The sequence below is a fragment of the Algoriphagus chordae genome, from assembly GCF_003254055.1.
Lineage (GTDB): Bacteria > Bacteroidota > Bacteroidia > Cytophagales > Cyclobacteriaceae > Algoriphagus > Algoriphagus chordae.
Genome location: NZ_QKZT01000023.1, coordinates 18,038 through 75,708, shown reverse-complemented (window position 1 = coordinate 75,708; position 57,671 = coordinate 18,038). Strand labels below are relative to the sequence as shown.

The 57,671-nt window shown below is 39.6% G+C and carries 48 protein-coding genes (1 of these 48 cut by a window edge); 47 read left to right on the top strand and 1 reads right to left on the bottom strand.

What is annotated here, in order from left to right:
* The 42 genes from LV85_RS19355 to LV85_RS19150 form a co-directional block, all read left to right on the top strand.
* On the top strand, window positions 1-137 hold the final stretch of the coding sequence (locus LV85_RS19355) for a DegT/DnrJ/EryC1/StrS family aminotransferase (RefSeq protein WP_111322563.1). Its footprint begins 988 nt before the window's first position; the window shows 137 of its 1,125 coding nt (coding positions 989-1,125); its start codon lies off the left edge, out of view; it ends in the stop codon at window positions 135-137.
* Complete coding sequence (locus LV85_RS19350; protein ID WP_111322561.1) at window positions 134-706, top strand: acyltransferase; 573 nt, start codon at window positions 134-136, stop codon at window positions 704-706. Before LV85_RS19355 ends, LV85_RS19350 begins: the two co-directional genes overlap by 4 nt.
* Window positions 707-708: 2 nt before the next feature.
* Entirely contained in the window at window positions 709-1,674 is a 966-nt protein-coding gene (locus tag LV85_RS19345; protein WP_111322559.1) for a Gfo/Idh/MocA family protein, read from the top strand.
* A gap of 90 nt (window positions 1,675-1,764) precedes the next feature.
* Window positions 1,765-3,189: an oligosaccharide flippase family protein gene (locus tag LV85_RS19340; protein ID WP_111322557.1), complete on the top strand. Its 1,425-nt coding sequence runs from the start codon at window positions 1,765-1,767 to the stop codon at window positions 3,187-3,189.
* Window positions 3,186-4,358: a glycosyltransferase family protein gene (locus LV85_RS19335; protein WP_111322555.1), complete on the top strand. Its 1,173-nt coding sequence runs from the start codon at window positions 3,186-3,188 to the stop codon at window positions 4,356-4,358. Before LV85_RS19340 ends, LV85_RS19335 begins: the two co-directional genes overlap by 4 nt.
* Window positions 4,355-5,530: a glycosyltransferase gene (locus LV85_RS19330; RefSeq protein ID WP_111322553.1), complete on the top strand. Its 1,176-nt coding sequence runs from the start codon at window positions 4,355-4,357 to the stop codon at window positions 5,528-5,530. Before LV85_RS19335 ends, LV85_RS19330 begins: the two co-directional genes overlap by 4 nt.
* Window positions 5,531-5,536: 6 nt before the next feature.
* Window positions 5,537-6,820, top strand: coding sequence for a glycosyltransferase (locus LV85_RS19325; protein ID WP_111322551.1), 1,284 nt, complete (start codon window positions 5,537-5,539; stop codon window positions 6,818-6,820).
* 91 nt (window positions 6,821-6,911) lie between these two features.
* Window positions 6,912-7,973: a hypothetical protein gene (locus tag LV85_RS19320; protein WP_146260511.1), complete on the top strand. Its 1,062-nt coding sequence runs from the start codon at window positions 6,912-6,914 to the stop codon at window positions 7,971-7,973.
* The gene (locus LV85_RS19315; protein ID WP_111322547.1) at window positions 7,936-9,003 is read left to right on the top strand and encodes a glycosyltransferase family 4 protein; all 1,068 of its coding nucleotides are present in this window, start codon (window positions 7,936-7,938) and stop codon (window positions 9,001-9,003) included. Before LV85_RS19320 ends, LV85_RS19315 begins: the two co-directional genes overlap by 38 nt.
* Window positions 9,000-10,607, top strand: coding sequence for a glycoside hydrolase domain-containing protein (locus tag LV85_RS19310; protein WP_111322545.1), 1,608 nt, complete (start codon window positions 9,000-9,002; stop codon window positions 10,605-10,607). Before LV85_RS19315 ends, LV85_RS19310 begins: the two co-directional genes overlap by 4 nt.
* Entirely contained in the window at window positions 10,600-11,688 is a 1,089-nt protein-coding gene (locus LV85_RS19305; protein WP_111322543.1) for a DUF1972 domain-containing protein, read from the top strand. Before LV85_RS19310 ends, LV85_RS19305 begins: the two co-directional genes overlap by 8 nt.
* Window positions 11,685-13,370: a capsule assembly Wzi family protein gene (locus tag LV85_RS19300; protein ID WP_111322541.1), complete on the top strand. Its 1,686-nt coding sequence runs from the start codon at window positions 11,685-11,687 to the stop codon at window positions 13,368-13,370. The genes LV85_RS19305 and LV85_RS19300 overlap by 4 nt, the downstream gene beginning before the upstream one ends.
* Before the next feature lie 240 nt (window positions 13,371-13,610).
* On the top strand, window positions 13,611-14,915 hold the full coding sequence (locus LV85_RS19295; RefSeq protein WP_111322569.1) for a nucleotide sugar dehydrogenase: 1,305 nt from the start codon (window positions 13,611-13,613) through the stop codon (window positions 14,913-14,915).
* Between the two features lie 113 nt (window positions 14,916-15,028).
* Complete coding sequence (locus LV85_RS19290) at window positions 15,029-15,856, top strand: polysaccharide biosynthesis/export family protein (RefSeq protein WP_245942381.1); 828 nt, start codon at window positions 15,029-15,031, stop codon at window positions 15,854-15,856.
* Window positions 15,857-15,868: 12 nt separating this feature from the next.
* Window positions 15,869-18,253 (top strand): GumC family protein, encoded by a 2,385-nt coding sequence (locus tag LV85_RS19285; RefSeq protein WP_111322539.1) that lies wholly within the window; start codon window positions 15,869-15,871, stop codon window positions 18,251-18,253.
* A 9-nt stretch (window positions 18,254-18,262) separates the two neighbouring features.
* Window positions 18,263-20,056, top strand: coding sequence for an ABC transporter ATP-binding protein (locus LV85_RS19280; RefSeq protein WP_111322537.1), 1,794 nt, complete (start codon window positions 18,263-18,265; stop codon window positions 20,054-20,056).
* A gap of 36 nt (window positions 20,057-20,092) precedes the next feature.
* The gene (locus LV85_RS19275) at window positions 20,093-21,184 is read left to right on the top strand and encodes a glycosyltransferase (RefSeq protein ID WP_111322535.1); all 1,092 of its coding nucleotides are present in this window, start codon (window positions 20,093-20,095) and stop codon (window positions 21,182-21,184) included.
* A 97-nt stretch (window positions 21,185-21,281) separates the two neighbouring features.
* Complete coding sequence (locus LV85_RS19270; RefSeq protein WP_111322533.1) at window positions 21,282-22,277, top strand: N-acetylneuraminate synthase family protein; 996 nt, start codon at window positions 21,282-21,284, stop codon at window positions 22,275-22,277.
* 4 nt (window positions 22,278-22,281) lie between these two features.
* Window positions 22,282-23,439 (top strand): UDP-N-acetylglucosamine 2-epimerase, encoded by a 1,158-nt coding sequence (gene neuC, locus LV85_RS19265; RefSeq protein WP_111322565.1) that lies wholly within the window; start codon window positions 22,282-22,284, stop codon window positions 23,437-23,439.
* A gap of 242 nt (window positions 23,440-23,681) precedes the next feature.
* Window positions 23,682-24,413 carry an acylneuraminate cytidylyltransferase family protein gene (locus LV85_RS19260; protein WP_317046471.1) on the top strand — a complete coding sequence of 244 codons (732 nt, stop codon included), beginning with the start codon at window positions 23,682-23,684 and terminating at the stop codon, window positions 24,411-24,413.
* A gap of 1 nt (window position 24,414) precedes the next feature.
* Window positions 24,415-26,112, top strand: a complete 1,698-nt coding sequence (asnB, locus tag LV85_RS19255) for an asparagine synthase (glutamine-hydrolyzing) (RefSeq protein WP_111322529.1) — start codon at window positions 24,415-24,417, stop codon at window positions 26,110-26,112.
* Window positions 26,109-27,515 carry a glycosyltransferase family protein gene (locus LV85_RS19250; protein ID WP_111322527.1) on the top strand — a complete coding sequence of 469 codons (1,407 nt, stop codon included), beginning with the start codon at window positions 26,109-26,111 and terminating at the stop codon, window positions 27,513-27,515. Before asnB (LV85_RS19255) ends, LV85_RS19250 begins: the two co-directional genes overlap by 4 nt.
* Complete coding sequence (locus LV85_RS19245) at window positions 27,515-28,657, top strand: glycosyltransferase family 4 protein (protein WP_111322525.1); 1,143 nt, start codon at window positions 27,515-27,517, stop codon at window positions 28,655-28,657. The genes LV85_RS19250 and LV85_RS19245 overlap by 1 nt, the downstream gene beginning before the upstream one ends.
* Window positions 28,657-29,802: a glycosyltransferase family 4 protein gene (locus LV85_RS19240; RefSeq protein WP_111322523.1), complete on the top strand. Its 1,146-nt coding sequence runs from the start codon at window positions 28,657-28,659 to the stop codon at window positions 29,800-29,802. The genes LV85_RS19245 and LV85_RS19240 overlap by 1 nt, the downstream gene beginning before the upstream one ends.
* Entirely contained in the window at window positions 29,799-30,890 is a 1,092-nt protein-coding gene (locus tag LV85_RS19235) for a glycosyltransferase family 4 protein (protein WP_111322521.1), read from the top strand. Before LV85_RS19240 ends, LV85_RS19235 begins: the two co-directional genes overlap by 4 nt.
* On the top strand, window positions 30,887-32,305 hold the full coding sequence (locus LV85_RS19230) for an O-antigen ligase family protein (protein ID WP_111322519.1): 1,419 nt from the start codon (window positions 30,887-30,889) through the stop codon (window positions 32,303-32,305). The genes LV85_RS19235 and LV85_RS19230 overlap by 4 nt, the downstream gene beginning before the upstream one ends.
* Window positions 32,244-33,263: a glycosyltransferase family 4 protein gene (locus LV85_RS19225; RefSeq protein ID WP_111322517.1), complete on the top strand. Its 1,020-nt coding sequence runs from the start codon at window positions 32,244-32,246 to the stop codon at window positions 33,261-33,263. The genes LV85_RS19230 and LV85_RS19225 overlap by 62 nt, the downstream gene beginning before the upstream one ends.
* Window positions 33,260-34,585, top strand: coding sequence for a phenylacetate--CoA ligase family protein (locus LV85_RS19220; protein WP_111322515.1), 1,326 nt, complete (start codon window positions 33,260-33,262; stop codon window positions 34,583-34,585). The genes LV85_RS19225 and LV85_RS19220 overlap by 4 nt, the downstream gene beginning before the upstream one ends.
* 4 nt (window positions 34,586-34,589) lie before the next feature.
* Window positions 34,590-35,057, top strand: coding sequence for a GNAT family N-acetyltransferase (locus LV85_RS19215; protein WP_111322513.1), 468 nt, complete (start codon window positions 34,590-34,592; stop codon window positions 35,055-35,057).
* The gene (locus LV85_RS19210; RefSeq protein ID WP_111322511.1) at window positions 35,050-36,690 is read left to right on the top strand and encodes a hypothetical protein; all 1,641 of its coding nucleotides are present in this window, start codon (window positions 35,050-35,052) and stop codon (window positions 36,688-36,690) included. The genes LV85_RS19215 and LV85_RS19210 overlap by 8 nt, the downstream gene beginning before the upstream one ends.
* Window positions 36,691-36,699: 9 nt before the next feature.
* Window positions 36,700-37,896 (top strand): glycosyltransferase family 4 protein, encoded by a 1,197-nt coding sequence (locus LV85_RS19205; protein WP_111322509.1) that lies wholly within the window; start codon window positions 36,700-36,702, stop codon window positions 37,894-37,896.
* Window positions 37,893-38,771, top strand: a complete 879-nt coding sequence (locus LV85_RS19200) for an NAD-dependent epimerase/dehydratase family protein (protein WP_111322507.1) — start codon at window positions 37,893-37,895, stop codon at window positions 38,769-38,771. The genes LV85_RS19205 and LV85_RS19200 overlap by 4 nt, the downstream gene beginning before the upstream one ends.
* A gap of 4 nt (window positions 38,772-38,775) precedes the next feature.
* Complete coding sequence (locus LV85_RS19195) at window positions 38,776-39,810, top strand: glycosyltransferase (RefSeq protein WP_111322505.1); 1,035 nt, start codon at window positions 38,776-38,778, stop codon at window positions 39,808-39,810.
* Complete coding sequence (gene asnB / locus LV85_RS19190) at window positions 39,810-41,657, top strand: asparagine synthase (glutamine-hydrolyzing) (protein WP_111322503.1); 1,848 nt, start codon at window positions 39,810-39,812, stop codon at window positions 41,655-41,657. The genes LV85_RS19195 and asnB (LV85_RS19190) overlap by 1 nt, the downstream gene beginning before the upstream one ends.
* Window positions 41,654-42,622 carry an MraY family glycosyltransferase gene (locus LV85_RS19185; protein WP_111322501.1) on the top strand — a complete coding sequence of 323 codons (969 nt, stop codon included), beginning with the start codon at window positions 41,654-41,656 and terminating at the stop codon, window positions 42,620-42,622. The genes asnB (LV85_RS19190) and LV85_RS19185 overlap by 4 nt, the downstream gene beginning before the upstream one ends.
* Before the next feature lie 145 nt (window positions 42,623-42,767).
* Window positions 42,768-43,727, top strand: coding sequence for a hypothetical protein (locus LV85_RS19180; RefSeq protein WP_111322499.1), 960 nt, complete (start codon window positions 42,768-42,770; stop codon window positions 43,725-43,727).
* Window positions 43,728-44,307: 580 nt separating this feature from the next.
* On the top strand, window positions 44,308-44,775 hold the full coding sequence (locus LV85_RS19175; protein WP_111322497.1) for a nucleoid-structuring protein H-NS: 468 nt from the start codon (window positions 44,308-44,310) through the stop codon (window positions 44,773-44,775).
* 26 nt (window positions 44,776-44,801) lie between these two features.
* Window positions 44,802-45,380, top strand: coding sequence for a hypothetical protein (locus LV85_RS19170; RefSeq protein WP_111322495.1), 579 nt, complete (start codon window positions 44,802-44,804; stop codon window positions 45,378-45,380).
* On the top strand, window positions 45,377-46,219 hold the full coding sequence (locus LV85_RS19165; RefSeq protein ID WP_111322493.1) for a hypothetical protein: 843 nt from the start codon (window positions 45,377-45,379) through the stop codon (window positions 46,217-46,219). The genes LV85_RS19170 and LV85_RS19165 overlap by 4 nt, the downstream gene beginning before the upstream one ends.
* Window positions 46,206-48,656, top strand: coding sequence for a leucine-rich repeat domain-containing protein (locus LV85_RS19160; RefSeq protein ID WP_111322491.1), 2,451 nt, complete (start codon window positions 46,206-46,208; stop codon window positions 48,654-48,656). The genes LV85_RS19165 and LV85_RS19160 overlap by 14 nt, the downstream gene beginning before the upstream one ends.
* Before the next feature lie 470 nt (window positions 48,657-49,126).
* Window positions 49,127-50,653, top strand: coding sequence for a hypothetical protein (locus LV85_RS19155; RefSeq protein ID WP_111322489.1), 1,527 nt, complete (start codon window positions 49,127-49,129; stop codon window positions 50,651-50,653).
* Window positions 50,641-52,206 (top strand): hypothetical protein, encoded by a 1,566-nt coding sequence (locus tag LV85_RS19150; RefSeq protein WP_111322487.1) that lies wholly within the window; start codon window positions 50,641-50,643, stop codon window positions 52,204-52,206. Before LV85_RS19155 ends, LV85_RS19150 begins: the two co-directional genes overlap by 13 nt.
* A gap of 321 nt (window positions 52,207-52,527) precedes the next feature.
* Here LV85_RS19150 and LV85_RS19145 read toward each other — a convergent pair whose 3' ends face one another.
* On the bottom strand, window positions 52,528-52,815 hold the full coding sequence (locus LV85_RS19145) for a four helix bundle protein (RefSeq protein ID WP_245942380.1): 288 nt from the start codon (window positions 52,813-52,815) through the stop codon (window positions 52,528-52,530).
* A 112-nt stretch (window positions 52,816-52,927) separates the two neighbouring features.
* Between LV85_RS19145 and LV85_RS19140 the strand changes: the two genes are divergently transcribed.
* The 5 genes from LV85_RS19140 to LV85_RS19120 all read left to right on the top strand — a co-directional run bounded on the left by LV85_RS19140 (window position 52,928) and on the right by LV85_RS19120 (window position 57,438).
* Entirely contained in the window at window positions 52,928-53,434 is a 507-nt protein-coding gene (locus LV85_RS19140; RefSeq protein WP_111322485.1) for a winged helix-turn-helix domain-containing protein, read from the top strand.
* A 339-nt stretch (window positions 53,435-53,773) separates the two neighbouring features.
* Window positions 53,774-54,601, top strand: a complete 828-nt coding sequence (locus LV85_RS19135; protein WP_111322483.1) for an ABC transporter permease — start codon at window positions 53,774-53,776, stop codon at window positions 54,599-54,601.
* A gap of 402 nt (window positions 54,602-55,003) precedes the next feature.
* Entirely contained in the window at window positions 55,004-55,387 is a 384-nt protein-coding gene (locus LV85_RS19130) for an endonuclease domain-containing protein (protein ID WP_111322481.1), read from the top strand.
* A 196-nt stretch (window positions 55,388-55,583) separates the two neighbouring features.
* On the top strand, window positions 55,584-56,249 hold the full coding sequence (locus tag LV85_RS19125) for a GNAT family N-acetyltransferase (protein WP_111322479.1): 666 nt from the start codon (window positions 55,584-55,586) through the stop codon (window positions 56,247-56,249).
* A 262-nt stretch (window positions 56,250-56,511) separates the two neighbouring features.
* A complete protein-coding gene (locus tag LV85_RS19120) occupies window positions 56,512-57,438 on the top strand; it encodes a glycosyltransferase family 2 protein (RefSeq protein ID WP_111322477.1) in 927 nt (308 codons plus the stop codon).
* Window positions 57,439-57,671: the final 233 nt, after the last annotated feature.

Sequence of the window (57,671 nt, the reverse complement as noted above, 5' to 3'; positions counted from 1 at the left end):
ATTTGGGATTCAAAAAAGGTGATTTTCCTGTAGCAGAATCACTGTGTGAGAACGTACTCTCACTGCCTATTCATACGGAGATGAAATCCGAAGATCAAGACTATATTATTGAAACCATCAAAAGTTTTTTTAAATGAAGGATTATTTCGCACATGAAAGTGCCTATGTAGATGAAGGCTGTGAAATCGGAGCTGGGACCAAAATCTGGCATTTTTCACACATTATGCCTAATTGTAAAATTGGTGAGAGATGTAATATCGGCCAGAATGTAGTGGTCTCGCCACAAGTTGTCCTTGGGAACAATGTAAAGGTTCAGAACAACGTTTCTATTTATACCGGAGTGAGCTGCGATGATGATGTGTTCTTAGGACCTTCCATGGTTTTCACCAATGTGATCAATCCAAGGAGTGCGGTGAATAGAAAGTCAGAGTATGCCAAAACCCATGTGGGAAAAGGAGCGAGCATAGGAGCCAATGCTACCATAGTCTGTGGGCATAATATTGGCGCATTTGCCTTTATCGGTGCAGGAGCGGTGATTACCAAGAATGTTCCTGCTTATGCCTTGATGGTGGGGAATCCTGCCAGACAGATGGGCTGGATGAGTGAATTTGGCTCTAAATTAGTTTTCAATGAGCAAGGAGAAGCCGAATGCCAGGAAACTGGAGATCGATATTTGCTTAGCAATAAAGAAGTAACAAAACTTTGAGTATGAAGAATTTTGCCTTGATAGGTGCCGCGGGCTATATCGCCCCAAGACATATGAAAGCTGTGAAAGATACTGGAAATGTACTCTTAGCCGCTTATGACAAATTTGACAGCGTGGGAGTAATGGATAGCCATTTTCCAGATGCTGATTTTTTCACTGAATTCGAGCGCTTTGACAGGCATGTAGAGAAACTGAAGCGTACTCAGAAGCCTATTGATTATGTAAGCATTTGCTCCCCAAACTACCTGCACGATTCTCATATCCGCTTTGGATTGCGAGTAGGAGCAGATGTGATTTGTGAGAAGCCTTTGGTGCTGAACCCATGGAATATAGATGCCTTGGCAGAGGTGGAGAAGGAGCATGGAACCCGCGTGTACAATATTCTTCAGCTCAGACTTCATCCTTCTATCATAGCACTGAAGAAGCAGATTGAGGAAGGCCCAAAAGACAAGATCTATGACATTGATCTGGCCTATATCACCTCAAGAGGACATTGGTACTACACTTCCTGGAAGGGTGATGTGAGTAAGTCCGGTGGAATTGCCACCAATATTGGCGTTCACTTTTATGATATGTTGACTTGGGTATTTGGAGCGGTGAAGAAAAACGTAGTCCATGTTCACACCCATGATAGAGCTTCTGGCTATTTTGAATTGGAGAAAGCCAGAGTACGTTGGTTCTTGAGTATCAATGCAGATACCTTACCAGATGCTGTGAAGGCAAGAGGAGGCAGAACCTATCGCTCATTGACCATGGAAGGCACAGAAATAGAGTTCTCAGATGGCTTTACGGAATTGCATACGCATAGCTACAAACATATTTTGGGAGGCGAAGGCTTTGGCTTAGAAGAAGCACGACCTAGTATAGAAATCGTTCAGCATATTCGCCATGCAGAGCCTATAGGTTTGAAAGGGGATTATCATCCTTTGGCAGCGGCACCTTTGAGCAAACATCCATTTGCATTATAGAAAATGCCAAAAAAAGGAAAACCCGTTTCAACTTTATGATTTTTTTAAACTGTGAACCAGACTTTAACGAGCTAAGGATGAGGACAAGTCATGTTTAGTAAGTTAAAGGCTCTTTTGGGGGAAAGTGCTATTTATGGCATTGCTAATATCCTGACTCGGTTCATTACCATTTTTTTAGTTCCGATATACACCAAGATTTTTAGTCCGTCTGATTATGGTGACATGTCATTAATAAACATGTCATTTTCCTTAATCTCTTTGATGGTAATTTTGGGATTGGACAGTGCCTCGGCTTTTTATTTTTATGAGAATAAGGGGGAAGAAAGAAAGATTCCGATTGCTAATTGGTTTTGGATTCAAATAATTTTCTCTCTACTCGTTGGAATAGTTTTATGTCTACTCGCGCCCCAATTTTCTACGCTATTGCTGGGGAATGCTTCTTATTCCTATGCGATTATAATAGCGTTCTCGAATTTATTTTTCTTTAGCTTTCGGGTGATTCTGATCAAATGGTTTAGATACCAGCGTAAGCCCATTCCTACAGTAATTGTCACCTTAACTGCCTCATTACTCACCATATTTTTGAATTACTATTTCGTAGTAGTACTGAGAGCAGGGATTAACGGGGTGTTTTACGCTAATTTGATAGTGTCCATTATCTTTTCTTTTGTGGCCGTGTGGTTTATGTGGAAATGGATTTCTCCCAAACTTTTGGATTTATCGGTGATGAAAAAGATGTTGGTGTTTGGGCTTCCTTTGTTACCAGCCTCTTTCAGTTCATGGATTAATAATTCTTCAGCTTCATTCTTTATCAATTACCTAACAGGATCTAAAGATGAGGTTGGTTTGTTTCAAATTGGGTACAATTTGGCAGGAGGTATGTTGCTGTTCACTGGAGCTTTTCAAATGGCATATCTGCCTTTTGCCTATTCTATAAAAAATGAAAAGGATGCATCTGAAACTTACAATCTAGTCTTTTTGGCGTACACATTTATCGGTTGCTTTTGTGCGCTTTTTATTGCCTTGTTTTCCCATGAAATATTAGTTGTTCTTACAAACGAAAAATTTTACCAAGCCTCATTTGTAGCATCAGTGTTGGCATTTAGTTTCTTTTTCCTAGGCTATAATAGTTTTGGGCTTATGGGGCTTTCATTAGCTAAAAAGACCAAGCTTTTCTCTCTTTCGATGATGATCGCCTCTGGGATTAATGTGGTTTTCTTACTTATATCTATTCCCTTATTCTCAAAAGAGGGGGCTGCAGTTGCCTTGGTGTTTTCAAACCTCTTGGCAGCGATTATTCTTTTCTATTTTTCTCAGAAGAAGCATTATATACGATATGACTTCGGAAATGCGCTAATCATAATCATCACTGGGATATCCCTTTTTTCTATTTATTTATCAGGTGTTATTGAGGGGAATGTGGGAATTCGACTACTGCTTTTATTAGCGTTTATATTGATAAGTTTAAAAGTGCTGTATCCATATTATAAATTCAGAAAAACCTCACACGATTGAAAACCAAGGTTTTAATAATTTCTTACAGCAACTTCGCCTCTGATCCTAGAGTACTGAGACAACTACAGATTTTGGGTGCGGATCATGAGATTATGGAAGCAGGAAGGCAAGCTTCTGGTCAAGGAAACTCATTTGTACAACTTAAGGAAATTCAAGCTTTTCACGTCGAGTATCCTTATTTCATCAAGAAGGGCTTGTCATTATTTTTCAAACTTTACAGAGAGAATCTTCTTCTGAAAGTTTTCAAAAAATATGAGCAGTATTACTGGGACTTTTTACGAGTTAATGTTAAGTCTAAACTTGTGGATTTTAATCCTAAAGTGGTGATTGCCAATGATATTGATGCCCTGCCTTTGGCGGTTGCTATTAAAGAAAAAACTGGAGCCAAGGTAATCCTGGATGCTCATGAATTTTCCCCTCTTCAAATGACCAATTTGGAACATTGGGAAAAGTATATTTCACCCTATAAATATTATTTGTCAGAGAAATACATACCCTTTACTGACTATTGTTTTACTGTCTCAAAAGGGATCGCAGAGGAATATGAAAGCCTTGCGGGAAAGCCGTTTTCTATCTTTAGAAATTCTCCACGTTTTATAGATTTGGAGCCTTCTGCCGTTGAAAATGATAAAATTCAATTGATACATCATGGTGCAGCAATACCAGGGCGAAACCTTGAATTGATGTTTGACATCATAGCGTTTCTGGATGAAAGGTTTGTCCTTAATTTAATTTTGATTCCTACAGTCCCGGAATACTACTCCAAGTTGGTAGAGAGAGCCAAAAACTCTAAAAAGATCGTTATTCATAGCCCAGTCCCAACAGAAGAGATACCCATGTTTATTAATCAATTTGACTTAGGAATATTTATCCTGCCTCCTTCAAATTTCAATTATAAGCATGCCTTGCCGAATAAGTTTTTCGAATTTATTCAAGGCAGGTTAGGAGTGGCTATTGGGCCTTCTGTAGAAATGAGTCCTTATGTGAAGCAATATGATTTGGGTGTAGTAGCAAGTGATTTTTCCGCAGAGAGCATCGCTGTTTTGCTCAATTCTTTGGATAAAAGCCAGGTTGAAGCCTTTAAGATGAATGCCCACTTGGCGGCAAAGGAACTGGCGATAGATAAAGAGCTAGCTTATTTTCATAAAGTTGTTAATGAAATTGCATGAGAGTTTTAATCCTATCCTTTTCTAGCATACATAAAGACCCTCGTGTTCTACGACAAATTGATTTTCTAGAATCAATTCAAGATAGCTCAGTGTTTTTAAGTGGATTGCAGTATCAAGGAACTCATGAGTTTATTCCTTTGATGAATAGGGAGAGAACCATGTTGGAGAAGATTCAATTGATTTTTTTGAATCTGTTTCGTGTTAACTCCCTCAAGGAAAAGAAATTTCTGCAACTAGTGAATTTGAAGAAATTGGGAGCACTAGTCGTCAAAAATGAGATTGACCTTATTATAGCCAATGATTTGGAGACCTGGCCAGTAGCCTTTGCTTTAAAAAGTCTGAATAGCAGAATCAAAATTATTCTGGATGCCCATGAATATTACCCAAGGCATTTTGAAAACAAATTTCTGTGGAAGCTGATGCATTCTGCTTATTACAAGTACATATGTGACCAATATATTCATCGAGCAGATAAGTTAATTACTGTTTCTGCGGGCATCAAAAGTGAGTATGATGATAAATTTGACGTCCAATCAGCTTTAATTTTAAATAGTCCAGAGTTTGCTGAAAATTTGAATCCAAACCAGATGGAGAATGGCTCTGTGAAATTGATTCACCACGGTATTGCAAATAGTAGCAGAAAGCTGGAGAAGATGATCCGGATGATGGATTACCTTCAGCCGAGGTTTCATTTATATCTCATGCTGATGCCAACGGACGAGTCCTATTTTAACAAGTTGAAGAAGATGGCGAAGGGGAAAAGAATAACTTTTTTGAACCCTGTTCCTACCACTGAGATTTCTGCTTACATCAATCAATTTGACATAGGGGTCTTTTTATTAGAACCAGTCAATTTTAATTATGCGAATGCTTTGCCGAATAAATTCTTTGAATTTATACAAGCAAGATTGGCTATTGTAGTTGGTCCGTCACCAGAGATGAGCCAGATAGTCTTGAATGAGAATAATGGAGCAGTGGCATCTACCTATGATGAAATAGAAGTGAGTGATGCCTTGAATGCACTCACAACAGAACAGATTCAAGAAATGAAGATGCGTTCTCATGAGATTTCATGGAAGTATTCGAATCAGCTCAATGAACAGGTGATGTCTGATATTTTTAAGGAATTGAATTTGGAAGTTTTGCACAAGGAGAATGAGACTACCAACTAGAAAATCTTGAGGAAACTACTTCTCATTTCCAATTACTTTTCACCCTGTACGCTGACTCCTTCTCAGCGTATTACTTTTTGGGCCCGAAACATGCATCGACTGGGATATTACCCCACAGTCATTACTCGAGATTGGACTTCCGAAACCCGATCTCATCAGGATACTAAACGCCCACTAGGAGATAAAGTGCGCCATGAGGTATTCGATACGCATGAGGTTTATTATTTGCCTTTTCGTCCAGGAATACTTGATCGAGCTTACTTAGCTTTTGGAGAGTCAGCCTTACGTCCATTGTTTTTAGTGGTTAAGTTATTAGATGTGTTTCTAGCTCGATTTACACTGAAATTCAGCTCTTTTTCCAATTTCCTTCCTTTTATTAATGAGCTTCTCAAAAAGCAGAGATTTGAATCTGCTATTATATCAGGAGAGCCATTTTACCTGTTTAGAATCGGATATTCACTGAAGGAAAAACTAGGTCTAAAATGGATAGCGGACTATAGAGATGACTGGAGTACAAACGAACTTCAGATGGAAAGGTCTGGTGGTGTAGTTCGAAAATGGATAGCAAAAGTGGAGTCTGACTATGAGAAGAAATGGGTTGGATCCGCTGATTCAATTATTTCAGTTAGTCAAGTATATACCGATCGCATAGCCCGATTTATCGGTAAAAAAGGATACACCATAGAAAATGGTTTCGAAGATGAGTTGCTTTCGATTCCGTCTCAAACTTTATTTCAAGAGTTTACGCTAATCTATAGCGGAGTTCTTTACCCATCGCAGGATTTATCTTACATCTTGGGAGCGTTGCAATTGGCAGTAAATGCCTCTGCACCTTTTCACCTTTTATTTCTTGGGGCAGGTTATGATCAGAAGGAGAGGAGGAGGATAGAAGATTTGCTTCCAGCTGATATTAAACCTTATGTGAAAGTCACGGATCGCTTACCGAGGAAAGAGGCCTTAGTGGAACTTCAAAAGGCTCATGCTTTTTTGGCAATGGCCTACGGAAGCATGAAAGGGATACCAAGCAGTAAGCTATACGAGTATATGGCCTTGGGAAAACCAGTAGTTCTTTGTCCTTCCGATGCAGATATAATGGAGAAAATGCTGACTGAAGCTGGACTGGGCTTCGCCGCAAATTCTGCTGAAGAATGTTTTGAGCAAATTCAGAACATCAGAGCGCTATATCAAAAGGATCAAATCTTAGAGTTGAAAGAGTATTCCAAACAAAAAATTGCAAAATACTCAAGGTTTAGTCAATTGCAGCAAATCAAGGAGGTGCTTGGTGACTAGTTCAGCTTTAGCACTTCATTCGACTCGCCTAATAGGCAAAGCTGGATTGATCCTTTGTGTGTTTCTTGTTTCCTGTTCGAAACTCATCAGCTTGCCATTAGATAAGGTCGCGATGCTTGGAGTAGTGGCTTTGCTGATATTTCATCAGATTTTCCTCAGCAAAACATTTTCGCCTCGATTGCTTTTTCCTATTCTTGGGCTAGCAACCTACTGCTTGCTCAGCTATGTGCTAAATCTTCCAGATTCTTCCTTAATTATCTTTTTCCCTGTCTTAGGGTTGTTCTTTGCTGGTCTAGCAGCGGAAGAGGAAGCATTTCTGGATATCCTATACTGGGGGCTCTTTGTGCATATTTGTGTAGGGATCCTGTTGGTGTTTAGTAGTTATTTGATTGGGATGAATCCACATGTTCACCCCATGTACGACAAGGGCTTACCTTTCCTTCATGCTGCCAAAGGCTTGACGACGACGGTGCAATCCTATGGCACCTTGCTGATCGGTTGGTTCTTGATTTATTACTGGAAGAAGGAATCCGATACTCTCACTAAGCTGGATTCACTTGCCTATGGAATAGCAATTCTAGGACTCATTCTTACATTCAATCGTAACACCTTAGTAATCTTTTACCTGATTTTATTTTTCAAGCATCGTAAGATTTTCATATTCACCCTCGTTGTGGCTGCGATGTTCTACTTGTATTATTTTGAATTCATCAATAAGCTCATCTTTAATGTAAGCACGCTCAACTCCAGGGCAGACTTACTTCAAGCTTTTAGAACCTCATTCTTTGAATACTCCAGCTGGAAGGAATACCTCTTTGGTCATGGGAATAATATGGTAAGTGATGTGTTCGCTAGGTCAACGAAATATAAAACAGGATACATCGAAAATGGTACCTCAGTTTTGCTGTATACCTACGGGTTTATTGGGTATCTCGCGTATCTAGCCACTGTGATGATGATATCTCTTATGTTTTTCATCCGAAAGAAAGTCTTCTATGCTGCCATGTTTTTTTACATTTTTATTATCGCACAGCAGTTTACGCATGAGTTTTATGCCACGACCTTATATTTATTGATCAGCATTTTTCTACTAATTCTTAATTCTAAACCTCCTAGTGCCTCAAAAGATCGTATTCTTTCATCTGCTGAATAATTTCACCGGTAGTCCACAGATTTTGTCTTCTGTGATCAGCACAGCACAAAAAAACGGGATAGAAGTGAAGTTATATACAAGTACCACAGAGGGTTTTTTGTCTGGATTTGAGCGGAAAAGTAATTTCTATTCTAGATCGGAACATAGAATTTTGACACTGTTTTCTTTCTTTTTCAGCCAGTTTTTGCTGGCGATAAAGTTGCTTTTTGAAAACAGGCAAGACGAGAAAATCTTTTATGTGAATACCATTCTTCCCTTTGGTGCGATACTAATGGGTAAATTAATGGGGAAAAGAATCATTACTCATGTGCACGAAAATGAGATTAGTCCTAGACTTCTGAGTAACTTTTTGTTCTGGATCGTAAAAAGTTTCTCCTCTGAAGTAATTGTGGTTTCTGACTATTTAGCTGCTAATCTGAGAAGTAAGGGAATCAGTAGCCAGGTGATTTACAACTGTGTCTCTGAAGATTTTGCACTGAAATCAAGTTCTAAAAATCAAGCTTCAAGTAATTTTGAAGTACTTATGCTAGCCTCGCTACGTCCCTATAAGGGAGTTGCTGAATTTGTCAGCTTAGCGAAAAGATTGCCAGCTCTTAGTTTTACTTTGGTTCTTAGTGATGAAAGCAAAGAGGTTGGAAAGTTTGAATTGACGGAGTCTTTACCTTCTAACCTTCAGATTTTCCCAGTGCAGAGAGATGTGCATCCGTTTTTTGAAAAAGCTTCTCTTATTTTGAATCTGACCCATCCTGATGAATGCATTGAAACATTTGGTATGACTATTTTAGAAGGTATGTATTATAGCCTTCCAGCTATTGTGCCCACACAGGGCGGGGTAACTGAGTTGGTTGAAGATGGAGTGAATGGATATCAGATTGATTATCAAGACTTAGATCAGATGGCAACTGAAATTTTGAAAATGGCAAATGATAAGGCACATTGGATTAACTTAAGCCAAGGAGCGGAGTTGAAAAAAGCTCAATATTCTCGTGATAACTTTGATACAAGGATTTCAAACCTACTTAAATCATGAAAAAGATCTTTCTATTCATAATACTATCCATGTCTTTGGGCAACTATGCCCAAGCACAGCTGAATGCTCACTTTACCACTTTTGAGGATTTTGGCTCAAAAGCACCCAATAAATCCGAATTTAAAGCATGGCGAAATGAATCTGTAATTTTGCCCTTTTTGATTTATTCAGATTCTACCAAAGGACTTGATTTTCAGTTGAAAGTAGAGGGTAAGAATGTTAAAGCCGAGCTAATACAATTGCATCTAGTTGAGGGAGATATCTCCGCAGGAAACTGTGGTAATGCTAAAAAGAATGGAACCTTTGTGAAGGATTTTTTTCCAGATCGGGCCGAAACCTTACAAGGCAATTCTTTTACAGTAGAAAGTGCAATTACCTATGGTTTGGTGAAAATCCAAATACCAGAAAAGCTTAAGCCTGGAAGTTATCCAGTAGAACTGACCTTTGATCAAAATGGCGATTCTCAGAAAATCGAAGCAACGATAAAGGTCATTGATCAAAAGTTGCCGGACTTTTCTGAGCTTGATTTTGAGATGGACTTCTGGCAGTTTCCGCAATCTATTTCCACCTATTACGATTTCAAACCTTTCTCCGAAGAGCATTGGGAGCAGATGGGGTTGATGTTTGAGCAGCTGAAAGTATTAAATCAGACTGTAGTGACAACCTCCGTATTTTACGATCTCTTCAATACGAAGATCAAACCTGTCGAGCAAATGATGATCCAGGTACGTAAAAAAGCGGATGGAAGCTATTCCTATGATTATTCTACATTTGAGCGATATGTAGAGTTGGCAGCATCCAAGGGTGTTTCAAAGGAAATAGCAGTTCACAATCTATACCCATGGAATCAGACTTATTTTTACTTTGATGAAACTGCGGGTGAAGTAAAGACTTTTAAGTCTGCACCGGGTACAGATGAGTATAATGCGTTTTGGAAGCCATTTTTACTAGACTTTGCATCCTATCTCAAGGCAAAAAACTGGATGGATAAGGCGGTTTTCTGGGTAGATGAGCGAGATATGAATAAGACAGCTGAACTCGTTAAATATGTAAAGGGCATCGATCCAGCATTTAAGTTTGGCTATTCAGGTAGGTTCAGTCCAGCTTTATCAGAATTGGTTTACGATTATTCCTTGGCTAGTAATATTGTTCTTGATCCGGATAAGTTGGCGCTGCGCAAATCCAAAGGATTTAAAACAACTTACTATACTTCATGCTATGAAGTTCAGCCAAACATGTTGATGGCTTCGAATTATGGGGATATTTACTTCTTGCTAATGCTTTCAAGAGCTAAGGGATACGATGGGATGTTGCGTTGGGCATTTAACCTGTGGTCCTCCAAGATTATGAAATCCGCAATATTTTCGGATTTGCCATCAGGTGACAGCCATTTTGTATATCCAGATGCTCAGGTTTCTCTGAGGTACTTGATTTTGAAAGATGCTTTAGAAGAGGTTCAAAAAGCTGATGTCAAAGCGAAGTCGCCTAAATCTTCAGCTAAAACTAAGGAACTCTTAAAAGCATATAACCGTTACTTCCTTCTGAATAATGAATCGGAAAGGAACAAAATGGTGAGTATTATGAATAAGTATTTGAATGATTAAGAAAAAACTTGCCATTGTAGGTATAGTAGGAGTTCCTGCCAACTACGGGGGATTTGAGACGCTAGTAGAATACCTACTGGACATACTTCCTAAATATTATGATATCACCATCTATTGTCAAAGTCAGAGTTACCCAGAGAAGCTAGACAGCTACAAAGGGGCAAAGCTTGAATATTTGAATTTGAAAGCTAATGGCGTTCAAAGTGTTATATATGACTCAGTTTCACTTTGGAAGTCGGTAAGCGGGTTTGACTATATATTGATCCTGGGTGTTTCTGGCGCCATTACTATTCCATTTATTAAGCCTTTTACCAGTGCCAAAGTGATCACTCACATCGATGGGCTAGAGTGGAAGCGTGATAAGTGGGGATCCTTTGCAAAACGATTTTTGAAGTTCTCAGAAGCGTTGGCGGTGAAGTTTTCGGACGCTATTATTTCTGACAATAAGCATATCTATGACTATGTACAGGAGGAATACGGTAAAGAGTCTCATCTAATCGCTTATGGAGCTAATCATGCTACTTCTGTAGATCCTAATTTGTACGAAAAGAAGTACGCCTTTATCCATAAACCTTACATTTTCACGGTTTGTAGAATTGAGCCAGAAAATAATATTGAGATGCAGCTGAAGGTTTTCTCAGAAAATAACCTTGAGATCCCTTATGTAATTGTGGGCAACTGGAATTCCAGCGATTATGGTATGCGTCTGTACGAGCAATATTCGACCAAGAAAAATGTCATTCTTTACAACCCAATTTATGCTACTGAAGAGCTAAATGTGTTGAGATCAAATTGTCATTACTACCTACACGGTCATAGTGCTGGAGGGACTAACCCATCTCTGGTGGAGGCAATGTATTTGGGCCTTCCGATCATCGCTTTTGGCGTGAATTATAACAGGGAAACTACTTTTAATCAAGCCGTTTATTTCAATGATTCAGACGAATTGCTCCAACAACTATTGCGTCTAAAGGAATTTGACCGAGAGGCAATTTCCAAAGACATGTATAAGCTAGCTCGTAAAAATTACTCTTGGAAAGCAATTAACAAGAGGTACGTCAAAATGCTGAAGTCCATTTGAAATTGAGGTTTTACTTGTTGTTGACTAGCTGTGCTGTGGGATGGCTTGTTTCTAGCAGTGCTAGGTCCCAGACTATTCCTGCTGGATTTCCAGTTTTGGAAGAAAGCCTGCGGCGACAGCAGTTATTAGGGAATGAGGAAATAAAAGATTTATCTTTTTCATTAAGACCTATAGTCAGTCTTAAACAGAATCATTTCAGAAATTTAAATGATTCCACAGTACTAGCGAAGAAGCGTGTGCAATTGGAGCTTTTGCCTGTTCTGAGCACCACTGTGTTTAACTCAAATAGACCATACGGTTGGGGTAATTATAGCATGATGAATAGTGCCGGTGTGCAGACACTCCTTTCACCTGGAGTTTATGGTAAACTCTTCTTTCTGAATTTTCAGTTTAGGCCAGAGTTTGTTGCTAGTCAAAATAAAGCTTATCAGGGATTTGGGGAGAATTATTCTGACAATACCATATTCGCTAGATTCAGGTATTGGAATTTCGGTGATCATCCAGAGCGGTTTCCAAAAGAATATAATTCATTTGCTTGGCTGGGTCAATCATACATTAGCTTGAATGCAGGCCCTGTAGCACTAGGCGTCTCAACAGAGAATATATGGTGGGGACCAGGCCAGTTTACGTCCTTGATTTTCAGTAATAATGCCAGAGGAATGGAACACTTGTTTCTCAGAACCAGTCGCCCAGCAAATATTATTATTGGTACACTCGAAGCAGAGTTGATTGCGGGAAGAGCTGAAGATACAGGAGTTCTTCCTTCACAAAATCAACGGTTGAATGGAATATTTGCTAGACCTTTCAGAGGAGATTGGCGATACGTCACGGGGTTAACCATTACCTATCAGCCTGTGTTTCTTCCTAAAATATATGTAGGGTTCAATAGGACTTTTCAGCAATATAATGAAGATGTGCCGGATAGTTTCAACGGCCGATTCCCCGTTCTAGAACCTTTCCAAAAGAAGAATTTATTTACCAATGACAACTCTGTAGACTATGATGCCAAGGCTCAAGATCAACAGGTGTCATTTTTTTTAAGGTATTATAATTCTAAAGGGAATTTTGAGATTTATGCAGAATATGGAAAACAAGATCACAGCTATGACTGGAGAGATTTTATTTTGAGTCCAGAGCATGCTAGAGCTTACCTTTTGGGTTTTTCTAAACTGTTCAAATCAGGTAAGCAAGGTGAATATTTTCAGCTAAGAGGAGAGATAGTCCAGCAAGCTGAGTCAGTGAACAGGTATATCAGATATGCGGATCTCAATACATTAAATACAAGCTGGCACACTCATTATCAAGTGAGAGGCTTTACCAATGAGGGACAGTCTATGGGAGTAGGCATAGGAGTAGGGGCAAATGCTCAAATCCTAGAATTCTCTAAAGTAGCAAATCTCAATAAGCTGGGGGTTCTATTTCAGCGTATTGAAAACCAACAAGATTTTTATAACAGAGCTTTTGGGGAAAATCCCAATAAACGTCCATGGGTTGATTTTAGCGCAGGAATTTTATGGGATCACCAATGGGATAGATTAGTGCTCAGTAGTAAAGCCCAGATGATTAAAGGCTACAATTATCAATGGGAAAATGATTCTGGCTCTACTGCAGATTATCCAAGTGGACAAAATCTGTGGACATTCTCAGGCACAGTTAATCTAATCTACCAGATTCATAAATAGCATTAGAAGTGAAATATCTTACGAAATTTGTTAGTTTTGCGCTCTATTTGAAATGAGTAACTTTAGTACTCATTTTTAGAAATAGAGGGGAGCTTAATGAGCTTACCAAGATCATATTAACGAGAAGAAAAGCTCATCCCATTGATAAAGCTAAGTTTTGGGACTGAAAGAGCGAAGCTGTATAAAATTGGAAATGAGAAATCAGATTTTTTGCTGGTTTCTAAAGAAGGAAAATCAACTATGAACACATCGTTAGAAAACGTAAAAATCGCCATCATCGGCTTAGGTTATGTAGGCCTTCCATTAGCAGTAGAGTTTGCTAAGAAATATCCTACTGTAGGATTTGATATAGATACCAAGCGAGTAGGGGAGCTGAACGCTGGGAAAGACAACACGCTTGAAGTGGAAGATGATTTGCTTCAATCGGTTTTGGTTAGCAATTTTTCTGACACAAGTACCAAAGGTTTGCTGGCGACTACACAATCTACAGATCTTGCTGATTGTACTGTATATATAGTGACGGTGCCTACACCTACGGATAAGCATAATCGACCAGTACTCACTCCTATGCTGAAGGCTTCGGAGAATATAGGGACTAATCTCAAAAAAGGAGATGTGGTCATCTATGAGTCTACGGTTTATCCTGGCGTCACTGAGGATGAATGTGTGCCAGTTCTGGAACGAGTTTCTGGCTTGAAATACAATGTTGACTTTTTTGCGGGCTATTCACCTGAGCGTATTAATCCAGGCGACAAGGAGCATACGGTAGCCAAAATACTTAAAGTCACTTCAGGTTCTACGCCTGAAATTGCAGAGTTTGTTGATCAGTTGTATCGTACGGTGATCACGGCAGGTACGCACAAAGCGTCTTCTATCAAGGTGGCTGAAGCTGCAAAAGTGATTGAAAACTCCCAACGAGATATCAATATTGCCTTTGTCAACGAGCTTTCTAAGATTTTCAATCTATTAGGAATAGATACCAATGAAGTTCTGGAAGCAGCTGGAACCAAATGGAATTTCTTGAAATTCAAACCCGGATTAGTTGGTGGACATTGCATAGGAGTGGATCCGTTTTACTTGGCACAAAAAGCTCAAGAAATGGGATATCACCCTGAAATCATCCTTGCAGGTCGTCGCTTGAATGACAGCATGGGCAAGCACGTGGCTACGGAAGTAGTCAAGCTGATGATGCGTAAGGATCTCAAGGTAATCGATGCTAAAGTCTTGATACTTGGCTTTACGTTTAAAGAAGACTGCCCAGACGTGCGAAATACGCGAGTAATCGATATTTATCAGGAGCTAAAAACTTATGATATCAATGTAGACGTGTATGATCCTTGGGCAAACCCTGCAGAGGTAAGTCATGAATATGGTGTAGAGATTCAATCTGGATCAACAGCTCCAGATCTGATGGCCTATTCTGCAATTATCCTGGCAGTGTCTCATAAAGAATTTGCTAGCCTTGCGATACAGAAATCTGATACGCAGGTAGTGTATGACGTGAAAGGATTTTTGGACAAATCAGTGATAGACGCACGCCTGTAAGAAATCAGAATATCAGAGCATTGCCCAAATAAAAGTTAATAGTTATGATTAATTCTTATTTTTGAGGCAAATCAGAAAAAACAACCTTTTTCTTCCCATATTTTCACAATCCCATGAATAAACTATACAGATTTATTGCGGTTTCCGGTATAATGAGTTTGGTGCTTTTCTCTTGTGTATCCAACAAAAAACTCATTTATATGCAAGAACTGGAGGAGTCAACAGGCCCTTTGGTTGAGTCTAGTGCGAAATACCCATACTCCACAGAAGAGTATTTTTTGCAGATCAATGACATTGTAGAAATTTCTATTAAGACCACAAGTCCGGAATTGAATGAGATTTTCGGTTCAATCGCAAATGATCCTAGTAGCAGTTCAGCACAGATGGGAGGTAGTCAAGGAGCAGGCGATGCGTTTTTCATGAATGGCTTTACCATTGATGATCGAGGAATGGTCGAAGTCCCACTTATTGGTGAGTTGAAGTTTTTAGGTTTGAGTACAAAACAAGCAAAAGAATTAGTCGAAAAAGAAGTGGTTAAATACGTGAATGTGAATGAGTTCTTTGTACGCGTTCGCCTTGGGGGAATTCGTTTTTCTGCTTTAGGTGAATTCTTCCAATCAGGTAAATTTACCATATTACAAAATAGAGTAACAATCTATGAAGCGATCGCTTTTGCTGGTGATCTTACAAGCATTGCCAAGCGAGATCAAGTATTACTAATTAGACAATATCCTGATGGTTCTCAGATTCATAAAATCAATTTGCTTGATCGTAATCTTCTTGGATCAGAGTTTTATTTCTTAAAACCAAATGATATGATCTATGCAGAGCCAATGAAAGTTCGAGAGCTAGGAGCTGGTACCAATTTAGTGGAAACACTGACTTTGCTTACAACTACTATCACGGCAATTGCTCTTATACTTACTTTAGTTAATAATTAATCAGCCCTTTTTATGAGTATTGACCAAGAGGAAAATGATTTTTTTCAGGAGGAGGAAAGTAGTTTTGATATTAAAATACTCCTTCCGAAAATAATTAGAATATGGCCATGGATTCTAGCGAGTTTGCTAATTTTCATGACTATAGCTTTTTTTTATACGGAAACTACCGTACCGACTTATAGAGCTTCAGGAAAGTTTTTCATTAAGGAGACTGAAAATGCAATGTCATTTTTCGATGCTCCAGCAGCCATGCAGGATCAAGGACTTGGGATTACGAATGAGACTATCATTCTGAAATCCAGACCAATTGCGGAAGCTACCTTAAGTCAATTGGACTTTGATGTGGAATACTATGAGGATGGAACTTTCATCAAAAAAGAAATCTATAAGAAAACACCAATAGTGGTAGTGGTAGATTGGAATTTTCCGCAATTACTTCATGGTATCATTAGAGTTAATTGGGAAAATAGTACAGAATATACCTTGAAGTTTGAAGGAGACAATTATACTCAGTATTATCCTGATGGCACTTTTGGAGGAGCAAATAATCTGGAGACCCAAACATTCGCCTTTGGCGAAACGGCTGAAACTCCAAACTTCAAGTTTGTGATCAATAATACCTCAGGTCAAGAGTCGGGAACATCCTCTTTTATAGTTAGAGATCAGACGTATTTATCAAATTATTATTCATTTGGCTTGATCATCGATTTGGTAGAGAAAAACTCCTCTATTCTCGATCTTAGTTTGATGGTTCCTAATCGGGCAAAAGGTGAGGCTTACCTTAATAAGTTGATGGAAACTTATCTTGAGCTTGAACTTTTAGAGAAAAATGACATAGCTAATAGGACGATTAATTTCATCGATGGTCAGGTAGCTGGTGTAGCAGATTCCTTGACTTATTTCGAAGATAAACTTCAGAACTACCGTTCAAACAACAAGATTTATAATCTTAGCAATGAGAGTAACACGGTTTTTGGACAATTAACTGAAATCGAGTCTAAGTTGGCAAATGAGAGGTTGAAAAGCCGCTATTATCAAACCCTAAAGGACTATTTGGTACGTGAGAATTATAGCCAAATCATAGTTCCTTCAGGTCTTGGAATAGATGATCCATATTTAAATGGCTTGATTGAAAATCTCCTATCTGCACAAGTCAATAGGTCTAGATTGATGGCAACACAGACCGAGCTTTCTCCGGCTGTAAAGGAAGCAAACAAGAATTTGGAGGATTTGAATAGATCAATCCGTGAGAATCTTGATAATGTGGATGTTAGTAATAAAATGACCATTGCGGATTTGGAGCAACGAAAGGGAGCTATGGAAGCATCGTTCAGAACCCTACCAGAGGCTGAACAAAACCTAATAAGAATTCAGCGAGAAGCAACCTTGAATGAGAACATCTATAACTTTCTAAGTGAAAAGAGAGCAGAGTCTGCGATCACCAAAGCTTCAAATGTTCCGAATAATAAAATTATTGAGCATGCGAAAACGGGTTTGCTAGAAGTAAGTCCTAAGCCTCTAAGAAATTATTTGGCGGCTGTTTTCGCAGGACTTTTTATACCAATTCTGTTTGTGTTTATTCGTGAATTGTTACATACCAAAATAGAAGATCCTAAGTATTTGGAGAATAAGCTTAAGATCCCGGTACTTTCTACGATCCTTCTCAATAGTACTGATGAGAATCTAGTGGTATTCAATTCAGGTAAATCAGGTATTGCAGAGGGTTTCAGATCCCTGAGATCCAATATTAAGTTTTTGATTCCAAAGGAGAAGCAAATCACCTTTATGATTACTTCTACTATCTCAGGGGAAGGAAAGACTTTCTGTGCGATGAACTTGGCTTCAGTTTACTCACTGACAGGAAAAAAGACCATCTTGATCGGTTGTGATATGAGAAAGCCTAAGATTTTCGATGATTTCGGTTTGAAAAATGATGTAGGACTTTCTACTTATTTGAGCGGTCAGGAAGATGATCATAGAAAAGTAATCAAGAGAACTTCCTATGAAAACCTGGATTTGATTGTATCTGGCCCTATTCCTCCCAATCCTTCGGAACTATTGTTCTCAAGCAATTTTGAGAAAATGATCACCGAGTTGAAGAAAGAATATGATGTGGTTATCTTGGATACACCACCTGTAGGTTTGGTTTCTGAAACTCTGGATTTGTTGACTCTGGTTGACTTTACCCTTTTTGTATTCCGTCAAAACTATTCAGAGAAAGCATTTATCGATGCAGTCAATGGCTTGAAAGAGCAAAAAGGAATCAAGAATATTTATGCTGTATTCAACGGCCTCGATTCCAGTAAGGTATCTTATGGTGGCTATGGTTATAGCTACGGCTACGGTTATGGCTATTATGAAGATGATAACAAAAAGAAAAACCGTTTAGGATTTTAATACCCAAGTTTGAATAAATTTCTACAAAAGTATTTTAGGTATTTTTCATTTTTCTATGAATACCTAGGATATAAAGTAATTATCTTACTCCTTTCTAGCCTTTTTGTGGGCCTTTTAGACGGTTTTGGATTGGCGCTTTTTATTCCTGTTTTTCAAATGGCGGCAGATGGCATCACACCAGAATCTCGGGAAGCATTAGGGGGACTAAGCTTCTTGCTGGACTGGATTGAAGCTCTCGGCTTTGGGTTGAATCTGAACGTCATCTTGATAGTGATGATAGCTTTATTCGTGTTCAAGTCAATTTTGAAATTTTATGACGGGATCTGGAAAACGAAGCTTCAAATGGAGTTTGTCAAAAAGCTTCGTTATGAAATGGTTGATGGGTTAGGAGGAATGGCTTATAAAAATTTTGTAAAGCTTGACGCTGGCAAAATCCAGAACACACTTTCCGGAGAGGTATTTAAGGTGACTTATAGCTTTTTGACTTATTTCAGCACCATCCAATTTATGGTGCTACTATCAGTCTATGTAGGATTGGCATTAATCACGAATTTCCAGTTTGCCATTTTGGTTGGAATCGGAGGTTTTCTCTCCAATTTTATTTTCAAAGCAATCTTCAAATTCACCGAAAAAGCATCAGTAGGAGTCACTGCATTCAATCATGAGTTCCAGTCTTACTTAATCCAATCCATACACAATTTCAAATACCTCAAGGCTACTGATTACTTTTCGAAGTATCAGCTGAAGCTCAAAAGGATCATTGATTCTATAGAAGAGAAGCAGAAGAAAATAGGAGTATACAATTCGTTTTTATCCTCCATCCGTGAGCCTATTGTATTGATAATTGTGGCCGTAGTTATCCTAATACAAGTCAATTATCTAGGTGGGCAGGTTGCAGCGATCATGGCTAGTTTGTTGTTTTTCTATAGAGCGTTGAATTACCTAATCAGCTTGCAGACCAGTTGGCAAGGCTTTGTTGCTCACTACGGTGGTATCGTGGCCGCTATGGAATTGATGGACGAGTTTAGGTCCATTCAAGAAAGTAAGGAAGATAAACCTTCAGCAGGTAAGCTGGACAGAATTGAATTGTCAGATATGACTTTTGCTTACAAACCTGGATTGCCAGTGTTGAGGGACATTAGTCTAAACATTGAGCCATTAAAAACACTTGCATTAGTAGGTGGCTCTGGTAGTGGAAAGACCACCATGGTCAATTTGATCATTGGTTTACTGGACCCTACAGGAGGAACTATAACCGTCAATTCTAAAGAACGAAACGAAGTAGATAAGTCAAGCTATAGACGTAGGTTTGGATACATTACCCAAGAAGCAGTGATCTTCAGTGACGATATATTCAATAATGTTACGTTTTGGGATGATAAGACTCCTGAAAATATGGCAAGGTTTGCTGAGGCAATTCGCCTGGCCAATATTGAGGACTTTGTCTCCTCACTTCCAGAAAAGGAAAGCACAATGCTAGGTGACAATGGGATGCTCGTATCTGGAGGTCAAAAACAACGTATTTCGATCGCTCGCGAACTTTACAAGGACGTGGATATTTTGATTCTTGATGAGGCTACTTCAGCTTTAGATTCTGAAACTGAACGTTCCATCCAAGAAAATATTGATAGCCTTAGAGGGAAATACACTATAATAATCGTAGCGCACAGATTGAGTACAGTGAAGAAAGCCGATAAAATATTGGTATTGAATGCTGGGCAAGTTGTCAGTGAAGGTAGTTTTAATCAGTTGGTAGAAAGTAGTTCGCTTTTCAAGAAAATGGTAGAGCTACAGGAGTTCTAATTGACTGCTTAGTATTATTGAAATTTAACAAAGCACTTGAAAGATAAAATTCGCGTATTGGTCTCTAATCTTCCTTTGCCTTATCAAGGAATTGGAAGTTGGACTTTCGAGTTTAATTACTTTTTGGAGAAGAACAAGTTTTTTGATTTTGTCTTATCTCCAAATAAGGAGGGCGATTCAAGCTATATTTTCAGTGCGAAGAGGAAATGGTTTCCTGGATCACAATTTGTTCGTCAAAAAGCGCTGACGGATTGGGTAGCAAAGGATTACCTATCTGAACTATTGAAAATCGGCCAAAAGAAACTTCCTGTTCAGATTTTGGTGATTGATGATCAAGCACTCCTAGAAGCTGTTTGTACGATCAAAACTCAACTGCCTCAAGGTTCAGAGATTATTTTCTATTATCATGGTCATGCACTTAAGCTGAATCCATCATTAGCGCATTTGACAGATAAAGTCTTTTTTCTGACAGAGGCTGGATACTTAGAAAGCCTCAACATAAATAATGAGTTTACTCCGGAAGTACACATTGTGGGCAATGGTGTTTCATCTGTTATTTTTCACCCCTTAGTAGCCGACGAAAAAACTTCATTACGTGAATCAATGGGCTTTGAAAGGAAGGATATAATTATTTGCTGGATGGCAAATTCACGTCCTGTCAAAGGAATTCATCTTTTTGGAAAATTGATTCCGAAATTGCTTGAACTTGATCCGAGGATTAAGATTGTTACGATTGGACATGAGCCTAATACGCTTTGGGAAAATGATAGACTGTTTCAGATCGGCAAAAAAACATCCCAAGAAGTCGCTAAATATTTACAGCTAAGTGACTATTATTTTTTTACATCCTTGTGGAAGGAAGGCTTTGGACTGTCATTAGTAGAAGCGATCAAGTGCGGCAATTTTATTTTATGTTCTGATAATGGGGGAATAAAGGACGTGGTGTCCACTTACCCAAATGTACACCTGATCGATAAGCCTAATATTCTTAATAGCTGGATAGAGGCTTTCAAGGAGCAATTGCTGAAGCCCAATGTGGACACAAAACAACAATTTCAATTTTCTGATTTTGAAGAATTTTACAGTTTAGATTCCTGGGAAAAGAGACTCAAACGTGGTTTAGCCTAGGTAAATGACGTGAAGTTTAAATAAATACTATGGTGTCATATAGACTGTGTTTTTGAAATATTCCTTTTATCATGACAACATTTAGAAGCTCTATACTATGATCATTGCAGAAATAGCCCAAGCTCATGATGGCAGTTTGGGGACAGCTCATGCTTATTTAGAAGCTTTGGCTAATACAGGAGTTGACGCTGTCAAATTCCAAACGCATATTGCGGAGGCAGAAAGCTCCCAATTTGAGCCATTCCGAATTAAATTCAGTAAGCAAGATGCTACCCGATATGCGTATTGGAAGCGTATGGAATTTTCATTGGATCAATGGAAGGAATTGAATGCCCATGCGGCAGAGCTCGGAATAGAACTTATATCTTCACCATTCAGTAATCTAGCAGTAGAATGGTTAGAGCAAGTAGGAGTTAAGCGCTATAAAATTGGTTCTGGAGAGGTTTCTAATTTGCTTATGTTGGAGAAAATAGCTCAAACAGGCAAACCGATTATCTTGAGCTCTGGAATGAGTAGCTGGGAAGAGATGGATCAAACTGTTTCTTTTCTCCAATCATATGGCAATCCTCTCAGTATCATGCAATGCACCACAGCATATCCTACTAGCCCAGAACAATGGGGGCTGAACGTAATTGCAGAATTGAAAACAAGGTATCAGATACCTGTGGGCTTTTCTGATCATAGTGGAGATATTTACTCTTGTCTTGCCGCGGCTACTTTGGGAGCAGAGCTCTTTGAGTTTCATGTGGTCTTTGATAAGAGACAGTTTGGGCCAGATACTGCGGCAAGTATTACTATTGATGAGACTGAGAAACTGGTGAAAGGTATTAAAGCTATTCAAGCAGCTATGACGAATCCTGTCGTCAAAGACAATATCGAACCTTACAGTGAACTCAAGCAGATTTTTGAGAAGAGTCTTGCTGTAAATAAGGATCTAAATGCAGGTCATGAAATCAGCCTTTCCGATTTGGAAAGTAAAAAGCCAAAAGGATATGGTATTCCTGCACATCAGTTCAAAGAGATCCTTGGTAAGAAATTAAATAGAAACTTAAATCAATGGGACTTTTTAAATTGGAAAGACCTGAATGAATAAGCCCATGAACAAAAGGAAAATTTGTGTTGTAATCACCGCTCGACCTTCTTATTCTAGAATTAAAACTGCATTAACTGCGATAAAAAATCATCCAGAATTAGAGTTGCAGCTAGTAGTGGCTGCATCAGCGTTGTTGGATCGTTATGGCAATGCCGTCAATTATATGATTCAAGATGGTTTTGTCATTGCAGCTAAGGTTTTTAATGTATTAGAAGGAGAGAATCTAACTGCTGCAGCTAAGACTACGGGCATAGGTATTTTGGAGCTTTCTACTGTTTTTGATAATCTTTCACCTGATATAGTGCTAACTGTTGCAGATCGGTTTGAAACTATGGCAACTGCTATATCAGCCAGTTATATGAATATTCCACTTGCTCATGTTCAAGGAGGAGAAGTTACCGGGAATATTGATGAGAAGGTTAGACATGCAATTACGAAGTTGTCTGATTACCACTTTGTAGCCTCAAAAAGTGCATATGATCGTGTTATTAAATTGGGGGAGGATCCTGAGGCTGTATTTAACACAGGTTGTCCTAGCATAGACCTTGCGGCAAATGTGAATACAAATTCCGCCTTTAATTTTGAACCTTATTCCAAATACGGAGGAGTAGGATCCCGCCCTGATTTGGATAAAGGATACTGGGTAGTAATGCAACATCCTGTGACGACTGAGATTAAAGCATCTAGAATGCAAATAGAGCAGACCCTTAAGGCAGTACATGAGTTGAATCAGCCAATATTATGTTTTTGGCCAAATGTAGATGCTGGAGCAGATGGGACTAGTACTGGAATTCGAGCTTTTCGTGAGATGAATTCGCTTCATAATTTTCACTTTTTCAAAAACATGGAACCTGATGACTTCTTGAGATTATTGATCAATAGTAAGGGACTCATAGGAAACAGCAGCGTAGGAATAAGAGAATGCGCCTTTCTGGGGGTTCCTGTAGTGAATATTGGGAGTCGCCAAAACAGTCGTGATCGAGGACACAATGTAATCGATGTGTCCTATGACAGTAATGAGATTCTTGCCGCCATCAAGAAGCATGATGCAAAGGGCACCACTGAAACATCAAACATATATGGAGGGGGGAGTGCAGGTGAAACTATCGCCGATCTCCTAGCTTCTGTAGCACTTAAGTTTCATAAGACAATCACTTATTAAGGATTGTAATTGCCGCTTTCGATCCTAATGGGGATTCCCTACAGCCATGTATGCAATACTGACGAAAAGCGATTTAAAATAATATGTATATCCGCTTTTCTAGCAGTAAGGTGGCAAAAGCAATGTAAGATATGTTAAACTTAAAAATTGAGGCCACTTCGGTCATCGGTCATCGGTCTTCCAGCCTGATAAGCAAAGAATCTAAGGTGACTGGCATCATTGCGGATAATCATATAAAATAAATTCTAATACTTAATAACTCAAAAGATCTGAAAATACTTGCTATTATTCCTGCCAGAGGTGGCTCTAAGGGTATTCCCGGTAAAAACATAAAGCCGCTCAATGGTGAACCTTTGTTGGCATATACAGTAAATTCGGCAAAAGAAAGCAAGTTGCTTACTCGTACAATACTGAGTTCTGACGATGAGGATATTATCCAAGTAGCCAAAAACTTAGGCTTGGAAGTTCCTTTTAGAAGACCCTCAGATTTAGCAACTGATCATGCACCAACGCTCCCTACTATTATTCATGCGTTAAATTTTTTCAAAAAAGGAGGAGAAGAGTTTGACTTTGTTTGTTTGCTTCAGACTACTACGCCTTTTCGTAGAAAAGGCCTAATAGATGAAGCGATCACAAAAATTTTAGAAACAGGAGCAGATGCATTAGTGTCTGTGCTACCTGTTCCACACGAATTTAATCCACATTGGATTTTCGAATCAGATCAGAAAGGTATGCTGCGAATAGCCACAGGAGAAAAGGAAATCATTACACGGAGGCAAGAGCTTCCAACCGGATATTTCCGCGATGGTGCTATTTACCTGACTAAGACATCTGTCTTGTTGGAGAAAAGCAGTTTGTATGGTGATAATCTAGCCTTTGTATTAGGGGATCTCGAGCGCTACGTAAATCTAGACACTCCAAAAGATTGGGCATTGGCAGAAGAATTGGTGACCAAATTATTTACAGAATCCTAATATGTGTGGAATCTCAGGAATAGTTGGCCCAGGAGCAGATCGAGGCAAACTGATGGAAATGGTGAAAACTCAGAATCACCGTGGTCCTGATTTTACTGGTATTTGGGAAGATTCCGGAGAGGTTTCTTTGGGACATAACAGGCTTTCCATCGTTGACCTTTCGGAGGCTGCAAATCAACCTTTCCATTCTGATGACGATAGATATCACCTTGTATTCAATGGTGAGATTTATAATTATTTGGAAATTAGAACTGTGCTTGAAGATTTTTTTGTGTTTAACACAGCCTCTGATACAGAGGTTTTACTGAAAGCTTGGATACACTGGGGCGAATCATGTTTGGATCGATTCAATGGCATGTTTGCTTTTGCAATTTGGGATCAGCAGGAGAAAAGTTTATTTGCAGCTAGAGATAGATTTGGAGTTAAACCATTTTATTATCACCATTCTTCGGATACTCTATCTTTTGCATCTGAGATCCCAGCACTTTTTGCTAACGGAATAGAGAAGATACCAAATCAATCTGTATGGGCTGGCTTTTTTGCACATGGCACTTATGGTCTACCTAATGAAACCTTCTGGCAAGGAATTCACCAGTTGCCAGCTGGACACTTACTACATTGGAAAGATGGCGTTCTTAATCTTAAGCAATGGTATGATTTTGTGGGTAGAGTAAAGGCGCTTGTTGGAACATCCCATGAGGATGAAGAAAAGTATATTACGGAATTGTTGAAAGATTCTATCAAGCTTCGATTCCGTGCTGATGTTCCTGTTGGATTCAATTTAAGCGGCGGCCTGGATTCCAGTACACTCTTAGCGCTGGTGTCGGATGCATTTCCTCATAATTCTGAGATAGAAGCATTCACCTTTTACACGGCTGACGAGCGATACGATGAGCTTCCTTGGGTAGAAGAAATGATGAAGGATAGACCTTATCCTTTGAATAAATGCTTGATTTCTGCTGCAGAGATTCCCGCATTAACAAATACAATTTCAAAGCTACAAGTAGAGCCTTTCGGTGGTGTCCCCACTTTGGCATATGGAAAAGTGTTTGAAGCAGCGAGGAAAAAAGGCATACTGGTTTTATTAGATGGCCAAGGCTCGGATGAGGCTTGGGCAGGATATGATTATTATTTCAAAAAAGGGGGCTCTTTAGTGCAAGGAGTGAAATCTTCCCCGGTAAAGGCTGATGCCTTAAGTAAAGATTTTCAGTCAAAATCTGGGAACTCAGCACATCCACAACCCTTTGATGATCGATTGCTAAATCTTCAGTACCGAGATTTATTTTATACAAAAATTCCTCGTGCCCTACGATTCAATGATCGGATGAGCATGGCATATAGTACTGAATTACGGGAGCCTTTCTTGGATTATCGACTGGTAGAATATGTGTTTTCCAGACCCACTGAGTTTAAGGTGAAAGATGGTATTCAAAAATGGTTACTACGCAAAATTGCAGGAAACTACCTAGGAGATAATATAAGTCTTGCTCCAAAGCGTCCCTTACAAACACCTCAGCGAGAGTGGTTAGGCACCGAACTTCAAGTTTGGGCTGGTGAGCAGATTCAGTGGCTAGGAGAGAATACGGACTGGTTCGACGTAGAAATACTGGATAAGTATTGGAAAGAATATATAGCTGGAGACAGAGACAACAGTTTTTACATTTGGCAATGGATAAATGCCGCAGCAATATTGAAATGAGTAAAATTTGTTTTTTAATTCCCGATGGAGTGGGTATCCGAAATTATCTCTATTCTGATTTATTTAAGTTATTGAATGAAAGTGGCCATGAAGTGGTGATCTGGCATGCTTTAGCGCAAGAGGTAGTTACCTTATCTACAGAAATCAATGGCTTTGCTCCGCAGCAAAAAGAGTTAAAAGTTTTTAACGAAGATTTTTTGGTTCAAATCCTAAAAGAAAGCACCACCTATGCTAGGCTGAAATATAATATTGGTTTGACAGGCAATCCTACCATTATGCAAAACTGGCATGATAAAATGGGTTCAACTAAAAGAAAAATCTTAATTAGACTGGCAGAATTTTTTGGTAAACAAATTAAGGATTATAAGGGAATAGAAGGAACAGAAAAACTATACTTTTCACAATTGCGCAAGACTGCTGCTTACACTCAGTATCGGGCAGATTTGAAAGAGATGAATCCAGATCTGCTCTTCTGTACTCATCAGCGATATCCTGGTGCTGCCTATGCGCTGGAGGCAGCCAAAGATTTAGGGATTACTACCGCCACAGCTATTTTCTCTTGGGACAATTTGCCAAAGGCACGGCTTCTAGTACGATCGGATTTCTATACGGTTTGGTCTGATTATATGAAGGAAGAATTGATGTTCTATTATCCTGAGATCAGTGAAGATCAGGTTGAAATTACAGGAACACCGCAATTTGATTTCTATAAGAATATTGCTGCTATCAAAAGTAGAGAAGAATTTGCAGAAGAGTTTGGACTGAATGCCAGTAAATCCTGGGTTTGCTTCTCAGGTTCAGATTCCAAAACTTCTCCCTACGACGCTGCTTACTTAGAGGATGTGGCAGCTGCTCTTCAGAATGAGTCTGGTGTTCAGTTGATTTTTAGGCAGGTACCTGTAGAAGGAGTAGAGCGCTATGCGGATGTGCTGAAGAAATATCCAAACATCAAGAACCTCAATCCAATATGGCATAAAGGCGAATTCTGGAATCAGTTTTACCCATACCCAGAGGATATTACGCACCTAGTGAATTTGAGTTTTCACTGCGCTACTGTGGTGAATATTGGTTCGACCATGGCGCTTGATTTCAGCTGGTTTGATAGTCCAGGTTTATATCTGAACTACGACCATACAGGCAATCAAGAATGGAGAACTGAGGATATCTACAATTTCCAACACTTTAGATCTATGGGAGATTGGGACGCAGTAGCTTGGGCAAATTCGCCAGGAGAAATCAGAGAGCGTATTTTGCAAATCATAGATAGTCCAGATAAGCTAGCCAAGGACAGAAGACTTTGGCTCAAAAAGATTGTAGGTCAACTGGAAGGGCCAAGTTCTGCAACTAGAATAAGTGAGTTTTTAACTCATAAATTGAATTTAAAACCAACATCCAAAGTCTAATGCATATCTGTTTTCTTTCACAGGAGTTTCCACAAAAAGGGTCTGTATATGGAGGGATAGGCACTTTTCTAAGTACAATCTCTGCCAATTTAGTAAAACTAGGCCATGAGGTGACTGTAATTGGTGTTCGTGTGCAACCGGACTTAATTGATAAATATATCGATGGAGTTCGTGTAGTTACTATTCCTCATTCTGGATTGAGGTATCTCGCTTGGTGGAGAAATACTAGAGCTATCCATAGAAACCTATTGGCTATTCACCAATTGAATCCAATTGATATCATTGAGGGTTCAGAGTTAGGTCTGGCATTTGTAGAAAAGAATTCAATGTTCAAATATGTGATTCGCTTGCATGGTGGTCACCATTTCTTTGCCGAAGGCGAAAACCGAAAAGTGAATAGGTGGAAAGGATTTCAAGAGAAGAAATCATTTCGTATAGCAGATGGCTTTGTGGCTGTTTCTGAATATGTAAATACCCATACTGGGAAGATGCTTTCTTTCCATGAGAAGCCTGTTGAAGTTATCAATTATCCGATTCCATTGGATAAATTTTACAAGGCAGATCCTGCTAAAGTTGTTAAAGGAAGGTTGGTTTTTGCAGGGACGGTTTGTGAGAAGAAAGGCATTAGGCAATTAATCGGAGCCCTACCGATTGTTGCCGAAAAATATCCTGAAGTTTCACTGGAAGTCTATGGACGGGACTGGAAGTTTTCGGATGGAAAATCCTATACCAAGTACCTTCAAGAGAGTTTTCCAAAACAGATTTTAGATCGTATTACTTTTCATGGTCCTGTAGCTCATGATGATCTTCCTGGATATTATGAACAAGCAGAAATTTGTGTGTTTCCATCCCATATGGAAACACAAGGCTTGGTAGCACCTGAAGCTATGGCCATGGGGAAACCAGTAATTTTCTCCAAGCAAGGTCCTGGGCCAGAGACAATCGATCATGGTATCAACGGCTGGCTGTGTGATCCACACTCAGAGCAGGATATCGCTAAGGTGATTATAGAGGCATTTGATCAAAGAGAGCGCTTTGCAGAGATTGGAGAGAAGGCTATTGAGAAGGTGAATTCTAAGTTTGAGCCAACTTTAATCACGCAGAAAAACTTAGCATTCTATTCGAAACTTCTGAAGGGTTAATGCATTTTCTGGTAGTAGGACATGTGCTTCACAAGCAAATTGGAGGTAAAATTTTTGCTTACGGCCCCTACGTGAGGGAAATGAATCTATGGTTTCAGCATGTTGATCAGGTAACGGTTTTGGCTCCAGTCACTAAAACTGCTGCCACTGATCCTATCGATTTAGCTTATGAGCACCCAAATCTAAGCCTTGTTCAGGTGCCAGAGTTTACAGTTTTGTCACCTGGAGCAATGATGAAAACTGCTAGTAAGTTTCCTGAACTTTGGAGTAAAACATGGAAGGCAATGAAGGCTGCTGATCATATCCACCTAAGATGTCCAGGGAATATGGGCTTGCTAGGAGCTATGGTGCAGACTTTTTTCCCAGTGAAAATAAAATCTGCTAAATACGCGGGTAACTGGGATAGGAAAAGTACGCAACCCTCTACCTATAGGATGCAGCAAAATATCCTAAGCAATACCAACTTTACCAAAAACATGCAAGTGTTGGTCTATGGGGACTGGCCAAATGAATCTAAAAATATCAGACCATTTTTCACGGCTTCTTATTCTGAAAACCAAATTATACCAATTGAGCCTTTGCTTATAGGAAATGATCAGGAAATCAGATTGTTGTTTGCAGGAGGTTTGAATTCAGGAAAACAGCCAATGGTTTCTGCACAGGTATGTGCAGCATTGATCTCAAGAGGCTTGGATTGCCATTTGGAATTCTATGGAGAAGGGCCAGAGCGAAAGAATTTGGAGGAATATATAGCTGAGCAAGGATTGCAGAATAACATTGTACTGCATGGGAATGTTGATTCTGTGGAGTTGCAACAGGCATATCAGAATGCACATTTCCTGATTTTTATCTCCCAAAGTGAAGGATGGCCAAAGGTGGTAGCGGAAGCTATGTTTTGGGCATGTTTGCCGATTACTACAGCTGTTTCTTGTGTTCCTCAGATGTTAGATTTTGGAGAGAGAGGGGAGTTGGTACAAGCAGATGTGTCAGAGATTTCAGATAGAATTAGTAGCTTAATAAATGATGTTAAATTGTATGAGACAAAGGTTCAGAAAGCGATGAACTGGTCGAGACAGTTTACCCTAGAGAAATTTCAAGAGGAAATCAAATCTGTGATTTTCGATAGACAAGTGAGCAGGAATTGAGAATTCTTCAATTGATAGATACGCTCAACCCCGGTGGGGCGGAACGAATGGCTGTTAACCTAGCCAATACGTTTAGCGAAGTTGGAATAGAAAATCAACTTGTAGTCAGCAGGAATCAGGGAGATCTAGGTAATCTTGTGCAAGATCAAGCCACTCTTTTCCTCCTAGAGAAGAAAAAGACAACCGATTGGAAAGCCTTCAGAAAGCTTTTGAGTCTGGTTGATCAATTTAAGCCAGATGTTGTTCATGCACATGGCACCTCTGTTTATTGGGGAGCGGCATTGAAGCTGTTCCGTCCAAAAGTTAAGTTGATTTGGCATGATCACTTGGGTATTTCTGAAGAAGTAATTAGGAACAATCCCCGAACTGAGTTGAAATGGATTGCTTCAAAGATTGATTTTCTTATTACAGCTAATGAATCTACAAGAGCTTATTGGATCGAATTGGGCTTAAAGCCTCAAAATCTTATTGAATACCTGCCTAATTTCCCTTATTTGGTAACTTCGTCTAAAGTTAAACCAACACTATTTACCTTTCTACACTTGGCAAATTACCGGACTGAAAAAGGACAAAAGAATATAGTGGAGGCAGTGAAGATTCTAAAAGAAAAAAGAGATGATTTCAAGGTTCGGTTGGTAGGTATGGCTATAGATCAGACTTGGGAAAGAGCAGTAGCTGAAAAAGTTAGCTCTACCTCCTTAAGCAAGTTTATTTCTGTAGAAGGGCCAGTTTCTAATGTGGCAGAGCTACTCTCTGAGGTTCATGCAGGTTTAGTCGCCTCTGATCGTGAAGGATTACCTGTAGCACTATTGGAATATGGTTTGGCTGCCTTGCCAGTGGTTTCTACAGCAGTAGGGCAATGCCCTGAAGTATTAGGGAATGGTGATTATGGTATTTTGGTGCCAGCTGCAGATTGCAAGGCTCTCGCTGATGGCATGGATGAACTGCTAAGTAATCCAGAGAAAGCATTGAAAATGGGAAAATCTTTTCAAAAACATGTAAAGGATAATTATGGAAGTAGCCAATTTATGAAGGGCTATAACGATATTCTTTTTTTATTAACCCAGGTTAATTTGAGTAGCAATTGATTAAATATTTAATTCTCAACAAGAGACCATATATCTGGATTTTGATCCATTTATTATTGGGACTTTCAGCTACAGTTACGCCTTATGGCATCATAGCTTGGTTTTACTTGGTATTGATTACCTCTCTTACCCTGGTGATGAAAAAGGGGAAAAGTCCATATCTGGGGATGACTTTGATTTTGTATCTGATCTCCTTTGAGCTACTCTCACGAATGGCTTTTACCTCTCCATTTATACCTTATGAGCTCGGCAAATACCTGCTTGCTGTAGGTATGATATGGGGGATTATCCAATACAAAACGCATGGTTATTTAGGTTGGATTATGCTTCTCTGCATGATCCCAGCCTTGTTTTTTGATCTTTCGGGAGAGGTTCAGAAATCTGACTTGATTTTTAATATGCTGGGGCCAATCAACGTGGCTTTGGTGGTAATATTTTTCTATAAGCAAAGGATTACTCAAGTTCAACTTGGTAATATGCTCCGAATGATGGTTTATCCTATTCTAGGCGTTCTGAGTTATACTTTTGTGAAAACTCCGGACTTTTCTGAAGTAGAATTTGTCCTAGGAGCCAATGTGGATATGAGTGGGGGATTTGGTTCAAATCAAGTTTCTACTTTATTTGGATTGGCGGCCTTGTTTATGTTCTTCATAATGATTAATCGCTGGAAATTCTCAGGAAACTATATTGTAGATGGCTTAATACTATTTGCCTTTACTTTTCAAGGCTTGCTCACATTCTCTCGTGGAGGAATGATCGGGACTGCATTGGGAGCTATAGTGGTGTTATTTTTCCTCAGACTTGCTTCCGCTAAGGAAAAGAGATTATACAGACTTCCTAAGATTGGTAAATTCGTTATTCCTGCTATGCTCATTACGATTTTGGCATTTGTAGTGGTGGACCAGATTACTAATGGTATGCTGAGCCTTCGATACCAAGGAGAGACTATTGGTACCATCGAGGGATCTAAGGTGAAGTCGATGTACACCGTTACCACAGGCCGTCTTGATATTTTCTTGGGAGATGTAGACCTCTGGTTGGAGCATTTTATTTTTGGTGTGGGGGCAGGAGCCTCTCGTTTCTTAAGAGAAGGCCTACATGGTACGGTGGCTCATGTAGAACTCAGTAGATTACTCGCTGAGCACGGGGCTTTGGGATTGGTATATTTCTTAATTCTTTGTTGGCTTGGTCTCCACCTGTTGAAATCACACCCCAATCCACTAATAAAAGGACTTCTGATTGCACTCTTTCTTGTCGCTTTATATACTTCCTTTCATGCGGCTATGCGGACTTATGTCACGCCCGCTCTAGTAGGACTCAGTCTTTTATCCATCTCTAACCCAAAGCCAAAACGTGCGAATCCTGTATCTAGGAAACAAGCTAAAAAGCCACGGCTACAACCCCACCTCCATTGAGGTACTGGGAGAAAAACTAAAAGAAATAGCGGAAGTAATTCAGGTGTCAGAATACAGGTCACCTTTATTAAGATTCGCCGATATGGCTAAGGCTATTTATACTAATAGATCCACGGTCAATTTAGTATTAATTGATACTTATAGTACCAGAGGCTTTTATTTAGCATTCTATTGTGGTTTCATATGTCGAAGCCTAAAGCTGCCTTATGTTCCAATTTTGCACGGTGGAGACCTTCCGAAAAGGCTTATTCGCAGCAAAGCGAAGTGTGATACCTTTTTCAATAATGCGGCTTTTTTGGTAGCACCTTCTGGTTTTATGAGGAAGAAGTTTAAGCAGAGTGGTTATACTAATGTCAAGCTTATCCCGAACCAGATAGATTTAAACAAATTCAATTTTAAAGAGAGGAAAGCAGCTGCTCCACGGATTCTATGGGTGCGGTCTTTTGCGGCGATTTATAATCCGGAATTGGCAATCGATGTAATAGCCTTACTTGCCACTAAGTACCCAGATGCCAAGCTTGGTATGGTTGGGCCAGAAAAAAACGGTTTGATGGGAGTGTGCAAAGCAAAAGCGAAGAAATTAAGAATAGAAGGGAATGTTGAATTTGTAGGCAAAAAAACCAGGAAGGAATGGATTGAGCTTTCGCAGGACTATGATATTTTCTTAAATACCACTAATGTGGATAATACGCCACTTTCAGTAATGGAAGCGATGGCCATGGGTATGTGTGTGGTGACTACCAATGTGGGAGGGATTCCATATCTATTTGAAAATGAGATAGAAGGTGTCATGGTGGAGCCAAATGATGCTGAAATGATCAGTCAAGGGATTATTAAGATTGTCGATTCTCCAGAATACGCCCACCAATTGTCCTGCAAGGCTAGAGAAAAATCTAAAGAATGGGATTGGTTATTTATTAAGCCAATCTGGCAAAAGCACCTCAAACAATTTCAATGAGATTACCGTTTTTCATACTAGAGCATGCCATACTGCCCATTGGCGATAGGCTGCTCAAATCCACTTTTATTGAGAAGCTTCGCTACTGGAGAAAAACAGTAGCTCAGGATGGCGCACATTTAGAGCAACTACAGTCCGAAAAGCTTCATAAAATCCTTTCACATGCAGCAGCTAAGTCTCCCTATTTCAAATTGTTAAATATTCCAGAAAATGCTGATTCTAGGACATGGCTGAAATCTTTTCCGGTATTGGCGAAAAAGACATTTCGGGAAAATTTGGAGTTTATAGTCACTGACAAGAATAAGGAATCATTGACAGCTATTATGTCTTCGGGTTCTACAGGACCTCCTTCTAAAGTTTATTTTTCCAAGGATGAACTCTCCAACAATCGCGCTCTGCAAATACTCTGGTGGGAATGGGCAGGTTATAAATTCGGGAAGTCTTTGCTTCAAACTGGCGTCAATATGACTCGCTCATCTGAGAAAGCTATTAAAGACAAATTACTCAATACCCGCTATATCGATGCAATGAGCCATGATAAGACTCAGATATTGGCAGAACTTGAGTTGCTTAGAGAAGAGCCGAGATCACATTTTGTGGCCTATGCTTCTAGCCTTTATCTCTTTGCAAAAATTGCCTTAGAAAACAATATCAAAGATGTCCATTTTGAATCGGTGGTATCAATAGGTGAAAAGTTGCTTCCTCAGTTTCGTGAGGCAATAGAGAAAGCATTTGCTTGCCAGGTGTACGATACCTATGGAGCTTCTGAGGGCTTTCTGATAGCTAGCCAATGCAAGGCGGGGAATTATCATATTATGAGCCCGCACTTGGTGTTGGAGCTTCTAGACGATGATGGTAATGAAGTGCAGCCAGGACAAATGGGTAGAGTAGTTTTGACTGGGCTTGACAATTTCACCACCCCTTTGATTCGCTATGAAGTAGGGGACCTGGCTATAAAGGCCATTAATAATACCTGTACTTGCGGGCTTCAGTTACCACTGCTAGGAGAAGTCATCGGAAGGCAGACAGAGTTTATTATGACTCCTTCTGGGAAATATATTACTGTTCAGACTGTCGTGAGAATCTTAAAGCAGTATCCTGAAATTGATCAGTTCAAATTGATTCAACTTGGTGAGAATGAACTTAAGCTAGTTTATGTGTCTCCAAAGAACCAACTCGACGTAAGAGAAAAAGATCTCCAATTAGCCTTTGAAGAAGTATTTGGAGAAAATTTGAATTTTGAATTTGAAAAAGTCCCAGAGCTTCCCAAAGCTAAATCCGGCAAATTTCAATTGATCGAAAACCTATTGACCACAACTTAAGAAAATGGGTTTACTAAATAAGCTTAAGCCATTCCCAGTAGATCTACTTTTGTATAGCTGTACTAGAAACTCAGCTTTGTCAGATGCTTTGAATAAGGATTTTCCTTATCAGATTGATTTCTCAGAAGCAGACTCGCAGTTTATTATCAAGGAAAAAGGAAATCTGATACATCGCAGTAAGCTTTTTACTTCTAGTCTTTTGCTAAAGAACTTTGGCTACAAACAGCCATATATAGCTATTGGGGATTGTTTCACGGACGATAATTATCGAGGTCAGGGGATTTACCCCAATGTCCTTCATCATATTCTTAAGAAATTTGTGTCAACTCACGACGTATATATGCTCGTGGCTCCTACCAATACTCCTAGTATCAAGGGAATGGAGAAAGCTGGATTAATACCATTAGCAAGATTACGATGCTTGAAAATTGGGCCTATTTACCTTAATAAAAACACGGTTAAGATTGATTAAAAACATTTTACTACTGGCTGAGCAGGCAGGGAAAAGACTGAGTTTTGATGGTTTTTTGAAATTTGCTCAAAGCAAGGATGAATCCATCATCAGGCTTTCAATTGAATTTTTGACTGAAGTCAGCTTAGAAAGCCTATTTCTAGAAATTGATTTTGATGAAGTACCGCAGTTTTGGAGAGGTACTGACTACGTGTGGAAGCCTATTGCTACTCCATACCTCAGTGCAAACTACCACAGTCCTAAGATTCTCAAGTTTGCTGATAAGACATTTGTGGCAGCTATGACTACCACAGGATGTTGGGAATGGGATGCTAAAAGGGGGAAGTTGCTATGGTATCTAATTCATCCAGATTTGAATCCCACCTTTCTATATGATCAAGATGATAAAAGAGAGTGGATTACTACTTCTACAATAAGTAAGGGAGTTACTTACGAATTATGTCTATTTGAAGGTTTAGGACCGGTACCAGAAGTAGCGAGAAGTCCAATAGGCTTTGTTCCCACTGTTTGCTTTACGGATCACTGTGATTTTGATACCCCTCAACTCCTTGTTGCTCAGCGAGAATTCTTTGCTAGAGCAGGTATTAGGACCACAAAAGGCTTTTTTCTCCATACCTATTCATACCAAGGCGACTTTGCAGCTATGGATCAAGCAGGCATGCATGATGAGTTTTTGAGATGGGAAAAAGATGGGCATGAATTGACATACCATGCACTGAGCAGATCTTTTAGGGAAGAAAGTTGGTCTGAGTTCCAGAATTTTGAGACGCCTGAGAATTTCAAGCAGATTTCTACCTACATCGATCACGGCTATTTAGCCTACAATTATACCAAACAGACTAATGACAAGAAGGCTGACTGGTATCAGCATATGGAAGCAAAGGGGATTGATTTGATATGGAATTACTTAGACGTAATGGAAGGTAACGCATTGTCAAATAATCAACTATCTGTATTTGATTCAAGTATTAAATCAATAAAGGATGCGGCGGATTGGCATATTAAAAACAAGCTTCCTATAAATAAAAGTCGAGATACTAAAACTTGGCTTGCCTATGGTACAAGCGAGCGGTTCGATAAAGGGATAAAACACTTTAATTGGTTGTTCCGAAAAAGAAAGCTACATGGACATAAGAAAATTCTAGCAGCTGGTATTAAGATAGTGCCTATGGTTTTTGATTCAGAGATATGGAAAAAAAATCTCTTTGAACGAGCTAAGCCATTTCACTTTTCTCGATTTTCCCCTGTCTTTTTTAAGGCAATGAATCAGCCTTTTACAGAGATTTCTGTTTTTCAAACTGTCTCAGTGAAGGATTTTGCGTCAGTTTTCAGCAAGCCTTCTTTAGATAAGATGAAGAAAGAATGCGGGCTATTGATCGCGCACACCTATTTTGGATTTCTTGGAAGTAATCATCCCAGAAGGTTGTTTTTGGATGAATCAGGAGCATTAAATCCTGTAGCCGAGCATAGTTTTCTATTGCTAGGCAAGGAAATTCAAGCAGGTAGACTATGGAATCCTACTGTGAAGGAGCTTCATGCTTTTCATCGAAAACTCAATGGATTAGCTTTTGATATTATAAATGGTCAATTACAGGCTGTAAACGCACCCGGCGAAGTTCGATACATCGACTAATATTACATTTTGAAAATTCTATACTTTTATCAGTACTATGCCACTCCCAAAGGTTCTTGGGGCACTCGTGTGCATGAGTTTGCGCAGGAATGGGTGAAGCAAGGGCATGAGGTCCAAGTGGTCACTTCCATTTATTCCAAATCGGATCTTACTGCAAGCAAATTCATAGAACATCAGCGTTTCGAAGGGGTGGATGTGACGGTCATCAATGTTCGTATTGATAATAAGCAGCCCTTTCTAAAGCGGATATATACTTTTCTAGCTTATGCAGTTTGCTCCATATGGTATGCACTTACAGCCAAAGCAGATGTAGTGATAGCCTCCTCTGGGCCTATTACCGTAGGAATCCCAGGATTGGTGGCAAGATATATTAGGGGGAGAAAGATGGTGTTTGAAGCACGAGATCTATGGCCAGAAGGTGCCATAGAGTTAGGCTTGTTTCAAAATAAGATCTTACAAAAAATTGCTTATGCATTGGAAAGTAGGTGTTATAAAGCTTCCTCTTTGGTCGTGGCATTATCTATCGGCATGCGTCAGAATATTGAGAGAAGATTTCCCGATGTGAAGGTGATCGATGTTACCAATGCCGCGAACATTCCACTTTTTGCCACTGAGAAGCCATTTGAGGGACGAGGTGTTATTGAAAAGAAAAAGTATGCAATCTATACAGGAAATATAGGAGTAGTAAATAATTCACTTTGGCTACTTGAAGCTGCCAAAATCCTACAAAATCTAGGCAGGAATGACCTTAAAATCCTGATAGTGGGCGAAGGGCAGCAACGAGAGTTAATCGAACAAGGAATCAAAGAGAATTCGCTGGAGACCATTTTGATATGGGGTTTGATGCCCAAGCAAGATCTAGTAGGACTTATTCAGAATGCCATGGTTTCCCTAGTTCCTCTGAAAGGAACGCCAGTTTTGGATACTTCTTCACCCAATAAATTCTTTGAATCCTTAGCTGCAGGTATTCCTGTAGTACAGAATACGCAAGGCTGGATGAAAGACTTCTTGGCTGAATATCAAATAGGATTTACCCTAGATCCCAACGATCCTAAGCAATTGGCTGAAAAGCTAATTGAATTGGATTCAAAACCTGAGTTGCTAGCGGAGATGGGTGAGAAGGCGAGTCGAATAGCTTCAGAGCAGTTTGATAAGGACTTTTTGGCTAATAAAATGTTAGATGCAATAGTGGAGGCTACGCAGTGAAAATCCTTTTAACTGGTGCCTCGGGTTTTTTGGGAAAAGCTATAGTAGCCTCCTTAGCGAAGGATCACGAGCTTATATCACTAGGAAGATCGAGTTCAAATGCAATTCGGGCTGATCTTTCTACTGAAGTCCCTTCCTTGCCTGAGGTCGATCTGATTATTCATGCTGCAGGCAAAGCGCATGTCATTCCAAAAACTGCTGAAGAAAAGCAGGAGTTCTTTGATGTGAATGAAGCCGGAACAGTCAATCTTTTGAAAGGTATAACCGCCAATCCCAAGGCTATCATTTTTGTAAGTACAGTAGCTGTTTATGGCAAAGAAACTGGCAAGAAATTGGAAGAGACAGCACCCTTACTAGGAGATACACCCTACGCTCAGAGTAAGATTAACGCTGAGAATTCTGTTAAAGAATGGGCTGAGTCAAATGCTGTTAATTATTTGATTATCAGAATACCTTTGGTAGTTGGTAAAGATGCACCTGGTAATTTGGGAGCAATGATCAAAGCAATAAAGGCAGGCTATTATTTTCGCTTAGGATCTGGAGAGGCTAGAAAGTCCATGGTTTTGGCTGCGGATATTGCCAAAGCAATTCCGATGTGGACAGACAAGTCTGGTATTTTCAATTTGACGGATGGGGCTCATCCTAGCCTGGCCGAGTTGGATGAGTATATCGCTGATAAGTTTGGAAAGAAAGTCAAGAAGCTACCTTTGAGCTTTCTGAAGATTATTGGGAAACTGGGGGATTACATTCCAGGATTCCCACTGAATTCATACCGTATTGATAAGCTGAGTAATGAGCTGACTTTTTCAGATCAAAAGGCGAGAAGAGCATTGGATTGGAAACCGAGCTCAGTCATAGGTACTTTTATTCCATGAGACAGTGAAGATACTTTTTCTAGGTGAGACATACAGAGCTGATGCTCAAACTTGGATTCAAGGCATAGAGAGAGAATCGGGCCTTAGAATTCAAACAAAGGAAATTGCCAAAACTGGAGGTAGGTTGGCGCGTATATTCGCAGCTCTTAGCTTCCTTTTCGAGTTGGCATTCAATTCAGAGAAATATGATATCACTTTGGCTGAAAGAGCCACTAGCTATGGTTTCCTTAGTTTGTTGGTGAAGACCAAAGTCAGAATAGTAGCACAGCAAGGGATAACAGATGCATTTCCTGAAAATGGGTTTGCAGGGTGGTATAAACGCAAATTGCAAAGAGCTATCTATACCAGAGCAGATCTTATTCATGCTTGGGGATATGTGATGACTTATGCGATGCTAGGATCTGGAGCTTCTCCAGTAAAAATACTAGTGAAGCCCAAGGGTTTGGATTTGGAAAAATATAAATTCTTCCCACCTTCCTCAGAGCGGAAATTCACCGCTATTGTAACTCGTAGTTTGTTCCCTATTTATAGGCATGCAGAGATCTTGGAGGCCATACATATTCTGAAGAAAAAAGGAATTCTTTTGGACTGTATTATGGTGGGCTCAGGGCAGGAGGAAGAAAACCTTGCCCAAAAATCTCGTGAATTGGGGCTGGAAGATCAAGTTGTTTGGACTGGAAGAATACCTAATTCAGAACTTCCAAGCTATCTAGCTAAAGCGCAGATTTACATAGCAGTACCAGAAACAGAAGGAGTGTCAGCCTCCTTATTTGAGGCAATGGCCTGTGGTTGCTTTCCTATTGTAACTGAACTTCCAGCCAATAAGGCTTTTATCGATCAGGGAAACAATGGCCTACTAGTTCCTGTTGGACAAACAGATGCTTTAGCTACAGCTATTGCTGAGTATTTGGGCAACTCTGAGCAATACACAGATGGTATCATCAGCAACAGAATATTTATAGAGCAAAATTGTGATTTGAAAACTAATATGAGCTCATTTTATCAAACTTATTTATCACTGCTAAAGCAGCGTAGTTAATGTGCGGAATTACAGGATTTTGGAATAAAAACAATCAACCTGCTGGTGGAAAGGTGCTTCAGGCAATGACAGACTCACTCATTCATCGTGGGCCTGATGCTGGGGGGCAGTTTCTGGATGGAGACCTAGCTTTAGGACATAGAAGGTTATCCATTTTGGATCTGAGTGAGGGAGCCAATCAGCCCTTCATTTCCCCCTGTGGAAATTTCACATTAGTATTTAATGGTGAGATATTTAACTACCAGGAATTCTATCCTGAGTTGAAGGCAAAAGGATATAAGTTTGAGACTACATCCGACACTGAAGTTTTGCTATTTCTCTTAATAGAATACGGGATGAAAGTCCTCCCAAGGTTAAATGGTTTCTTTGCTTTTGCCTTCTGGGAAAAAGATAGTAGGACGCTTACTCTCGTTAAAGATAGGTATGGAGTGAAGCCACTATTTACCACAGTCGATGAGCGTGGGATGGCATTTGCCTCAGAACCAAAAGCTCTTTTTGCCTACGGTATTGCAAAGGAAATTGAAGAAGAGCATTTGGCGGAACTGTTTTTTTATCGTCATGTAAGCGGCGAGAATACTATTTTTAAAGGAGTAAAGCGGTTTTTACCAGGACATTATCAAGTCTGGAAAGATGGAGTAGTTCTAGACAAAACTGTTAGATGGTACCATCTGGGTGAGGAGGCAGCTGCATTACCTAAAATCAAGAATCCATTAGCCTGGTACGAAGAGACGTTTTTGGATTCGGTAGCCCTTCGAATGATTTCTGATGTCCCAGTAGGAACTATGCTTAGTGGAGGACTGGACAGTACAAGTGTTTTGTATGCTCAGCACCAAATGAACTATCAGGGGTTAAGCTCTTGGAACTTGAAGTTTCCTGGATTCGCCAAAGATGAGTCACATTTGGCACAGCGTCTTTCTACGGATTATGGAGTTGAGTATAATGGTTATGAGTTTTTGGGTGAAAACCTCGTGGACTTACTTGATGAGTCTATTCAGGTAAATGACGAGCCACTGATGCATTTTACAGATGGTTTACTACTTGGTTTATCCAAAAAGGCAAAAGAGAAAGTTTCGGTTTTGCTTACAGGTGAAGGGGCAGATGAATTGATGGCAGGCTATGTCAGGCACAAAGTCGCTGGACATGGTTTAATGAATGACATGCTTCATTTTATTCGGTACGTACCGGAAAAGTGGATTACGAATGATAGACTCAGAAAAATGAAGCGCTATCTGGATGGAAATAATCCCGACTTTCAGATTCTCACCAATGCAAATGAGATGTTTTTGGCAGATTATAAAAAATTGGGTTTGGATCACTTGAACCTTCTGCCAGACTATAGAGTAAAAATGCTTGAGGAAGCCAAGAAGTTTCATCCCAAAAATGAGCTCAGACAATTATTGTATTTAGAACATCATACACATTTGTGCTCTTTGAACGATAAAAATGATCGGACTTCTATGGGAGCATCCATAGAATGCCGAGAACCATTTTTGGATTATAGGTTAGTTACTGGTATCAGTACCCTTGGAGATGAGAATTTTTCCACCAGAGGCAAATCCAAATGGCTATCTATGAATACCATTGGGAAAAAGCTCCCTGATTATATCCAAAACCATGAGAAAATTGGATTGGCTATACCATGGAACGAATATTTCCTCAATAATCCTGAGCTGAGGGATCACCTAGAAACTATGCATGAAAGCCCCTTATTTGAAATGGGCTGGCTGAAATACCTAGATGTGAAAAAAGTAGTGAATGATTTCAAAATGAATCCTGTGAAAAACTATACCTTTATCAGACAGTTATTTTTCAACTCATACTGGTACAAGACCATTTTTGCCCAATGATTTTATCCCAAATCATAGTTTTTCTAGCGCTGCTACTTCTAGCCTTGATCTATCATAGACTTGCGCTCAAGTTCAATATTGTAGATAAACCAAATCATCGTAGTTCACATATACATACTACCGTAAGGGGAGGAGGGATTTTGTTTCCATTTGCCATTATCTTTTGGTGGATGGCTTTTGATTTTCCGCATACTTGGATGGTACTCGGAATAGTTTGGGTATCGGCGATCAGTCTGCTAGATGATATCTACACCTTATCGAGTAAGATTCGCTTTGGGATACAGTTTCTGGCACTTTCAATGGCGTTTTATGATTTGGATGTGTTCACGCAGATCAATTGGCTTGCCTTACCTGTACTCTACTTTATAGCCTTAGCGGTCATCAATGGGATTAATTTCATGGATGGTATCAACGGTGTCACTGGATTATATGGTCTGGTTTTTCTAGGCAGTATGCTTGCCGTCAATGCCTACTTAGGGATTTTTGATGAATTTTTGATTCGCTATGAGATATTGGCGATCTGTGTTTTTCTAATCTTTAACCTGCGTAAAAAGGCGTTGATGTTCGCAGGGGACATAGGAAGTATATCACTCGCTTATTTGATGGTGTATCTCTTGGTTCAGTGGTATCTGGAATCAGGATCTTGGACAGTTATTCTTTTCTTACTCATTTATGGTTTAGATACAGCGATCACCATCTTTGACCGAATTAGAAAAGGGGAGAAGATATCTGAACCACATCGTAATCATCTGTACCAAATACTCGCAAATCAAGGAAAAAAACCTCATGTCAATATAGCCTTGGCTTATGCTCTCCTGCAGCTAGTTGTGAATTTTGCATTTTTTATATATCCTAAAAGTACCCCAAGCCCTCTAGTAGGAGCCTTGATGATCCTGGGTACAGGCCTCCTATATTTGGCAATCAAATCATTCCTGCTCAAAAAGTACTCAAATAATCTCGGCTGAGTAATGAGTAATCATCCAATTTATCCTCGATTCTAATCAAAATAGATCTTGTTTGTTGCGAGTTTTTTAAAGAATTGATTATTGACACTTCCAATACACTACCTGATCACGAGACATTCAATTTTGCCTGCCTGTCAATTGGGAAATGACGGAAATTGAGCTACTGAATATCCCCAATTATTATTCATCCTTCTACGTTTTGGGCTTGTCTAGGGCATTCAAGCTGAAATTTGTAGTAAAGCCGGATTTTGAAGAATTTCATAATCGAGGGTATGTGATTTTCAAAGTAGGAGGAAAGCTAGGGGTAATAGACAATCATGATCCGGTCGGTGTAAATGAAGTGCTCTATCAGCAAGCTGATTTGTACTTTGCTACCAATAAATTGCGTGATCATGAGAGTTATATGCAAGAAAAAGTACGGCCAATTTTCCCGCATTACCTCGTAAATATCTTGCCCTTGTACTTTAAGCTTTTTGGATTCAACCTCCTTCGTTTTCTTAAACCTAGAGATCTAGCCAAAGAAATTTACGTTTTGAAATCTCAGTATGCATACAAGCAAGAGGCACAAAAGTCTAGTTTTGGGAATTATGTGTTTTTTTCTGGCAGTACTTGGAAAAAGGAGTCCTGGGCAAATACAATTCGTGCAGAATTTATCAGAGCATGCAAGGCACATTCTAAGATTGAGTTTGAGGGTGGCTTGATTCCTAGATCTGATGGGGATAATTTCGGTTTTGATCAAGAGTTGAATAAGGGGAAATATCCACCAAAGAAATTTGCCAAACTGAGTGCCAAGTCTCTAGTCAATTTAAATAATCCCGCTGTTTTGGGAGCCGTAAGTTGGCGATTAGCGGAGTATTGGAATAACTCTTCATTTGTGCTTTCTTTTCCATTCGCAGTAGAGTTGCCTATAGTTCCCAGGCATGGTGAGAATATTCACTACTTAGAAAATACTGAGGAGTATTCAGAACTACTGGACCAAGTCATCAATTCCCGAGAATATCATCAAAAAATTGCGAGGGGAGGGAAAATTTTTTTTGATAAATACTGTACCCCTGAGGCACAAGCGAACTATATAGTTTCGGAATTGTTAAGCTCCTCAAATTAGTCATGTCAGCCCTTCCATTGAGCTAAGTTTAGGGTGCTTTCTGCTTGAAAAAACTGATTGAGTTGACAGATTATTCCGAAGCGATAGCCACTTTTATATTAGTCAAATCACTGATTTCCAGTAGTGTTTTTAGATTTTGATCTATTTTTTCACTTACTACTGAAAGGTCAATACAGCCTGACTAAAGACTCCCGACAATGTGAGTGTCACATTTCATTACTGTCTAATACTCTGTCCAAAGGTCCCGATTCACGCAGTTTTATTGAGCGGAGATGAGTACATTATCCACTTGACTGCAGGGCTTAGCAAAGTATTTCCCAAATTATCGAAATCATTGGATCACTTATTGATAATAAATGTAAGAACTGTGACTGATTTGAGAATCTAGGCTCTAACCGCTCTCGTGACTCATGAACCGCTCAAAAGGTATTTGAAAATATTAACAAAAAGCATTTTTGATTTGGAATGGCATTTGCCTTTAAATCATATGATTTTATTTACTTTGTACCCAAATCAAGAAGTAGGGGAAGTCCCTGTTTAAAAATTTATAAAACCTCATCATCTTAATCTAATCCCCAAAATGAAACAAAAATTGTTCTCTATTTCGGTTAACCGCTCACTTATGATTGCCATGGTAGCCATGCTGGCTATGGGTGCGTGTAAGAGTAAAAAGAAAGCTGCACAACCAGCTCCACCAGCACCAGTTGAGCAAGTGCAAGAAGTAGCTCCACCACCACCACCAGTTTCCTCAGCGGAAGAAGTTGCTGCCGAGAAGCTTGAAAATTATTTTAACAGCGTAGCTGCAGCAGGTAATGCCTCTATCGCCAATCAGACCATCCAGGAGACGCTTGGTATGTTTTCTAATCAAGAAACTCCAGTTTTGATCGTGATACACGAGGAAAATGGCATCAAAGATTACGATGAGCCAACTACGATTAAGAAGTATTTGGATTACTTGAAAGACACCAAAAAGAACTTGAACTATATCAGCGATATCCGTATGGATGCTAATGGTAAAGTCTCTGAATTGGAGCTTAGAAGAAAATAATCGCCCATCTGAAAAATAATTTACACATGAAAAATATAATGATCCTTTTCCTGGGCTTATTCCTTGCAACATCAGTAAGCGCACTAGCTCAGTCAGAAACAATCAGCCCTGCTAGAAAGCAAGCTATTGACTCTCTTGCACTAGAGAAAGTTAAAGATTTAAGTAAGTATATCAGCATCATCGGTAGCAAAGAGACACAGTTCTCTGAGGCTAATAGAGTAATGGATCGTGCTGAGGAGCTTTTCTCTCCTGGTGCTGAGATGGGTGTTTCCAGTATCAATACTAACGAAATCGCTTACTACAAAGTAAGACGTTATTTTGAGCGTTTGATGGCTTTGAATTACGATCGAGTGAATATCACTTGGTATGATATTCAGTACATCTCAGATCTAGAAAGACAGCCTGATGGTAGATACGTGGGAGTTGTCACTGTATTCCAGCGTTTTGAAGGTACTTCTATTGAAACAGGAATGAATTACAAGGACACTACTAAGAAAGACATCACTATCTACGTTGAGAAGAAGCAAACCCAAATTGCTGGTAGAACCATCGAATTTTGGGACGTCATGCTAGGTGACGTGAGAGTGACAGAAACCTCCGCATGAGAATAGTAACTTTAATCTTTGCGATTTTAATCGCAAGCATCTCGATTGTCTCGGGGCAGGGCATTGGCAGCCCCGGGACAATCAAAGATGATGGCAGATTTGCTGCCTCTACCAAACAACTAAACCAATTCTTCAGAAGATTTAACGCAGAGGAATCTCCGACTGATGGCAATGTGCGCTATTATCCGGGAGACTCAGCGTATCATAGTATCCCATTGAGAAAGGGGTTTCTAGCTATACTTTTTGACAATCAAACGTCCTCAATAAATCCTGATTTGAAAAAGGAGTTTATTGACTCAGTGCTTTCTCCTAATTATCCTCGCTACATCAATTTCCACAGGGAAGGATGGCTCGCCGAGGTTCAGGCAGATTTTATTCACAAGGGAAAAAGAGAAACTGCCACCTTGATTTTGAAATTACAACCCGAAGGACTGGGGTATGAATGGGTCATAGATGAGGTGTCATTTCCCCCATTCAAAAACATATTTAATAAGCCAGTTGGGGATGAAAAGGATTTCCTACACCCACTTAGTCATGAACTAGGCTTTATGAATCTTAGGAGGGCTTTTGAAGACTCTAACTCACCAGAAGCTTTCACTGAGAGCAGTTTCGAACCAGACTACCTGACCTTATTTCTGTACGAAATGAAGCAGAAAAACATCCGTTATGAAACCGTAACTAATGTTAAATTTCATTTCTTCCAAATAGAAGGCTGGTATTTTGAAGTACACCAATTTAACCGTCCTGGATTTAATACAGGTTGGCTGATTGCAAACCTTGTCAAACTAAACCCAGGAGACAAGGAAACTATCCAGAAATACATTTATGATCAGAACTAAGACCATATATCTAAGTTTACTACTTTTCTGTCTGAGCTTCTCCGGAATAGCACAGACTATAAAAGGCTATACCAAGGCTGAAATAGATGACTACACTAGTAAGGTAGAAGATCAGGTTCGTTTTTTGGAATACCTCCTCAATACCATTGGATCTGCTGACACGCAGCCAAGGGACAAAGATGTGGTAATCCGTGAAAGCTATTTGAAGATTTTTCGCGATGGAGAAGTTCAGGTGGAAGATGATCTCTTGCTGGATAGAAAAGTCGTTACCAATAAAAATGTCACAGCCTATTTGAAAGACATCGAGTTTTTCTACAAGGAAGTAAACTTCAAATTCAAAATAAGAGAGGTAAAACCTCATCAAATGGATAATGGAGATGTGTATTTTACAGCCTCTCTAGATCGGACCATTACCGCTACAGGTATCAATGACGAAAAAGTCACCAACACCAAGCCAAGGTTTGTAGAGGTGAATTTGGATAGTAAAACACAAGAATTAAAAATAGCGAGTGTCTATACGACTAAGGTAAGCCGTGATGAAGAACTCGCCGAATGGTGGACAGTACTCGATCCGCACTGGCAGGCGTATTTCAAAGATCGCTTTGCAGTATCTGAGTTTGATTCGATCAATGTTGATTTATTGTACAAGTTTGTGGAGGTAGATTCTCTGGATATTTCGGGTACGGATTCTTTATTGAATCTCAGTCCTATGGAAGCCATGAGAAACCTGAAGTATGTCAATCTGAGCAATACACAGATTACAGAGCTTGGGCCTATCTCCAACGTAACCTTCCTAGAATACTTGGATGTGTCCAATACGCCTACTTCTGATATTCAGTTTATCAAATATTCTGATCGCCTAAGGCATCTGGATATTTCCAATACCCATATTACCGATATCTCTGAGCTGGTAAATTTAAAATCAATACGCTCACTTCGCATCGAGGAAACACCGATTGTGAGCTTCGCTGTATTGAATGAATTTGACAGTCTGAAAAGTCTTTATATCTCTCAAAGTGGATTCAATAACACAGAGAATATTAAGGATCTCTCAAAATTGGAGAATCTAGATCTGAGCAAAAATTACTTAATCAATTTCAGTCAGTTGGCCGACTTGGCTTCTTTGAAGACCTTGAATTTGTCGAACACCAATATTCAGGATCTTACGCCTTTAGCCGAGCTCAATAATCTAGAAGTATTGGATATTACAAATACTTCGGTTTCCGATATATCAGCGCTTAATGACAAGGAAGCATTGAATAAGGTATTGGCTGATGAGACTCAAATCTCTGTGCTATCCGCAGATGATTTTATTCGAAATAATGCTAAGGTCTTGTTGATTCACCATGTGAAAGACCTCGAAAGCTGGTGGGCAGGATTGTCAGATGCTTGGAAAGCGAGTTTGAAGAAAGCCAATCCAAGGATTACCACCGATAGTCCAAGTGTGGAAACACTCACTAGCACCATAGGCTTGGAAGAACTGGATTTGTCTGGAGCGGGTATAGAAACCCTTAATCCTATTACCAGATTCGTCAAACTAAGCAAAGTTGATTTTTCTGATAATCCTATCACAGAAATAATTTCCCTTAGTGAGGTTAAGACTTTGGTAGAGATCAAAGGAAGAAATTCTCAGGTGAAGGACATTTCACCTATCAAATCCAATGAGAAATTGGTGAAAATAGACTTAGATGGAAGCCCTGTATCCAGTATTATGGATGTACTTAGCCTTCCCAACTTGACTTACTTGAATGTGAACGCTTCTGAAATATTCGAAGAGGAAGTTCCGGAGATAGTAATGCAAAAGTCAAACTTAACGATTGTGTACCGCACGGAAGAATTGAAGGCCTGGTGGGAATCTTTAGATGGAGCTTGGAAAGAGATTTTCAGAAAACAATTCACTCTTTCTGAAGAGCCAAGTACTGAGGAACTGCACAAGATGACAGAAGTGTCTTCCTTGACATTTGAGCGGGTGTCTGTAGGTGATATTCATGCCTTGACCGCATTTGTGAATTTGAGATCATTGGTGATCTTTGATGCGCCGATCGGATACATTGCGCCTATTGAGGAGCTTAAGCTGTTGGAGAAATTGAAAATTTCTCAGGTACCGGTGGTTGATTTTTCTCCATTGAAAATGCTACCCAACCTGAAAGAACTGGACATTAGCAATACGGGTATAGATGACCTAGATCCATTAGAGGGATTGTTTAATCTAAAAACGCTCAACATCTCTGGTACCAATTTGAAAACACTCAAAGGCCTAGAGGGAATGAATAAGCTAGAGGAACTTGATGTGGCGAGCACAAACTTACGTTCTCTGAAGCCTATCGAGGGGCTGCCAAATCTCAAGAAACTCTCTTGCTTCAATACCAGACTGAATAGTAGAGCCGTGGATAATTTCAAAAAAGCTAATCCTGATTGTGAAGTAAGATATTACTAGAGAGGTTAGTATTAATTACAAGGTATCAAGTCTAGTTGACCAGTTTTCAGGGGTTATAGGTAGTACATCCTATAAATAGCTTAGGTTTCAAAGCCTAGGCTGCTATTGAATTTCAATCTATTTTGACATTACTACAGCCAAAGCCATAAGCCCTTCCAGTTTGATCCCTCTGAGAAGGAGCATTTAATCCTGAAAATTCGATGGGAAAAGGAAGGTAAAAGGGATTAAAAAATTAGATAAAAAATCCCTTTAATATTTTCTTAGAAAAAGTAGTGTTAGAAAAGTTGCTTAATCACCCTGACATAAAGGTATGTAGTGGATCTTGAAAAAAAATACCCTGTACAGGGTATTTTTTGGTTTAAAGCAGAGGAAGTTTTCCACAAAACATGATTTTTGGAGGAGTTGGTTTAATTATTTTTATATTGGAATTAAAGACTTAGCTTAAAAAACAGCAGAAATTTGCATTTATCTTGAACAAGATTTTAGCAGGATGTACAGTTTTATCACTTTTACTGATTTTTTTCGGAATCAATCGTGGATTTGATATTTCCGATGAAGGCCTTTATGCACTACTTGCGGTGCCAGATCAGGAGAACATTGCCGGTATTTTCAACTACGATTTATTCTTCAAGCTTTTTTATAAGATCACTGAGATTGAGTTTGGTATAGTTGGGTTGCGCGGGCTTCGTTTGTTTTTCTATTTGTCAGCAGCGATTTCCCTGACATTCTTCTGGAAAAATTTGGCCGGAGCTAGCAAACTGCTTATCGACCATTTTTTATTGTCGCTACTCGGATTATTCGCTGGCTATGGATTTTTGCCTCAAAGTCTATCCTACAATTCCCTAAGTGTAGTACTTGTTTGTTTTTGGTTAGCCTTGATTTCCCTCAAAGATAGGAGCATAATACAGCATGTCCTGATAGGCTTGGTTTTGGCAGGGCTGGCGTATGTTAAAATCACGGCATGCTTGGGTCTAGGGCTACTTACTTTAGCTTGGATGATTTTGGGTAATAAAGTTAAGTTACTAAGCCTCCTCAGCTTAGTTCTTCCATTTGCAGCGGTTGAAATGCTCTTGTATTTCGTTTTGGATGATTATGCGCTTTCTCGGATGGTGGAAGCCACTCATATGATGGGGAATCGAAATGAGTATTCTTTCTTATTATTATTGAAATATTCTGCTGTTGGATTTTTTTGGTTGGCCCTAGTTTCTATTCCATTTTTGATAAGCAGCGCAATTCGTACTAGTCGCCCCAAGTTGGCTTCTTTGATCTTAGTACTTGGATTGTTCATCCTAGTTTGGATAGCCTATGCTACTACAATAACTGGAGAGTGGAATCATGTGGTTTTACTGTCGACAGTAGCTATTCTTGCTTTTTTTGCGCCTAGGCTACCTTTTGCAGCTATTTCTACAAATCAACGCTTTCTAGCGCTAGTCCTGCTGGTGTTGCCTTTCGTACTGCATTTTGGCAGTAATGTCTATTTGCTTCGCCTAGGTATTCATTATTGGGTATTTTGGTTACTCGCGGCCTTCTATATGTGTAGTCTGCTTCATGTGAAGTTTCTAAAGTACATCAGAGCATCTGTTGGAATAGTAACAGTATTGTTGGTAGCTAATGGTATTTGGATTCATCCCTTTGAACAAGAAGCACTCTGGAATGCAACAGAAGAGTGGAGCTATGGAAAGGAAAGCCAAATTAAACTTTCCAAAAATCAGATTGATTTGTTGAATATCATGGAGCCATTATTGAATGATGAGGAAGAACTCTTAGCGTTTTATAGGATACCAGGAATCCCTTATCTTTTGGGTAAAACTTCACCGAAGTCACCCGGATTTTGGACCAAAAGTCAAGTGGCGTTCTACTTTCCTAATGGAATTTCCGATAACTTGATTATCAACCATCCACATAACTCCTTGCCATTGGGGCTGGATTCCAACTACCACAAAAAGATGTTTTCCATGCCAAATGGCGAGCAACTTCAAGTTTTATGGAGAGATTAAAAGCTATTTCATTTATACAGGTTTGGACAATTCTAGGTCTACTCTGCATGATCTCGATTTGGTTTCTTCCCTGGAGATTTCAGGTGAATGATGATGTGATCATGATGTGGCTTGTTTCTGGGGCATATACTGGAGAGCCAGAATCTTATGTGGTCTTCATCCACCCGATTTTAAGCTGGGTTTTTTCTAAGCTTTACACGCTTTCCCCAAGCATTCCTTGGTATCCATTGACTTGGTTTATGATAATTTATCTGAGTTACCTTGCTTTGATTTTATCTTTGAGTCAAACAAATATGGGGTTTAATGGTAAAAATATTCTATCCCTCTTTTGCCTTTGTCTTTTTCTCCATTTCGCACTTTTTCTTCAATTTACTATAGTGTCTGGAATTGCTGGGATTACTGGTTTTATTTTACTTTCTTTTTCGATAAGTACAAAGACAAAAGGTTTGTACCTTTTTTCAATAGTCCTATTTATCTTTTCTATATTAATTAGATGGGAATCTTTCATTTTGATTTCATTAGGCTTAGGATTCTATTTTTTGATCTTCAAAACATTCAACGGTATTCTTAAGGAATCAAAGCGAGTTTTGATTCCATTTTGGATACTAATCACCTTAGTGGGATCAAAGGTGTTTTGGGAAAATCAGTCGGAATATGCTGATTTCGTGAAGTACAATAAAGCTAGAGCTCAGGTTTCAGATCATCCAGCTAATTACAAATTATTAGGGCAGGATAGACTACCTGGAGATTCCAACTGGTTCTATTTTTCTCAGTGGATGATGGAAGGAGATGGACTTTCATCTGAGGACTTGGAGACCAAGAAAGTAGAATTGGATATTGAATATTTTACGCTTAATCAGGTCTTTAACTCCCTATCTAGACTGGCTTCAGTGATGTTAACTGAGGCATTCAAAACTGTATTTTCGATGATGCTGGTAGGACTTTATCTGTACAGATTCAAATGCTCAAAGAAGTCATTGTTTTACCTTGGGTCCTGGCTTTCTTTCTTTCTAGTATTCAATCACTTTTATGTTCTGAATGGAAGAGTGATCATCTTATTCTTTTTACCACTTTTGTACCCACTTATCTTAGAGCCTACACAGAGATTGGCGAGTAAAAGGCTGTCTCTAATTCTAACGGTAATCATGTTACTGCTTTTTGGTTTTCATCTTATTAATTTTTTAGAGGAGGCAAAAGGTAGGAAGATCATGCGAGAAGAATTCTTAGTTCTTACTAAAAATCTTCCTCTTGGATCGCTAATTGTTATGGAAGGCTATAAGGAAAATTACCTTAATATTAATTATAGTCTAGACAAGCCTGTGCCATTCCTAAGTTTGGGCTGGATTTCACAAAGTCCATTTCAGAAAGAAAAACTTCACAATCTAGGTCTTTCTCAACTTTCTGATGCCAAGGAATACTATTTATTGGGAGTAGATGTAAATCAAGAATTTTATTTCCCTGGTTATATGAACTACCTAGGAGGAAAGTATACACTCGAAAGCAAGGTAGTAGAAGCCAATTTCATACTTTTTCATTATTCTCAAAGGCACTAATCTTTTATAGAATTTTTTAGGCTAAACAAAACTTATGCTGCCTAGTCATCATGACCAACTTGCAAAAGCCATTTTACCGAGTAAATTTGTTACTCAGTGAGTAAGTTTTTGACTCATCAGCTATTTCCCATAAACGGGAGTGAAGGAGCGAAGCATTTATTAGTTGATAGTTGTTTGTTACTAGTTGTTAGTCAGAATACGACAGTATTTTTAGTCAAAAAAGAAAGATCTCGTTGGTTCTTAGGTTCTCCAGCTTGTTCTTACATATTCCGTGAAGGAGTGGATTTTGCCTCCTAGAAGATTATAATCTTCCACAAGTTTCTAGCAATCAATTGAAAGATATGGATACAAAACTAGAATTTTCTCCAAATGAGATGAGGTTTCCAGATTGCTTGCTTCGGCATACACCAGAAATTTAATGAAATCACTTTTATAGATTCTTCTACCATATCCCTCCACAATATTTGTATTGACAGAATTTGAAGACCGCCTCAACTGGCTACCCAATTCGTATAATTCAAACTTTGGAAGTTTAAGTGAAAATGGATGTGTTTTTAAAAATAAACTAAAACTGATTTTATAAATATCCAAGTCTCTGTAGCTACTCATGATGTTGATGTTTTAAGTTGAAAGAAATGTCTAAAAGTATTGATAACCAATATAATAACATCTTTACCGATAACCAACACCTGTCCGACCTGGCGGAACAAACATCTAACCATTGCTCGACTCCCTAGTCACCTCCAAAACCCGTATTAAACTTCTCCTGAAGTTCTTTTCGCATGCAAACTCAGGCTATTTGCGATCGCTAGCCAAGGAGTTTGATGAGTCCACCAATTCTGTGAGAGTGGAACTGAATCGCCTAACCGAGGCAGGTTTATTGGTTTCGCAAGACGAGGGCAAAACCAAAATGTATAAGGCTAATGAAGGACATCCATTCTTCAATGAAATCAAGAATATGGTTTCTAAATTCCTCGGACTAGATGATCTGATGGAGCGTATTGTCAAAAGAATGGGGAAGGTAGATAAAGCCTATATCGTAGGAGATTATGCCAAGGGGATTGACTCAGGAACAGTTCAGATGATTCTTATCGGTAAAGAGCTGGACAAGGAATACTTGGAGTTTATCAAAGAAAAGACCTATGAAAAAGTCCAGCGAAAAGTAGATGTATCCATTCTGGACACAGACCCAGGAGATATTCAAGGAATTCTGGTTTACGGGAAATAAGTTCGCAGTCGCAGTCTCAGTTCAGAGTCCACAGTCGACACCCAACTAACAACCAACAACAAATAACCAACACCCAACACCTGTCCGCCGTGGCGGAACGAATAACCAACAACCAACAACGAATAACCAATCCTCATTCGCCCCGGTTTGTGACCTCACAAAACGGAATGTGTTGAACCTGGCTCTTAAAGGACATATACCCAATTTTAAATTCAAACATTCTCCATTTTAAATTTTTGAACTTACATCTAGCACCTGTCTACCCTGTCGGAACCAACAACAAATAACCAACACCCAACACCTATCCGCCGTGGCGGAACCAACCCACAGCCAAGAATTTTGAATCCCAAAGACAACATAAAAATAATCCAACCCACATCAGGCTGGCAGCTGATAGATTTCAAAGAGCTTTGGCGCTATAAGGACCTCTTGTATTTTCTGACCCTCAGAGGCATCAAGGCTCGCTATGCGCAATCGGTGCTGGGTGTGGCCTGGGCGATTATTCAACCTCTTTTCACTACTGTAGTGTTCACCATTGTATTTGGTAATCTGGCTAATGTGGATTCTGATGGAATTCCCTATGCGCTGTTTTCCTACCTGGCGCTATGGCCTTGGAATTACTTCTCAGGTACGCTGACAGAGTCTGCCAACTCCCTGATACAGAATGCCAATATGATCACCAAGGTGTATTTCCCTAGGATGGTGCTGCCCTTGAGTTCTATTCTATCCAAACTGCTAGATTTTATGATTGCTTTCCTAGTGGTGATAGGAATGATGATCTACTATCAGATTACTCCTGGTTGGGGACTGTTGATCTTACCATTGCTGATCATACAGCTACTGATGTGTAGTCTAGGAGTGGGAATGATGCTCTCTGCCATGGCTGTAAAGTATCGGGATGTCAAGCATGCAATGACCTTCGTGGTGCAATTGTTACTCTATGCTGCTCCGGTAGTTTACAGTACGACCGCAGTTCCCGAAATGTACCAAAAGTTTTATGTGCTAAATCCAATGGTAGGGGTGATAGAAGGCTTTCGCGCCGCATTTTTGGATCGAGCAATGCCTTGGGAATGGATCTGGCCAGGTACTATCGTAGCAGTGATTCTCTTCATTTTCGGCATGATGTATTTTCGAAGGATGGAACGGATATTTGCTGATGTTGCCTGAATTCCTCCATCCGGAGATCCCGATAATATTCAATTTGACATGAAATCGGGACGAAGGATGGAACGGATATTCGCTGATGATGCCTAGACTTTACCTCACCCCGTCCCCCTCTCCTAAAGAGAGAGGGGCGCGAGTCACGGAGATAGATTGAAGTAGGAAAAAAATAGTTGTTCGCTCTTTAATAAACTAGTGCGCCAATTCTTCCTTCAGCGATAAGTAAAAGGATGGGTTCGGTTGTCAAACCCGGTCAATTTTCATCTGAATAATATTTTAGAAAACATCATATTTAGCAGGTAGCTAATTCCCCCTCCGTAGCTATCGGGATGGGGTTGGGGGTAGAACAAATGCTAATTCTCCCCTTTAGTAATCTGAGGTAAAACGGATTCAATAATTTTTCATAAGATGCATCACAAGGCTTCTTCAGAAATATTTAGAAGAGCAAAAGAGCTTCGGTTGAGATTAACTCCCGCGGAAAGCGTATTGTGGGAAAGAATAAGAGCTAACAGGCTTAATAATCTACATTTCAGACGACAACATCCTGTTTATAAATATATTCTAGATTTTTACTGTCACCAGTATCAATTTGGAATTGAACTCGATGGAGAAATCCATGATCAAAGCGATCAAAAGTTAAGAGATTTGGCTAGAGAAGAAGATTTAAGAGGATTGGGTATTCATATTCTTAGATTTAAAAATCACTTCGTTATGCAAGAAACAGAAGAAGTGCTTCGGCTTATACTGATGGAAGTTGAGAGCATTAAGAAACAATGTCCTCCGATCCCCTAAAGCCTGAACCTCAGTAGGATAATCAGCTATAACTTGAGCTTTATCTATCGTAATTATATATTGATTCTGTATATAAATAGGATTTACCCCCCTTTAGGGGCTGGGGGTAATATTCGCTGATGTTGCCTAATTATTTGTTGTTAATTAGCCCCAACACGCGTCCGCCGAGGCGGAACCAACAACGAACAACTAACCCGTGATCTCCACCCTCCCTTTCGACTCTAACCTCTTCAACTATCCTGTTGGCAAGACAAGCCTAGGAGAACTATGGGATGAACATGAGTTTTTGGAAGAAGCTCGGGACTACCAGCTCGTCTATATTTTCTCTGAAACGGCTTTAGTTATTACAAATCCAGCTATTCAATTGGTGGATACCAAACTGACTTTTCAGAAATCTTTGGAGCCATTATCGAAACCCATAGAAATCCAGCATTTTGAGTGCTCTCTGCTGGAGGAGGAACTATTTGATCTGGCCTTTTTGAGCGGAAAATACTCGCGTTTTAAAACTGATTCCCGCCTTCAAAATCTGGAATTCGACAAACTATATAGACTCTGGATAAAAAATGCATTTGAAAAAAATCAAGTGATAGTTGCTCCAGAGAATACCGGAATGGTAACCTATTCAATAGAAAAGGAGCTTGGGAGAATTGGACTGATTGCTGTTTCCGAAAAGTGTCAAGGCCAAGGTTTGGGAAAAAAGCTCGTTAAAGCGGCGGAATTTCTCTGTCTGCACAAAGGAGCTAAATACCTGCAAATCCCAACTCAAGAAGCTAATATTCCAGCCTGCAGACTTTACACTTCACTAGGCTATGAACCTGCTGAAAAGTCTTATGTATATCACTGGTGGAAAAGTTTTGAGTAGTCAATCAGAAGTCATCAGTCTCAAGAATCAAGAATCAAGACATAAGACACAAGAATCAAGACCTGTTCACAGTAATGCATCATTATCCATTTTAAATTCTTAATTCTTTCATTTTAAATTCCCTTAACCATCAACAGCTGTCCACCCTGGTGGAACCAACAACAAGTAACCAGCACCTGTCCGCCGTGGCGGAACAAGCAACTAACAACAAGCAACTAACACCTGTCCGCCGTGGCGGAACCAACCCCCAACCTCCCAATAAATGCATCTATCCATTATTTCTCCAGTTTACCAAGCCGAGACGGTTCTTCAGGAACTAATAGATAGAATCCGTCAAGCCCTGAAAGGGATCACAGAATCCTATGAGATTATCTTGGTAGAAGATGCCAGTCCAGATAATTCTTGGGATAAAATCGAAGAGCTTGCTGCCATTTACCCTGAGATTCGAGGAATCAAACTTTCGAGAAATTTCGGGCAACACTACGCTATCACAGCGGGATTGGATGCAGCAAGGGGAGACTGGATGGTAGTAATGGACTGTGACCTACAAGATAGGCCGGAGGAAATCCCTAATCTTTATCAGGAGGCCCAGAAAGGTTATGATGTTGTGCTGGCAAGGAGAGAGACAAGGAAGGATACTTTTTTAAAGAAGTTCTCTTCCAAATTATTCTACAGAACCTTGGCTTGGCTTACAGGCTCTCAGCAGGATGAGCGCATTGCCAATTTTGGTATATATCAGCGTAAGGTTGTCGACGAGATAATAGGGATGCGAGAGAGTATTCGTTACTTCCCCACCATGGTGAAGTGGGTAGGGTTTCGGCAGACCTCTCTTCCTGTGGAGCATGCAGAGAATGGAGATAGGGGAAGTGCGTATAATTTTAAAAAGTTGTTCAATCTAGCCCTGGATATTATGCTGGCATATTCTGATAAGCCCATCCGACTTACGGTAAAACTAGGCTTAGGAGTAGCATTCACAGGTTTTCTCTTTGCGCTCTATACCTTATATAGATTTTTACATGGAGACATCATTGTGGCAGGTTATGCCTCTCTGATTATATCCATTTGGATGCTTACCGGTTTTCTATTGGTTACCCTCGGTATGGTCGGCCTATATATCGGCAAAACCTTCGAAGGAGTGAAGAACAGACCGATTTATATTGTGGAGAAAAGAGTGGGAGTTCAGGGATGAGTCTCTCAGTGATCAGTGGCAGTTAGCAGTCTTCAGTTTCCAAGAGTTAATTGTCAGTCAACTAACAACCAACCCTTGTCCGCCGTGGCGGAACAAACAACCAATTCCGATATTCAACAGTCATCAGTCTCAAGACGTAAGACACAAGAATCAAGATACGTTCGCAGTAACGCATCATTATCCATTTTAAATTCCCTTAACCAAAAACACCTGTCCGCGCCGGAACCAACAAC

What these genes read in the sequence shown, in the direction of transcription:
- LV85_RS19350 (WP_111322561.1), top strand. Translation starts at nt 134, where the DNA reads ATGAAGGATTATTTCGCACATGAAAGTGCCTATGTAGATGAAGGCTGT.
- LV85_RS19345 (WP_111322559.1), top strand. Translation starts at nt 709, where the DNA reads ATGAAGAATTTTGCCTTGATAGGTGCCGCGGGCTATATCGCCCCAAGA.
- LV85_RS19340 (WP_111322557.1), top strand. Translation starts at nt 1,765, where the DNA reads ATGTTTAGTAAGTTAAAGGCTCTTTTGGGGGAAAGTGCTATTTATGGC.
- LV85_RS19330 (WP_111322553.1), top strand. Translation starts at nt 4,355, where the DNA reads ATGAGAGTTTTAATCCTATCCTTTTCTAGCATACATAAAGACCCTCGT.
- LV85_RS19310 (WP_111322545.1), top strand. Translation starts at nt 9,000, where the DNA reads ATGAAAAAGATCTTTCTATTCATAATACTATCCATGTCTTTGGGCAAC.
- LV85_RS19305 (WP_111322543.1), top strand. Translation starts at nt 10,600, where the DNA reads ATGATTAAGAAAAAACTTGCCATTGTAGGTATAGTAGGAGTTCCTGCC.
- LV85_RS19295 (WP_111322569.1), top strand. Translation starts at nt 13,611, where the DNA reads ATGAACACATCGTTAGAAAACGTAAAAATCGCCATCATCGGCTTAGGT.
- LV85_RS19290 (WP_245942381.1), top strand. Translation starts at nt 15,029, where the DNA reads ATGAATAAACTATACAGATTTATTGCGGTTTCCGGTATAATGAGTTTG.
- LV85_RS19285 (WP_111322539.1), top strand. Translation starts at nt 15,869, where the DNA reads ATGAGTATTGACCAAGAGGAAAATGATTTTTTTCAGGAGGAGGAAAGT.
- LV85_RS19270 (WP_111322533.1), top strand. Translation starts at nt 21,282, where the DNA reads ATGATCATTGCAGAAATAGCCCAAGCTCATGATGGCAGTTTGGGGACA.
- neuC (WP_111322565.1), top strand. Translation starts at nt 22,282, where the DNA reads ATGAACAAAAGGAAAATTTGTGTTGTAATCACCGCTCGACCTTCTTAT.
- asnB (WP_111322529.1), top strand. Translation starts at nt 24,415, where the DNA reads ATGTGTGGAATCTCAGGAATAGTTGGCCCAGGAGCAGATCGAGGCAAA.
- LV85_RS19250 (WP_111322527.1), top strand. Translation starts at nt 26,109, where the DNA reads ATGAGTAAAATTTGTTTTTTAATTCCCGATGGAGTGGGTATCCGAAAT.
- LV85_RS19245 (WP_111322525.1), top strand. Translation starts at nt 27,515, where the DNA reads ATGCATATCTGTTTTCTTTCACAGGAGTTTCCACAAAAAGGGTCTGTA.
- LV85_RS19240 (WP_111322523.1), top strand. Translation starts at nt 28,657, where the DNA reads ATGCATTTTCTGGTAGTAGGACATGTGCTTCACAAGCAAATTGGAGGT.
- LV85_RS19220 (WP_111322515.1), top strand. Translation starts at nt 33,260, where the DNA reads ATGAGATTACCGTTTTTCATACTAGAGCATGCCATACTGCCCATTGGC.
- LV85_RS19215 (WP_111322513.1), top strand. Translation starts at nt 34,590, where the DNA reads ATGGGTTTACTAAATAAGCTTAAGCCATTCCCAGTAGATCTACTTTTG.
- asnB (WP_111322503.1), top strand. Translation starts at nt 39,810, where the DNA reads ATGTGCGGAATTACAGGATTTTGGAATAAAAACAATCAACCTGCTGGT.
- LV85_RS19185 (WP_111322501.1), top strand. Translation starts at nt 41,654, where the DNA reads ATGATTTTATCCCAAATCATAGTTTTTCTAGCGCTGCTACTTCTAGCC.
- LV85_RS19180 (WP_111322499.1), top strand. Translation starts at nt 42,768, where the DNA reads ATGACGGAAATTGAGCTACTGAATATCCCCAATTATTATTCATCCTTC.
- LV85_RS19175 (WP_111322497.1), top strand. Translation starts at nt 44,308, where the DNA reads ATGAAACAAAAATTGTTCTCTATTTCGGTTAACCGCTCACTTATGATT.
- LV85_RS19170 (WP_111322495.1), top strand. Translation starts at nt 44,802, where the DNA reads ATGAAAAATATAATGATCCTTTTCCTGGGCTTATTCCTTGCAACATCA.
- LV85_RS19165 (WP_111322493.1), top strand. Translation starts at nt 45,377, where the DNA reads ATGAGAATAGTAACTTTAATCTTTGCGATTTTAATCGCAAGCATCTCG.
- LV85_RS19160 (WP_111322491.1), top strand. Translation starts at nt 46,206, where the DNA reads ATGATCAGAACTAAGACCATATATCTAAGTTTACTACTTTTCTGTCTG.
- LV85_RS19150 (WP_111322487.1), top strand. Translation starts at nt 50,641, where the DNA reads ATGGAGAGATTAAAAGCTATTTCATTTATACAGGTTTGGACAATTCTA.
- LV85_RS19145 (WP_245942380.1), bottom strand. Translation starts at nt 52,815, where the DNA reads ATGAGTAGCTACAGAGACTTGGATATTTATAAAATCAGTTTTAGTTTA.
- LV85_RS19130 (WP_111322481.1), top strand. Translation starts at nt 55,004, where the DNA reads ATGCATCACAAGGCTTCTTCAGAAATATTTAGAAGAGCAAAAGAGCTT.
- LV85_RS19120 (WP_111322477.1), top strand. Translation starts at nt 56,512, where the DNA reads ATGCATCTATCCATTATTTCTCCAGTTTACCAAGCCGAGACGGTTCTT.